Here is a 57671-nt window from a genome sequence, read left to right as displayed (position 1 = left end):
CGGCGGCCGGCGTCTGCTGCGTGACGCCGAACGGCTCGGTGGCCGGCTCGCTCGCGCTGGGCCGCCCGTACCTGGTCTGCGGCACCTCCGGCGAGGGCGCCACCGACTCGGACGCAGGACGCAGCGGCCCCCCACCCTCGTGCGGCGTGACAGGCACGCCCAACGGCCGGGTCGGCAACTCGTCGTCGCCCTCCGCCAGCCCGCCGGGCGCACCGGCCCAAGGCGTGCCCCCAGCCGCGGGCGGCGCGGATGCCGGCCCGGCCGCTGGTGGCGCCGAGGGGGGACCGGCGGTGTGCCCGAACTGCGTGGCCGGTGGTGCGGATGCGGGCCCTGCCGCGGGCGGCGCCGAGGCGGGACCTGCCGAGCCGGGACCTGCCGAGGCGGGACCTGCCGAGGCGGGACCGGCCGACGGCGGTGCTGACGCGGGTCCGGCTGCGGTGTGCCCGAACTGCGGCGCAGGCGGTGCGGCAGCAGGCCCGGCCGCAGGAGGCGCGGACGCCGGCCCGGAGAACTGCGGTGCGGCGGGGGACCCGGCCGCGGGCTGCGCGAACTGTGGCGCGGACGGTGCGGACGCGGGTGCGGAGAACTGCGGCGCCGCCGCGGGACCAGACCCTGCCTGCCCGAACGGCGAAGCCTGCGGCGCGGCCGGCGAACCTGACGCGGGCGGAGCCGAGGCGGGCCCCGAAGCCGGCGGCGCGAACGGTGCCTGCGGTGCGAACGGCGCGGGTGGCGCGGAGGCGGGCCCGGCGGAGGGCTGCCCGAACTGTGCGGGCGGTGCCGAGGCGGGACCAGCGGCCGGCGGTGCGAACGGCGCGGGTGGTGCGGGTGGTGCGGATGCCGGCCCGGCCGCAGGCGGTGCCGTCGCGGGCCCGGCGGTGTGCCCGAACTGCGCCGTGGGCGGCGCGGATGCGGGGCCGGCGGGGGGCTGCCCGAACTGTGCGGGCGGTGCCGAGGCGGGACCAGCGGCCGGTGGCGCGAACGGCGCGGGTGGTGCGGGTGGTGCGGACGCGGGGCCGGCGGAGGGCTGCCCGGAGTGGGTGGGCGGTGCGGACGCAGGCTGCCCGAACTGTGCGGGTTGGGTGGGCGCGGGGCCGGTCGGCTGGCCGAACTGGGCCGGTGGTGCGGAGGCATGGCCGGGTGCGGGCGGTGCGGACGCGGGGCCGGACGCAGGAGGCGCGAACGGCGCCGGCGGGGCGGGTGCGGGCGGTGCGGACGCGGGGCCGGACGTGGGAGGTGCGAACGGCGCCGGCGGGGCGGATGCGGGCTGGCCGAACTGGGGCGCGGGAGGCGCCGAGGCAGGACGGGGCGCGCCCGGCTGAGCGAACGGCGGCGTCTGCGCACCCTGGCCGGCGGCCGGGCGGAACTGGGTCGCGGACCCCGGGGCAGGTGCGCCCCCGGGCGGGAACGGTCCGGGCGGCGTCGACCCCTGCGGGGCGGCCGGAGCCGGCGGTCCACCCCGGCCACCGAGCGACGGCGGGAACGGGCCGGGCGGGGTGGCCGGCGCGGCCTGCCCACCCGGGGTCCCGGTGCCGGGAGCGGCGGCCGGCGGCTGCGCGACCGGCGCTGCGGTGGAGGGCTGCGTCAGCGGGGGCTGGCCGGCGAGCGGGGCCGCGTACGGCTGCCCAGGGGCCAGGGGTGCCGAGTAGGGCTGCCCGGAGGTCGGCGGGGCAGAGGAAGGCTGCGCGGGATACGACTGCCCAGCGGCCGGCGGCGCCGAGTGGGGCTGGCCGGAGGTCGGCGGGGCAGAGAAGGGCTGCGCGGGATACGGCTGCCCAGGGGCCAGGGGTGCCGAGTAGGGCTGCCCAGCGGCCGGCGGGGCGGAGGACGGCTGTCCAGGGGCCGGCGGCGCCGAGTAAGGCTGCGCGGGGGCCGGCGGGGTGGAGGACGGCTGGGGAGAAGAAGGCTGGGCGGCGATCGAGTCCGGGGTGAGCCACGACGGGCCGGTGCTGCTGCCGGGCGCCGAGACCGGGGCCGGGCCGCCCTGCTGGCCGGGGTGCCCACCGGCGGGGGGCTGCGCGGCGAACCCGGGAGCCGGCGCGGCGGCCTGCGCACCGAACCCAGGCGCGGCCGGCTTCGAAAGCGCCGGCGGAGCAGACGCGGGCGGACCAGACGCCGGCGGGGCGGAGGACGGCGGGGCGGAGGACGGCGGGGCGGAAGAAACCGGGGGCGCGGAGGTCACCGGAGGCGGGTACGACCCAGCGCCGGACACCGGAGCGGCGAAGTGCGACACGGGCGGGTGGCCGGCGGCGGGGCGGCCCACCGGCGGCACGGGCTGCGTCGCGTCGGAAGGCAGGCCCGGCGAGCCGGCCGGGGCGGCCCCAAAGGTGGGCAGGACGGAGGTGGCGCCGGAGTTCGGCGTACCAGAGCCGCTGCCGCCACCGGAGGAGGCAGCCGCGCCATACGGCGGCAGCACCGACGTGGCGCCGGCGGCGGCGGACGGGAACTCGGTGGTGCGGGAGCCGGGGTGCGCCGCGGTCGGGCCGTGGCCCAGGGGGAACTCGTGCGGGTCGAGGGGCTCGCCGCCGGTGACGACGACCGGGGCGGTCAAGGGCCACGCGCGCCAGCGCTTGACGCTCGCGGCGGCGACCAGCAGGGCCATGCCCAGGACGGCGGTCGTGCCGTTGAGGATGGGCAGCTGCAGGTTGATCGTCAGGCCGGCGAGCTTGTAGTCGGCGGGCAGGCCGTCCAGGGCGCCGAGCGGGTCGATGAAGAGGCTCACGTAGGTGCCGAGCAGCGCCAGGCCGGCGACGATCGGGCCGACGGGGGAGATGCGCAGAGTGGCGATGAGGCCCAGGATCAGGCCGGCGCCCAGGAGGTAGGCGGCGGGCACGATGAGGTCGACGCTGTCGAAGGCGCCGCGCTCCACCCACTTCGTCACCGTTTCAGTGGATTTCTGCTGGCCGAGGGCGATCAGCAGCCACGCGATCGGGGCGATCAACATCCCCGCGATCAGGCTTCCCACGTGTCGCATGGTTCGCACCGTACCGTCTGGGGAATGCAGGAGCACACTGGCCGACCGACCGCGTATTCACGGGTAACGCTGAGTCGGATCATGACCGCAGTCGACGTCAATCTCTACGGCACGGTCCACGGCGGTGTGATCATGAAGTTCGTCGACGACGTGGCGGGCGCGGCGGCGGCGCGGCACTCGGGCGGCACGGCGGTGACGGCGTCGATCGACGAGATCCTGTTCCTGGAGCCGCTGCGGGTCGGGGACCTCGTGCACGCGTACGCACAGGTCAACTGGACCGGGACGACGTCCATGGAGATCGGCGTGCGGCTGGTCGCGCAGCGGTGGGACGAGGTCGCCGAGCCGGTCGTGGTGGCGACCGCATACCTGGTGTTCGTCGCGGTCGACGCCGACGGCAAGCCCCGGGCGGTGCCGCCGGTCGTGCCCGATTCGCCCGAGAACGAGGGCCGGTGGCGCGAGGCCGAGATCCGCCGCGAGCACCGCCTGTCGCGCCGGGAGGCGATCCAGCGGCACCGCCAGGAAGAACAGAAGTAGCGGGAACATGACAGGCGCGTGCGGACAAGAAGGGGTGTGGACCCGGAAGGCAACCTCTTGATCGCGGACGGCTTCACGGCCATCTACGACCGGCACGCGCGGACGCTGTACCGCTACTGCGCCCGCCGGGTCGGTCCGGATCTGGCCGAGGACGTCGTCGCGCAGACGTTCCTCATCGCGTACGAACGCCGCCACACCTTCGCGCAGGACCAGCCACCGCTGCCGTGGCTGTTCGGCATCGCCACGAACGTGCTCAACCGGCACCGCCGCGACGAGGTGCGCGGCTACCGCGCCCTCGCGAGGACGGGGGTCGATCCCGTGCAGGAGAGCCACGCGACCCGGGCGGAGGAGCGCACCGACGCGCAGCGCCGGTCGCGGAAGGTCGCCCGGGTGCTGGCGAAGCTGCCCCGGCGGCAGCGCGACGTCCTGCTGCTGTTCGCCGTGGCCGAACTGTCCTACGCGGAGATCGCCGAGGCGCTGGACCTGCCGGTCGGCACGGTCCAGTCGGCGCTGCACCGGGCCCGCACCAAGATGCGCAAGGCGTTGGAGGACGAGGACCGATGAACACTGACGATCTGGCCGCCGTGCGCGAGTTCCGCGCCGACCTCGACGAGCCCCGCGAGGGCGCCCTGGCCGAGGGGCGCTGGAAGCTGGCCGGCGCCGCCGTCCCGGAGCGGGCGGCGCCTCGCCGGACCTGGATCCTGGCGACGGCCGGGGCGGCCGTGGCGGTGGCCGTCGTGGTCGGCGCCGCGGCCGCGGTACCGACGAAGCAGCCGCGACAGGAGCAGGCTCAGACACCCGGACAGAGCGCGCCGGCGCAGACCCAGCCGGCGGGGGCGGACCTGCCGGTCACGCACGGCACGAAGGCGCCGATGCGCCCGCCGGTCGCGGGGAAGGCCGGCGGTGACCACGCCGCCGCGGTCGCGGCGCTGACCAGGATCGCCGGGCAGCAGCGCGGCGGACCGCTGCCGATCGGCGCCGGTCAGGTGCTGTACGTGAAGACGTACAACCTGATCGACGGCACGGGCAGCTACATCCACGAGGTTTGGCAGGACCCCGGGACCGGCGTGGCGCTGCGCATCCGTCGCTCCGACGACGGGCCCAAGAACATCGACCACAGCCTGAGCGAGGCCGAGATCGCCGAGGCGGCGGCCGGCGCGAGCCAGCCACCGGGGCTGGACAACATGAACGGCGCCTATGTCGCCGCGTTCCCCGCGGGCGCGGGCAAGGCGCACGAGCTGTCGGCGGCGTGGCGGGCGTGGGCCGCGGAGGCGTATCCGGGCCGCAACGCCGACGGCATGATCTTCAAGTACCTGCACGAGGTGTTCCACTACGTCGAGCCGCTGCTCGACGCGCAGCAGCGGGCCGCGCTCTACCAGGCGCTCGCGGACCTGGCGGTCGTGGCCACCACGGCGAGCATCGGCGGCCGGCAGTACGACGTGATCTGCATGGCGGACGCGCAGAAGGCCGACTGCCTGCTGGTCGACGCGGCGACGGGCCGGTTCGCCGGCGGCGCCTGGACGGGCGCGGACCTGAAGGTGACCGCCGGGAACTTCGAGTTCGTGGACTTTGCCACACAGCCGCGGCCGGTGCCGGGCGCCACCCGGGACCTCACGCAGGAGAAGCCCGGGGCTAGCGGTTCATCCACCACACCGAAGCGTTGAGCGCGGTGGCGAACGTGACCCACGCCCAGTAGGGCACCAGCAGCCCGGCCGCGAGGCGCGACCGCCGCCAGAACATGGCGATGTTCACGCCGATCAGCACCCACAGCGCGACGATGTCGGCCAGCGCCAGTCCGCGCTGGCCGGCGCCGAAGAACAGCGGCGTCCAGATCGCGTTGAGGGCCAGCTGAGCTGCGAAGACGGTGAGGGCGGCGGTCCATCCGGAGCGCCGCCACACCAGCCAGCCGGACACCGCGATGCAGCAGTACAGGACGGTCCAGACCGGTCCGAACAGCCATGACGGGGGCGCCCACGACGGCTGGCTCAGCGAGTCGTACTCACTGGCGGTCCCGGCGACGCCCAGCCCGCCGATCAGGGCGGCGGCCGCCGCGGCGGCACCGAATCCGGCGAGGCCGACCCACTGCGGGCGGTGGTGGTGCGGCAACGAGAGCGTCATACCCGCATCGATTACCCGCGGCCGCCACACGGAAACCCGGGTGCGGATGTCGGCGGCCCACACTGAGCGATCGTTCGGGCGTACAGGAAGATGGTCGGATGGCGAAGGAACTGTGGCGACCCCCTGCAGACGTCCGCGAACGCACCCGTATCGGTGCCTTCCTGCGATGGCTGTCGAGCGAGCGGGGCCTGGAGTTCGACGACTACGGGCAACTGTGGCAGTGGTCGGTCGACCACCCGGCCGAGTTCTGGCAGGCGATCTGGGAGCACTTCGAGGTCATCACGCACGAGCCGGCCACCGCGGCGCTGCCCGACGCGCGGATGCCCGGCGCCGACTGGTTCCCCGGCGCCCGCCTCAACTACGCCGAGCACGTGCTGCGGATGCCCGGCGTCGCCGACGACGAGCCGGTCGTGCTCGCCTACTCGCAGACCCGCGAGCCGGTCACGCTGACCGCCGCGCAGCTGCGCGAGCAGGTCCGCCGGGCGCAGGCGACGCTGCGGCGGCTCGGCGTCACGCAGGGCGACCGGGTCGCGGTGTACGCGCCGAACATCCCCGAGACGTTCGTCCTCATGCTCGCCACCGCCGGCCTCGGCGCCATCTTCTCCAGCTGCGCGCCCGAGTTCGGCACCCGCTCGGTCGTCGACCGGTGGCAGCAGATCGAGCCGAAGGTCCTCGTCGCCGTGGACGGCTACCGCTACGGCGACAAGGCCGTCGACCGCAGCGCCGAGGTGGCGGCGATCCGCGAGGCGCTGCCGTCGGTCGAGGCGTTCATCGAGATCCCGTATCTCCGTGGCGGCGATCCGGTCTGGGACGAGACGTCCGACGCGTTGGAGTTCGCGCCGGTACCGTTCAGCCACCCGCTCTACGTGCTGTACTCCTCCGGCACCACGGGCCTGCCGAAGCCGATCGTGCACGGCCACGGCGGCATCCTCCTCGAGCACCTCAAGATGCTCGCGCTGCACCACGACCTCGGCCCCGGCGACCGGTTCTTCTGGTTCACCACGACCGGCTGGATGATGTGGAACTACCTGGTCTCCGGCCCGGCGGTCGGCGCCGCGATCGTCCTCGTCGACGGCAACCCCGCGCACCCCGACCTCGGCTGGCTGTGGCGGGTCGCGGCCGAGTCCGGCACCACGTACTTCGGCACGTCCGCGCCGTTCCTGCTGTCGTGCCGCAAGGCCGGCCTCGTCCCGAAGGAGCAGGCCGACCTGTCGGCGCTGCGCGGCGTGGGCTCGACCGGCGCGCCGCTGCCACCCGAGGGTTTCGAGTGGGTGTACGACGCGGTCTCCGCCGACGTCCTGCTGGCCTCGGCGTCCGGCGGCACCGACGTGTGCACGGCGTTCGTGGGCGGCGTGCCGCTGCTGCCCGTCCACGCGGGCGAGATCGCCTGCCGGGCCCTCGGCGCGCGGGTCGAGGCCTACGCCGCCGACGGCACCCCGGTCATCGGTGAGCTCGGCGAGCTCGTGATCACCGCGCCGATGCCGAGCATGCCGGTCGGCTTCTGGGGCGACACCGACGGGTCCCGCTATGCCGATGCCTACTTCGGCACGTACCCGGGCGTGTGGCGGCACGGCGACTGGATCACCATCGACGAGGGCGGCGCCTGCGTGATCACCGGCCGCTCCGACGCCACCCTCAACCGTGGCGGCGTCCGGCTCGGCACCAGTGAGTTCTACTCGGTCGTCGAGGGCCTCGACGACGTGACCGACTCGGTCGTCGTGCACCTGGAGGACCCCGAGGGCGGGGCGGGGGAGCTGCTGCTGTTCGTCGTGCTGCGGCCCGGCGTGACCCTCGACGACGCGCTGCGCGCCACGATCGCGCGGGAGCTGCGCACGGCCCTGTCCCCGCGGCACGTGCCCGACCAGGTGTTCGCGGTGGAGGCGGTGCCGCGGACGCTGTCGGGCAAGAAGCTGGAGGTGCCGGTGAAGCGGATCCTCACCGGCACGCCCGTCGATCAGGCCGCCGCGAAGGGCGCCCTGGCGAACCCGGAGTCGCTGCGGTACTTCGAGGCGGTCCGGGCGGCTAGACAGTAGGGCCGACGGTGTGGTCGACCTGCTCGGAGGTGCCCCGCGCGGGCAGCTTCGACAGGTCGGTGCGCACGCTGAGCACCACGCTCGCCCCGGCGGCGAGCGGCGCCAGCAGCCAGTCGAGGGGGTACGGGTACGCGTCGGCGTCGATGAGCACCCGGCCGCCCGAGATGCCCAGCTCGGCGGCGCGGGCCCGGGCGCGGTCCAGGAGCGGGCCGTGCCCGTCGAGCGAGCCGTCGGTCTCGACGAGCGCGCCGGTGTCCGCGGCGACGGGCGCGCCGGGGAAGTGGTCGCCGTGCTGGCGGGCCGAGGTCACGTAGTCGGCCCAGCCGGCCGGCGGGGTGCGCATCGGCATGCCCATCGGCGCCAGCCCGAGGACGAACCGGTCCGGCGGGCCCGCCGGCACGCCCGCCTCGACCGCCTGCGCCGACGCGAACTCGACGTCGATGCCGGCCGCGGTCGGCTCGCCGTACGCGACGGTGACCCCGGCGGACCAGGCGCCGAGCAGCACCGCGGCGGTCTGCCAGTGCGGCGGCAGCCAGACGCCGGCCGTGTCACCGGGGCCCAGCCCGCAGCCGTCGACCAGCAGGTTCGCGGTCTTCGAGACCCAGTTGCCGAGCGTCGCGCCGGACAGCTCGGCCCGTTCGCCGGTGGCGTCGTCGTAGAACGTCAGTAGCGGAAGTGACGGGTCTCTTCCGACAATTGCCGCAAAGAGTGAAGGAACTGTATTCACCATATGTCCGGAAAATCCTCCCATAGCATCTCCAATCGGGTCTAGCTAGGTGGTGTGCGATGGGGGTATGGGCAATGCGACGATACCGGCGGCTCAAGCTCGTCGCCGTGGGCGGCGTCGCCAGCGCACTGCTCAGCACCGGCGGTGCCACCGCCGACCCGCGCATCCCGTTCCTGCCGCCGGCCCCTGACCTCGCCGCGCCGATCCAGTGGGCCAACCCCGTCGCCAAGCAGCCCGGCCCCACCGGCGTCACGCCCAACGTCACGCGCATCCCGCTGGGCAGCTTCGAGAAGCCGGCCGACGGCGTCGCCGCGCAGGCCGGTGCGCCGGCGGGCCTCGGCGAGCGGTACCGGCGCGGCGTGAAGGCGCGGACACTCACCGTCACCCGCGAGGGCGTGGCCCCCTTCAGCGCCGTCGGCGTCACCTGGCGCGAGACCGGAAAGATCGGCGACGTCAGCGTCGCCGTCCGGCACCGCACCCCCGGCGGCGCCTGGAGCGCCTGGCGGACCGTCGGCACCGCCGAGGCCGACCGCGACGTCACGCCCGACGCCCCGCGCCCCGGCCAGCGCGGCGGCGCGGACCTCGTCTGGACCGGCAAGGCGGACGGCGTGCAGCTGGCGGTGACCACGACCGGCGGGGCGACGCCGCACGACATCGCCGCCGACCTCATCGACCCCACCGACGCGCCCGGCGACATCGCGCCGGCCCCCGCCGCCCCGGTCACGGAGAGTCAGCCGGTCGGGCTGCGCCCGTTCATGCCCGCCATCCTGCGCCGCGCCGCCTGGGGCGCCAACGAGCAGCTGATGGACTGGCGCCCGCAGTACGCCGCCTACGTGAAGGCCGTCGCTCTGCACCATACCGCCACCGGCAACGACTACAGCCCGGAGGAGGTGCCGAAGATCCTCCGGTCGATCTACCAGTACCAGACGGTCAGCCGCGGCTGGGGCGACATCGGTTACAACGTGCTGGTCGACCGCTTCGGCAGGCTCTGGGAGGGCCGCTCCGGCGGGCTGTCCCGCCCCGTCGTCGGCGCCCAGGCCGGCGGGTTCAACACGGGCACCGCGGGCATCGCGATGATCGGCGACTACCGGTACGTGAGCGTGCCGCAGCCGGTCCAGGAGGCCGCCGCGCAGTACACCGCGTGGAAACTTTCACTGCACCAGGCGATCGATCCGCGCGGCACCGTCAGCCTCACCGGCGGCGGGTCGACGTCGCGCTACCCGGCCGGCACGACCGTGACGGTGCCCCGCGTCTTCCCGCACCAGCAGACCAACCCGACCGAGTGCCCCGGCGCGAAGGGCCTCGCCGCGCTGCCCTGGATCCGCGACCGCGCCGGCGCGATCCTCGGCGACCTGGTCAAACCCGAGATCGTGCGGACGCTGCTGGCCGCGTACCGGCCCACCGACGGCACCGTCCGCCTCCAGGGCGTCCCCGAGCCGATCTTCACCAGCGGGCCCAACGAGATCCCGGTCGCCGCGGACTACAACGGCGACGGCAAGGACGACGTCGCGACCTGGTCGCCGACGACCGGCAACTGGAGCATGCTGCTCACCGGCGAGGGCCGCAGGACCGTCCAGTGGGGTCTTCCTGGCGACGTTCCGGCCCCCGCCGACTTCGACGGCGACGGCGCGGCTGAGCTGGCGGTTTTCCGTCCGGCGACCGGTGTCTGGTACATCAAGGGCATCGGCGAGCTGCAGCTCGGGGTGCCCGGCGACGTGCCCGTGCCGGCCGACTACACCGGCGACGGCCGCGCCGAGGCGGCCATCTGGCGCCCGTCGACCGGACTGTGGGCGATCTACGCGTTGCGCGAGTTCAAGGTCGGCGCGCCCGGCCAGCTCGCCGCGCCCGCCGACTACGACGGCAACGGCACCGTCGACGCCGCGACCTGGAACCCGGTCATCCAGCAGTTCACCATCGAAGGCCAGGCGGCCGTGAAGTTCGGCGCCTCCGGTACGCCGGTGTCCGCGCAGTACGACGGGGACGGCCGCGCGGATCCGGCGGTGTACCGCGACGGCCATTACGAGATCCGCGGTGCGGGCGGTTACGACGTAGGTGCGCCGGGCGACATTCCGATGCCGTTGAGCTGAATCCTGGGTTTCCTCGATCGCGAGTCGCGTCGTGGACATCGATCACCGGGGGATCGGGCGTAGGCTTTGCCTGACGTATCGCGTGACGTTCGTTACGCGTGGCATGCCGTGTTCGAAGGAGACGCCCAGTGACCCCCGGCCGTCCGCCCCGTGTGCTCGTCGACGCCACGAGTGTCCCAGCCGACCGAGGCGGTGTCGGGCGCTACGTTGACGGGCTGCTCGGCGCCCTGGCCGCGCTCGACGCCGACCTCGCCGTGGTCTGCCAGCGCACCGACGCCGAACGTTACGGACGGTTACTGTCCGGTGCCCGGATCATGGCCGCGCCGGCCGCCGCGGCCCACCGCCCCGCCCGCCTCGCCTGGGAGCAGACCGGTCTGCCGATGCTCGCCCAGCAGGTCGGCGCCCAGGTGCTGCACTCGCCCTTCTACACGTGCCCGCTGCGGGCCGGCTGCCCCGTCACCGTCACGGTCCACGACGCCACGTTCTTCACCGAACCGGAGCACTACGACAAGTCCCGCCGCACCTTCTTCCGCTCCGCGATCAAGACGTCACTGCGCCGTGCCAGCCGGGTCATCGTCCCCAGCAAGGCCACCCGCGACGAGCTGATCCGCCTGCTGGACGCCGACCCGACCCGCATCGACGTCGCCTACCACGGCGTCGACCCCGACGCGTTCCACGCGCCCACCGACGACGAGAAGGCCCGCGTCCGGGCCCGCCTCGGCCTCGGCACGACGGAGTACATCGCGTTCCTCGGCGCCAAGGAGCCCCGCAAGAACGTGCCGAGCCTCATCCGCGGCTGGATCTCCGCCGTCCGCGACCGGCCCAACCCGCCCGCGCTCGTCATCGCCGGCGGTCAGGGCCACGACGACGAGATCGACGGCGCGCTCGGCGAGGTGCCCAGCCACCTGCGTCTCCTGCGCCCCGGCTACCTGCGCTACGCGGACCTGCCGGGCTTCCTCGGCGGTGCCGTCGTCGCCGCCTACCCCTCCTTCGGCGAAGGCTTCGGCCTGCCGATCCTGGAGGCCATGGCCTGCGGCGCCCCCGTCCTGACCACGCCCCGGCTCTCGCTGCCCGAGGTCGGCGGGGACGCTGTCGCGTACACCGGACCCGGCACCGACGAGATCGCCCGCGACCTCGCCGCGCTGCTCGACGACCACGAGCGCCGCAACGCGCTGGCCAAGGCGGGTGCCGCGCGCGCCAAGGAGTTCACCTGGGAGTCGAGCGCCGAGGTGCACCTCGCCGCCTGGTCGAGAGCGGCCAATCCGCGCAGTTAGTCCTTCCGCGTCACCCTCTGAAACCAGATCAGGCGATATTCGTAGTGGACATGACACCTTCGAGTTGTTGGAACGCGCCCTCGGCTGGGCATGATGGGCCTGTGTTCTACGCGGTCATTCCAGCAGGGGGCAGTGGCACGCGGCTCTGGCCGTTGTCGCGAGCCGGTCATCCCAAGTTTCTGCACGCTCTGACAGGCACTCCGTTGTCGCTGCTCCAGGCGACGTACGGGCGCCTGGCCGACCTCGCGACCCCCGAGACCACGTTCGTGGTCACCGGCGTCGCCCACGCGGCGGCGGTGGCGCGGCAGCTCCCGGGGCTTCCCGAAGGCAACATCCTGGTCGAGCCCACGCCGCGCGACTCGTGCGCCGCCATCGGGCTGGCCGCGGCGGTCATCGCCCGGCGCGACCCGCACGCCGTCATGGGCGCCTTCGCCGCCGACCAGCTGGTCCGCGACGTCCCCGCCTTCACGTCCGTCCTGCGCAAGGCCATCGCCGGCGCCGAGGACGGCCTCCTGATGACCATCGGCATCACCCCCACCCACCCCGAGACCGGCTACGGCTACCTCCACGTCGGCGAGCCCACCGGCACCGGGGACGTCTGCAAGGTCGCCTCCTTCGAGGAGAAGCCGGCCCTGCCCCTCGCCCAGGCGTACGTCGACTCCGGCGAGTACCTGTGGAACGCCGGCATGTTCGTCTGGCGCGTCGACGTCTTCCTGGACGAGCTCGCCCGCCAGCAGCCCGTCCTCCACGACGGCCTGCGCCGCATCGCCGAGGCCTGGGACACCCACGACCGCGAAGATGTCCTCGCCGACCTCTGGCCCGACCTCACCAAGATCTCCGTCGACTTCGGCGTCATGGAAGGCGCCGGCGTGGCCGGCCTCGTCGGCACCGTCCCCGGCAACTTCGGCTGGAACGACGTCGGCGACTTCCACACCCTCGGCGAGCTCCTCGAGACCGACACCGCCGGCAACGTGGTCGTCAACCTCGACCCCGCCGCCCCGACCGGCGTCATCATGCAGGACGCCGAGCGCGTCGTCGTCGTCCCCCAGTCAGGCCGTCTGGTCGCCGTCGTGGGCGTCAACGACCTCATCGTCGTCGACACCCCCGACGCCCTCCTGGTCTGCCCCCGCTCCCGCGCCCAGGACGTGAAGAAACTCGTCGACAACCTGAAGGAACGCGGCTCCGTAGAACTCCTGTAGCCGCCGGCAGCAGACCCACCCGATCGAAGCCCACAGCTCGGTCCCGCCCCGTCTGCGAGCGCATTCGGGGTGCCGGCGGACCCACTTTGGTCGAGGCTGCGGCGGACTGATCGAGTCTGGAGTTCGATCTGCACGAGGTCGGACGCCCCTCACTTGCACCGCTTCGATTGAGGGGCATCAGCGGAAGCAGCACGACGTGCCAGCCCACTGAAGCGCGGACGGCGGCCAATCACTGGTCGCCGTCCTCGCCGCCATACGGCACTGCTGCGACGCGGCATGCACTGGACCGTGGACGCGAGCGGCGGGCAGGCCGCCGCCCTCGCCGCCGCGCCGGATCGTCTCGACGTGATGCGCGCCGGGGTCGTGGTGTGGGCGGCGGACTGATCGCAGGTAGCTGGCCTCGCCGTCATGTGGGGCTGCTTCGACGTGGTGCCAACGTGTCGCCGGTCGCCGGTCGCCGGTCGCCGGTCGCCGGTCGCCGGTCGCCGGTCGCCGGTCGCCGGTCGTCGGTCGTCGGTCTTGTCTCCGTATGGGGCTGTTGCGATGTGGTGCGGCGGAGCGTCGGTGGCGGTTGCTTGCTGGCCTCACCGTCGCGCGACTGCCTCGACGTGGCGCGCTGGGTCGTCGTGCAAGTGATGGGCTGGTCCCAGGTGGCTGGTCTCGCCGTCATGCGGGGCTGCTGCGATGTGGTGTGCCGGGTCGTGGTGCGGGCGGCGGGCTGATCGCAGGTGGCTGGTCCTGCCATCGCGCGGGGAAACCTTGACGCGGGGCGCACCCCGGGTCGTGGTGCGGGCGGTCGGCTCGCAGGTGGCTGGTCTCGCCGTCATGTGGGCTGCTTCGACGTGGTGCCAACGTGTAGGTGCAAGGCAGCGGGCGGTCGCCGGTCCTCGGTTTTTTCTCCGCGCGGGGCTGCTGCGATGTGGTGCGGCGGAGCGTCGGTGGCGGTTGCTTGCTGGCCTCACCGTCGCGCGGGACTGCCTCGACGTGGCGCGCCGGTCGTGGTGCAGGTGGCGGGCTGGTCGCAGGTGGCTGGTCTCGCCGTCATGCGGGGCTGCTGCGATGCGGTGTGCGCTGGGTCGTGGTGTGTGTGGTGGCCTGGTCACAGGTGGCTGGTCTCGCCCGTCGCGCAGGGTTGCTGCGATGTGGTGTAGGCGCAGGTGGGGTTGATCGCCGGTCTTGCCATCGCGCGGGGCTGCTTCGACGTGGAGTGCTGGAGCGTGGACGCGAGCGCCGGGCGGGTTGTCGGCCCCTGTCGTGCGGGGCAACCTCGACGCGGGGCGCACCCTGGTCGCGGTGCGGGTGGTGGGCGATCGCTGGTCGTCGGCCGGGCTGTCGCGCGGGGCTGGTCGAGTGTGTGCCGGGGCGTGGATGCGGGCGGTGGGTTGGTTGTCGGCCTCGCTGTCGTGCGGGGCAACCTCGACGCGGGGCGCACTCGGGTCGTGGTGCGGGCGGCGGGCGATCGCTGGTCGTCAGCCTTGCCATCGCGCGGGACAGCCTTGACGCGGTGCCCGCCGGGTTGTGGCGCGGGCGGTGGGGTGGTTGTCGGCCTTGCCGTTGCGCCTGAGAAGCCTCGACCCGGTGAGCCGGAGTGTGGGCGCGGGTGGGTCGGGCTGGTGGGTGTGGGTCAGGCTCGGCGGGCCCAGGCGAGGGCGGGGGCGACCAGGACCTCGGTGGCGTCGGCGAGCGGGGTGGGCAGGTCGTCAGGGGCGAACCAGCCCAGCGCGGACGACTCGGCGCTGACGGTCTCGACGGCGCCGGCGGGGGCGATGGCGGCATACCTGACGTCATAGTGCAGGGCGGGGCCGCCGGCGCACTGGACGTGGTGGACGTCGAGGCCGATGGGGGCCTCGCTGATCCGCAGGCCGGCGATGCCCGACTCCTCGGTCGCCTCGCGCAGCGCCGCGGCCGCCACGGTCGCGTCGCCGGGCTCGCAGTGGCCGCCGAGCTGGACCCAGCGCTTGATCCGGCCGTGCAGGCACAGCAGGACGCGCTCGGCGGTGGAGTCGACGACGAGGGCGCTCGCCGTGACGTGAGCTCCCGGGTGCTCGCGCCACACCGTCGACGGGTCGCGGAGGACGAACTCGATGAACCGCCGCCGCGTCTGCTCCGCCTCGTCGCTCGGGGGCGTCCACTGGGTCAGCACCGCGAGGGCATCATCGTGCAACGTCGTCATAGTGACGGCAGGCTACCGCGACCGACGGCGAGCACGCCGAGTGGCATGCCGCCTTCCGGGATGTCGATCCCGGAGAGGTCGACCTGGTCCGCCTCCAGCCACTCGGACGCGACGCCGTCGGCGGCGAGCCCGGCCCTGATCCGCTGCACCTCCATGCCCGCCTCCATGGCCCGGCGCAGGTCGCCGGCGGGGGCCCAGACCAGCAGCAACCGCTCGGCCCCGCCGGTAGCGGCGGCCGGCGCGGGAAGCTCGGGAAACGTGAGCGGTGGGGTGTCGCGGATGGCGGCAGCGGTGCGGAGGCCCTTGGCGACGGCCTCGGCGGTGCCGAGCGAGAACAGGTCGGCGTCGGCGCCGCGGATCAGCGGGGCGGCGCCCTGGCCGTGACCGTCGGGGCGGATCGGCAGGCCGCGGACGACGGCGACCGGGACCTGCCCGGTCTTGCCCTTGACCAGGTCGGCGGCGGCGGCGAGCTCGTCGACCACGGCCATCTGGGTCAGCTGGAGCTCGTTGCCGTGCACGTCGCGCACCCCACGGTAGTCCGTCAGCGCGTCGATGCCGGCGGCGCCGATGGCGACGTCGGTGAGGCCCATCCGCCAGGGCCGGCCCATGGTGTCGGTGACGATGACCGCCACGTGCAGGCCGAAGCGCTCCCGGAGCTCGTCGCGCAGCCAGCGGGCCGAGGCGTCGGGGTCCTTGGGCAGCAGGACGAGCCGGGTCGGCTCCACATTGGACGCGTCGATGCCGGCCGACGCGAGCACGAACCCGTGGTGCGTCTGCACGATCTGCGTCGCGCCCCGGCGGGCGACGACCCGGGACGTCTCGGCCCGCAGCACCGCCTCGCGGGTGGCCTCGCGGGCAGGCTCCTCCAGCGGCACGTCGACCAGCTGCCCCTCGGCCTTGCTGACGATCTTGCTGGTGACGACGAGGATGTCGCCGTCGGCCAGCCACGGCGCGGCCGTCGTGATCAGCGCGGCCAGGTCGTCACCGGGGCGCACCTCGCCGATGCCGGCGACCGGCAGCACCTCGAACCCCACGGGCGGCACGCTCATGCCGTCACCTCCGCTGCGCTCCGGCGCCGGCCTGAGCTAAACCTGTCCCATGCCGATGAGTGGGCCGAGCCGCTCCGCTGCCCGCTCATGCCACACCCGCCACGGACAGCGCCTCCCGGACGATCGCCGAGGTCGCCGGCACGTCGGTCATCCACAGCGGGCGGGCGCGGACGGTCAGGCCCGGCACCTCGACGCCCGCGTCGGTGTCGTCGACGAGCCAGCCGTCCAGGACGCCGCCGGCCGAGCGGGCGCCGAACAGGCCGCCCACGCCGGCGGGGGTGCACTCGACGTCCATCACGGCGAGGCACTTGTCGGCCATGCCACGGACCGGGGCGGTGCCGATGATGGGGGACACGCCCACGACCGGGGCCCGGCCGGTGGCGACCGCCTCGCGGACCGCGGGGACCGCCAGGATCGGCGCGATGGAGACGATCGGGTTGCTCGGCGCCACCAGCACGACATCCGCCGCGGCGAGCGCGTCCAGCACGCCCGCGGCCGGTTTGGCCGACTCGGCGCCGACGAAGACGAACCGCGACGTCGGGATCTCCGCCCGGTGCCGGATCCACCACTCCTGGAAGTGGATCGCGCGGGAGGCGCCGTCGACCTCGACCACCGCGTGCGTCTCGACCCGGTCGTCACTGGCGGGGAGCATGCGGATGCCGGGCTGCCAGCGGTTACACAGCGCCTCGGTCACGGCGGACAGCGGATAGCCCGCGTCGAGCATCCTGGTGCGCACCAGATGGGTGGCGATGTCCTTGTCGCCGAGGCCGAACCAGGTCGGCTCCGCCCCATAGGCGGCGAGCTCCTCCTTGACGGTCCACGTCTCGCCGACGCGTCCCCAGCCGCGCTCGGGATCGGCGCCGCCACCGAGCGTGTACATCACGCTGTCCAGGTCGGGGCAGATCCGCAGGCCGTGCAGGGTCACGTCGTCGCCGACGTTGACCACCGCGGTGACCTCCGCCCCCAACTCCTGCCCCACCGCGCGCACTCCGAGGAGGAAGCGAGCGCCGCCGATGCCACCTGCCAGAACCACGATCCGCATGCCTCTCATCCTGCCCCACGGGTACGACAGTTCCCGGGCGAGGCGGCCGGTCCTGCCCCGCACGCGGATTTTCCGTTCGACGGCTAGGCTGCGAGCGACCTGTCGCGTGTCCGCTTGATCTTGGGGAGAGCCAGTGAGCACCCAGCCACCCGACCCGACCTCCTCGGCGGCGCCGTATGCGGCTTACGCCGCCGGTCCGGCCACCTCGTCCTTCGCGCCCCAGGTGCCGCCGGCGCAGCAGCCCGGCCAGAGCGCGCCGGTGCCGGTCGACGCCAAGAAGGCCCGTTCGCTCACGCTGCCATATCGCGAGCTGGCGGCGTTCGTGCTGCTCGGCGCGACCGCGGCGTTCCTGCTCGCCGGGTTCATCTCACTGCTGACGTCGCTGGACGGCAACTTCCTGCTGAGCGCGGGTGGCACGTTCGGCACGTTCGTCAACCTGCAGACGATCCTGCTGCCGATCCTGGCGGTGCTGGTCGCGACCCACATCGACCCCGTGGTGCCGAAGGCGAAGGTCATCGTCCTCGTCGGCCTCGTCGAATACGGGATCGTGGCGCTCTTCGGCCTGATCCTGCTGCTCGCCAGCCTCATCGGCGACATGGACAGCGAGTCGGGCCTGCGGGCGACCTCGGCGCTCACGATCTTCCTGACCCGCCTCGGCGGTCTCGCGCTGCTGGGTCTCGTCCTGTTCCTGGTGATCAGGGTGTACCTCGGAGCCTACGCACCCCCGAAGCCGGCCCCCGGCGTGTACGGCCAGCCCGCGTACCCGTACGGGCAGCAGCCGGGCTACCAGTACCCGCAGCAGCAGCAGCAGTACGGCTACCAGCAGCAGACCGGTTCGGTCCCGCAGCAGCCGTACCAGCAGCAGCCCGCCCAGCACCAGCAGCCGACCGGCAGCTGGACCAACCCCGCGACGACCGGCACGGGCCAGGTGGTCCCCGCCGCGCAGCCGTACGCGGCGCAGCCCGGTGCCTACCCGGCCGCGCCGGCCTCGGGCGCTCCGGCCGCGGGCCCCGCGTCGGGTGCCCCGGCCTACCCCCAGCCGGCGGCCCAGGGGTACAACCCGCAGTCGACGGGCGCGCCCGCGTTCACCGCCCAGCCCGCCCCCGCGCAGAACCCGCAGGCGACCGGCGCCCCGGCGTTCGCCCAGCAGCCCGCGGCGGCCGAGCCGGTGTCCGCGGCGCCCGCCTCGACGCCGCCGCTGAGCTCGCCGTTCGCGGCGTACACGGCGCCCGCGGTCCAGCCGGTGTCGGCCCCGCCGGTCACCCCGCCGGTGTCCTCCCCGCCCGCCGACGGCGGCGCGACGCCTTCGGGCGGGTTCGCGGCGGCCGGCTGGCCCGGCGGGTCCTCGACCCACCCGACCTCGGGCGCGGCCACCGGCGCGCCCGAGGCGCAGCAGCCGGCGCAGCAGCCGGCGCAGCAGCCGGCGGAGGACACCGGCGACGGCGCCGCCTCACCGTTCGGCAAGACCGGCGCGTTCCCGACGGCCGAGACCGCGGCGGCCCCGGCCGGACAGGAGCCCACCGCCCAGATCTGGACCGCGGGGGAGACCACGGCGGCCCACGGCATCGTCGGCGAGCCGGAGACCCAGTCGGCCGCCCCGGTCAGCATCGCCAAGACCGACGCCGACCCGGACGCGACCGCCGCGTACGCGCCGGTCAGCGCCGCCCCGGCCGAGACCACCGGCGACGTGACCCAGACGAACACCCAGGCGAACCCCCAGGCGAACCCCCAGGCGAACCCCCAGGCGAACCCCCAGGCGAACCCCGAGGCGGACAACCCGGCGCACGACCCGGACGCCACCGAGGTGTTCCGGCCCGCGGGCCAGGACAAGCCGGCGACCGACCAGGGCGACGACGACGAGACCCAGCGCACCCAGGTGATCCCCCCGAAGGACTGAACACCCAAGCACACCGGATGCGGGCGCCCGTCACACGACGGGCGCCCGCGTCGTAACAGGGGAAGAAGCGAAGGAGAACAGTCACATCGGATGTGAGGGCCGATCCGCCCGGCGGCGGCCTAGGCTGCAAGCTGTGACGTCTGTAGTCAGAGGTACCGAAGGCAACGCCATGCGCCGGGCGCTGCGCCGTGCGGCCGACGGCCGTGCCCTCGACGTGACCGAGGCCGCCGTCCTGCTCACCGCCCGCGACCAGGCCCTCGACGACCTGCTCGCGGTCGCCGGCGCGGTGCGCGACGCGGGGCTCGCCGACGCCGGCAGGCCCGGCGTCGTCACGTACTCGCGCAAGGTCTTCATCCCGCTGACCAGGCTGTGCCGGGACCGGTGCCACTACTGCACGTTCGCGACGGTGCCGCACCGGCTGCCGAGCGAATACCTGGAGATCGACGAGGTCCTCGCGATCGCCCGGGAAGGCGCGCAGCAGGGCTGCAAGGAGGCCCTGTTCACGCTCGGCGACCGCCCCGAGGACCGCTGGGACCAGGCGAAGCGCTGGCTCGACGAGCGCGGCTACGACTCCACGCTGGACTACCTGCGGGCCTGCGCGATCGCGGTGCTGGAGGAGACGGGCCTGCTGCCGCACCTCAACCCCGGCGTGCTGTCGTGGGCGGAGCTCCAGCGGCTCAAGCCGGTCGCCCCCAGCATGGGCATGATGCTCGAGACGACGGCGACCAGGCTGTGGTCGGAGCCGGGCGGCGCGCACTACGGCTCACCGGACAAGGAGCCCGCGGTGCGGCTGCGGGTGCTGGACGACGCGGGCCGGGTCGGGGTGCCGTTCACGACCGGCATCCTCATCGGCATCGGCGAGACGATCGAGGAGCGCGCCGAGGCGCTGTTCGCGATCCGCAGGACGATGCGCGAGTTCGGCCACATCCAGGAGGTCATCGTCCAGAACTTCCGCGCGAAGCCCGACACGGCGATGCGCGGCATGCCCGACGCGGAGCTGCACGAGCTGGCGGCCACGGTCGCGGTCGCGCGGCTCGTCCTCGGCCCGAAGGCCAGGATCCAGGCTCCGCCGAACCTCATCGACGACGAGCACGGCCTGCTGCTGCGGGCCGGCATCGACGACTGGGGCGGCGTCTCCCCGGTCACCCCGGACCACGTCAATCCCGAGCGCCCCTGGCCGGCGATCCAGGATCTGTCCGAGAAGTCCGCGCAGCACGGCTTCCAGCTCAAGGAACGCCTCACCATCTACCCGGAGTACGCGAAGAAGCAGCACCCGTGGCTCGACCCCAGGCTCGCCGCCCACGTCGAGGCCCTCATGGACCCCGAGACGGGCCTCGCCAAGGAAGGCGTCATGCCCAAGGGGCAGCCCTGGCAGGAGCCCGACGGCGGCATGCAGAGCACCGGCCGCACCGACCTGCATGAGGCCATCGACACGGAGGGTCGCACCGACGACCGCCGCGGCGACTTCGACTCGGTCTACGGCGACTGGCAGGAGGTGGCGGCGCGCGTCAGCACGAAGCCACAGCACACATTGGACGGTGACGTCCGAAGTGGACTCGCGAGGGCCGGGACCGACCCCGGAAGCCTGCTGCTGCCACAGTACGAGCACGAAGCCCTCGCACTGTTCAATGTGGACGGCGACGGCCTGGAGGCGCTCACCCGGATCGCCGACGATCTCCGGAAGGCGGCCGTCGGCGACGACATCACCTACGTCGTCAACCGGAACATCAACTTCTCCAACGTCTGCTACGTCGGCTGCCGGTTCTGCGCGTTCGCCCAGCGTGAGCGCGACGCCGACGCCTACCGCCTCTCCTACGAGGAGGTCGCCGACCGCGCCGAGGAGGCCTGGCTGGCCGGCGCCGGCGAGGTCTGCATGCAGGGCGGCATCGATCCGAAGCTCCCGGTCGGCGCGTACGCCGAGCTCGTCCGCGCGATCAAGACCCGCGTCCCGGGCATGCACGTCCACGCGTTCAGCCCGATGGAGGTCGTGACCGCCGCCTCGAAGGCGGGCGTGTCGATCCGCGACTGGCTGGCCCAGCTGAAGGAGGCGGGCCTCGACACGATCCCCGGCACCGCCGCGGAGATCCTCGACGACGAGGTCCGGTGGGTGCTCACGAAGGGCAAGCTGCCGACGTCCGCGTGGGTGGAGGTGGTGACCACGGCGCACGAGCTCGGCATCCGGTCGAGCTCGACGATGATGTACGGCCACGTCGACCACCCCGGTCACTGGCTCAGCCACTTCCGGGTGCTCGCCGGCATCCAGGACCGCACGGGCGGGTTCACCGAGTTCGTGGCGCTGCCGTTCGTGCACCACAGCGCGCCGATCTACCTCGCCGGCATCGCCCGGCCGGGCCCGACATGGCGCGACAACCGGGCCGTGCACGCGATGGCCAGGATCCTGCTGCACGGCAGGATCGACAACATCCAGTGCTCATGGGTGAAGCTCGGCGACGAGGGCACGGTGGCGATGCTCAACGGCGGCGCCAACGACATCGGCGGCACGCTGATGGAGGAGACCATCTCCAGGATGGCGGGCTCCGAGCACGGCTCCGCCCGCACCCGGGAGGAGCTGGAGGCGATCGGCAAGGCCGCCGGCCGTCCCGTGCGCCAGCGCACCACCACCTACGGCCGGGTGGAGGCAAGGAGCTAGAGCGGCAGGGCACCACCACCTACGGGGCCGGGTGGAGGCAAAGAAGCTAGAACGGCAGCGCTCCGGTGGTGGGCACCATGGCCAGGACGGCGACAAGGCCGCCGAGCAGCGCGACCCGGAGCAGCCGGCGGCGTGGCCAGACGACCGCCAGGATCAGCGCCACCCCGGCGACCTTGAACGGGTGGGTGCGGACCTGGACGACGGGCCAGCCCACGTTGGGCAGGATCAGGCGGACCGGCCCGATCACCTGTCTTCGCTCGACCGGACGGGTGTCCGGCCGGGCGTTCGCGTCGCCTTTCACCGTGAACGTGCCGTCCTCCGCCTGCGCCACGACCCGGTGCGTGACGAGCCCACGCGGATCGCTGTAGGTGACGATCTCGTAGACGGCGAGGGACGTCGCCTGAGGATCGACGAGAATGACATCACCGGCGTGCATTGCAGGCGCCATCGAATCGGACATGACCACGTAAGGCTTCCAGCCCAGCCCGATGATTCCGACCGTGAAGAGCACGGCGGTCACCGCGGCACCGAGCAGCAGCCGCCTGATCACGACGGTATCCCAGGACAAGCGCAGAACTCGTGGTTTCCCCGCACATCGGCGCAATTCGGCCGCCGATCGGCGCACCTGAGCAAACTCGCCGAGAGTCTTCCGGCGCGTCCGGCGTGTCGCCCGTTACCTCCGGAGGGGGTTGCTCGGTATGGGTACGGCACGGGGTGCAAGCGATCGCCCGAGCGGGCCTATTTATCAGGTTCGGCTTGACGACGCACGCATTACACGCGTGTAATTTCACGGGGGATGTTCGGGGGGATGACCGAAAGCGGGTCATCTTTCGGACATAAAGAACACCGCGCCGAGGAACAGCAACCTTGTAGGACATGCGCCTTCCGCGTGGGGGGTTGCGCCGGCATCGTCGCCGGCGCGCAAGAAGGAGGCACGCTGATGGACGGCCGACCAGTCGTGGCCGACCTGCTGGGTAACGCTCCGGAGTGGCAAGAACGCGCTTTGTGCTCGCAGACCGACCCGGAGGCATTCTTTCCGGAGAAGGGTGGGTCCACCCGCGAGGCCAAGCGCATCTGCTCGCGCTGCGAGGTCCGGGCGGACTGCCTTGAGTACGCGCTGGGGCACGACGAGCGCTTCGGAATTTGGGGTGGGCTCTCGGAACGGGAGCGTCGCAAGCTCAAGCGACGCGCTGCCTAGCAGGTCGTAGGTTTTGAGTGAGGGGTTCCGGCGCGACGGCCGGGACCCCTCACGCGTCTGGTGGGATGACCCGCAGGTGACCGCGGCGGCCCTGCTGGTGCGGATGGTTGCCGGGGTCCTCCTTGTGCGGCGCCGGGCGCGCCGCCTCGCGGACCGCCTCGGCGAGGGCGACCAGGTCGTCGTTGGACGGCGGCGGCGGACCGTACTCACCCTCGTGCCGGACCAGGTCCCAGCCCCGGGGCGCGGTCAGCCCGCGGGCGTGCGACTCGCACAGGTCATAGGAGTGCGGCTCGGCGAACGCCGCGAGCGGACCGACAACTGCGGTCGATTCGGCATAAATGTACGTCAACGTCGCAACGGGCTGTCGGGGGCATCCGTTGCGCGAGCATCGACGTGGGGTCCTCACGGCCGAACCGTATCGCTCCGTGGGCCCGCGCCCAACCCCGAAGCCTCACGACACGCCGTGGTGACCACGCCGACACGCCCGTCCGGTTGACCGGGCCCCCTCCGAAGTGGCATGGACGATCTCGACGTGGCGCCGTGCCACTGCCGGGTCGACGGTGGCGCTACGCTGGCAGCGTGGCGAGCCCCGATCGACGACGCAGCGGACCGGGACGGCGCGGCCGCGACCGGCACGGCCGGGGGCTGCGCGGCCGGCTGGTGCCCGCTTCCCTGCCGATGTCCCGCACCCGTGCGGAGATGTTCGACGACCTGGTGCTGGACTCCGTCGAGCAGCTGGAGCAGCGCTTCGCCAACGAGCTGGCCGGCGTCGAGTTCGCCGTCGAGGACGTCCCGCCGGACCTCAACGTCTACGACTCCGACGTGCTCGAGGACGGCGAGGTGCCCCTCGCGCGGCTGCTGCCGGGCCGCCCCGGCCGTCACGGCGTCCCGCCGCGGATCGTGCTGTACCGCCGCCCCCTGGAGTTCCGGGCCGCGGACCACGACGACCTCGCCGACCTGGTCCACGACGTGATCCTGGAGCAGGTCGCCAACCTGCTGGGCGTCGCGCCCGAGGACCTGGAGCCGTAACACCTCAGCCACCGAGCACCCGCGCCAGCAGTGCGGCCCGGCGCGACGGCCGGCCCGTCCGCGACTCCGCCGCGTCGGCGCCGGTCATCACCCGCAGGCTGGTGTTCACCCCGAGCCACCGCAGCGGCTCCGGCTCCCAGCGCGGCGAGCGGTGCCCCACCCAGGGCAGTCCGATCAGCGGGGAGTCCTGCTTGCGGATGAGGTCCGCGAGGGTACGGCCGGCGAGGTTCGACGTGCCGACCCCGTCCCCCACGTAGCCGCCCGCCCAGGCCAGCCCGGTGGTCGGGTCGAGCCCGACCGACGCCATCCAGTCCCGCGCGATCCCGAGCGGCCCGCCCCACGAGTGGGCGACGGCGGCGTCCTCGAGCGCCGGGAAGAGGTCGACCAGGACCCGGCGCAGCTCCGCGAACACCCGCGGCGACGCGTCGAACGCCGGCGCGACCGCCGAGCCGAAGTGGTACGGCGCGCCCCGCCCCCCGAAGGCGAGCCGGTCGTCGGCGGTGCGCTGCCCGTAGATGATGAGGTGCCGGTGATCGGAGAACGTCTCCCGCCGCGCCAGGCCGGCGGACGCCCAGAACGACGCGGGCAGCGGCTCGGTCGCGATCATCAGCGAGTAGACCGGCGCGATCGCCCGGCGCAGCCCCGGCAGCCGCGGCGTGAAGCCCTCGGTGGCCCGCACCACGATCGGCGCCCGCACCGTCCCGTGTGGAGTGTCGGCCCGGCCCGCGGTGATGGCCGTGACCGGGGTCTGCTCGAACAGCCGCACCCCGAGCCGCTCCACCGTGGACGCCAGCCCCCGCACGAGCTTCGCCGGCTGGATCGCCGCGCAGTGCGGCGTGTACGTGCCGCCGAGCACGTTCGTCGCGCCGACCCGCTCGAACGCCTCCTCCGAGGACAGCAGCCGCAGGTCGACGCCGAGCCCCTGCGCCTCGGCTACCTCGTGTCGCGCCCGGTCCAGCTGTACCGCCGAACGCGCCAGGACGACGGTCCCGCCCTTGGCGTAGTCGCAGTCGATGCCCTCGAGCGCCGCGACCCGCCCGACCTCGTCCACAGTGGACTCCATCGCGGCGTTGAGCGCGAGCGCCGCCGGCAGCCCGTGCGCGCGGGCCAGGGCCGGCACCGACTTGGGGAACAGCGCCGAGCACCAGCCGCCGTTGCGCCCGCTCGCCCCGAACCCCGCGGTCTCGGCCTCCAGCACCACGATCCGCAGCGCCGGGTCGGCCTTGGCGAGGTAGTACGCGGTCCACAGCCCGGTGTACCCGGCGCCGACGATCGCCACGTCGGCGTCGGTGTCGCCGGCCAGCGCCGAACGCGGCGGAACCGAAGGGAGCACGGACATCCAGAAACTCAAGGCAGCTCCTCCTCGCACTCGATCGGTTCGCCGCGTTCGACGCGAAGGGGCACTACCCCCACCCACGGGTCGAACCCCGCGTCCTCGGGGGAAGTGCTCGGCGGCCCGGCGCTCACCTTCACTGACACTTCGTCCAGGGCCAAGGCGAGGACCAGGGTGGCGGCCAGCTCCTTGCGTGAGGGCGGGCGGACGACCGCCCATCGCCCGGGCGTGACGTGTTCGCTGATGGTCTCCAGGGCCGGCAGCTTGTCCTCGACGACCGTGCACGCGCCGAGCACCATCACCGACCGGTAGTGCATCGAGGTCTCGAAGGCGCTGCGGGCCAGGACCAGGCCGTCGAGCAGCGTCACCGTGAAGCAGCACGGCGCGCCCTCCGCGAGGACGCGGAACAGGCGGCTGCCGGTGGAGCCGTGGAAGAGCACCGAGGAGCCGGACCGGCCGTACGCGACGGGGATCGCGTACGGCTGTCCATCGTGGACGATCGAGAGATGGCCGATCGTCCCCGCGTCGAGAATGCCGTGCAGCACGGCGGGATCGTCGACCTGGAGCTCGGGAAGCCGACGGACCCGCGTCCGGCTCAGAGGCGCGCCCATGCCTCGGTCAGCACCGAACGCAGGATCTGCTCGATCTCGATGAAGTGGCTCTCGTCGCAGATCAGCGGCGGCGCCAGCTGGATCACCGGGTCGCCGCGGTCGTCGGCGCGGCAGTAGAGGCCGGCGTCGAAGAGGGCCTTGGACAGGAAGCCGCGCAGCAGCGCCTCGGACTCCTCGTCGTTGAAAGTCTCCTTCGTCGCCTTGTCCTTCACCAGCTCGATGCCGAAGAAGTAGCCGTCGCCGCGGACGTCGCCGACGATCGGCAGGTCGTACAGGCGCTCCAGGTAGGACCGGAAGAGCGGCGAGTTGGTCCGGACGTGCCCGTTGAGGTCCTCGCGCTCGAAGATGTCGAGGTTCGCCAGCGCGACCGCGGAGCCGACGGGGTGCCCGCCGTAGGTGATGCCGTGGGCGAACCAGTTGGCCCCTTCGAGGAACGGCTCCGCGAGCCGCTCGGAGGCGAGCATCGCGCCGAGCGGGACGTAACCGGAGGTGAGGCCCTTCGCGACGGTGATGATGTCGGGCTGGTAGCCGAAGCGCTTGGCGCCGAAGTACTCGCCGAGCCGCCCGAACGCGCAGATGACCTCGTCGGAGACGAGCAGCACGTCATACCGGTCGCAGATCTCGCGGACCCGCTGGAAGTAGCCGGCCGGCGGCGGGAAGCAGCCGCCCGCGTTCTGCACCGGCTCCAGGTAGACGGCCGCGACGGTCTCCGGGCCCTCGAACTCGATCGCCTCGGCGATGCGGTCCGCGGCCCAGACGCCGAACTGCTCCTCGGTCATCGACTGGTCGGGCCGGCGGTAGAAGTTGGTGTTCGGCACCCGGAACGCGCCCGGCACGAGCGGCTCGAACTCCTGCTTGAGCACGGGGATGCCGGTGATCGACAGGGCGCCCATCGACGTGCCGTGGTAGGCGATCGAGCGGGACAGCACCTTCGTCTTCATCGGCTTGCCGGTGCGCTTGAAGTACGAGCGGGCCAGCTTCCACGCGCTCTCGACGGCCTCGGAGCCGCCGGTGGTGAAGAAGACCCGGTTCAGGTCGCCGGGGGTGAGGTCTGCGAGCCGGTCGGCGAGCTCGATCGCCTTCGGGTGCCCGTAGGACCACAGCGGGAAGTACGCCAGCTCGGAGGCCTGCTTGGCGGCGGCGTCGGCGAGCTCGTGCCGGCCGTGCCCGGTCTGCACCACGAACAGGCCGGCGAGGCCGTCGAGGTAGCGCTTGCCGTTGCTGTCGTAGATGTAGGGGCCGTCGCCACGGACGATCACCGGCACCGGCGCGTCGGCGTACGCCGACAGGCGGGTGAAGTGCATCCAGAGGTGGTCTCGGGCGGCCTGGTCGAGTCGCTCGGCGTCGGGCTGCTGGTCGGTCATCGTGTCCCCCACGCATAGGTCTGCTTGGCGAGCTTGAGGTAGACGAAGGTCTCCGTGGCGGTGACGCCAGGGATGCTCCGGATCGTGTCGTTGAGAAGGTTCAGCAGGTGCTCGTCGTCGGTGCAGACGAGCTCGACGAGCAGGTCGTAGCCGCCGGCGCAGATCACCACGTAGTCGATCTCCGGCACCGCGGCGAGGGCCTTGGCCACCGGCCGCAGGTCACCCTCGACCTTCAGGCCGATCATCACCTGGCGGGCGAAGCCGAGGGTCAGGGGATCGGTCACCGCCACGATCTGCATGACGCCGGTGTCCAGCAGGCGTTGCACGCGCTGGCGGACCGCCGCCTCCGACAGGCCGACGACCTTGGCGAGGGCGGCGTAGGACATGCGACCATCGCGCTGCAGCTGCTCGATGATCCGCTTGTTGACGTCGTCAAGGACGGGCTCGGTCACGTGTGGATTCTTGCCCAAGACCCCGCTGTTGGCAACTAATTCCATAGCTGGATAACTAGGGATCTGCGGATTCGTGATCCGCCAGGAATCGATCGTCGTTCGGGACCATATTTCCGCCGGGTCACGACGGTAACCTCAATCTGACCAAGTGGCGCTTTTCGTTGTGCGGCCCGATCGTGACGACGGAATCCCTTGTCAGTGATGGCACCTCGTGTCAGGATCGGTCGTCGGATACCACCCCCGAGGTTCCGGCCCGAGATCCGTAGGAGCCCTCGTGCGAAACCCCTCTCGCCCGCCGCTCTCGCCCGAAGCGGCCGCCGTCCTCAACGCCACCGGCCTGTCGCGCCGGACCCTGATGCGAGGCCTGTTCGCCGGTGGAGCGTTCATCGCGACGGGCGGCGCCCTCGCCGCGTGCGGCACGAAGCCCGCGAAGAAGACCGAGGCGGAGAAGGCGGCGTGCATCGCCACCGACGTCTCCGCGACCGAGAAGAAGATCACCTTCTCCAACTGGCCCCTGTACGTCGACGTCGACGAGAAGGACGAGAAGAAGCGGCCCACCCTCGACGCGTTCGCCGCGAAGACCGGCATCACGGTCACGTACAACGAAGACGTCAACGACAACAACGAGTTCTTCGGCAAGGTCCGCAACCAGCTGCAGGCGTGCCAGTCGATCGACCGCGACATCATGGTCCTCACCGACTGGATGGCCTCCCGCGTCGTCGGCCTCGGCTGGGTGCAGGCGTTCGACAACGCCAAGACCCCGAACTTCACCAAGAACGTCCTCGGCACGCTGAAGAACCGGGCGTGGGACAAGGACATGAAGTTCGCCGCGCCGTGGCAGTCCGGGCTCACCGGCATCGCCTACAACGCCAAGGCGACCAAAGAGGTCCGCACCATCGACGAGCTGCTCACCCGCGCCGACCTCAAGGGCAAGGTCGCGGTGCTGTCGGAGATGCGCGACACCGTCGGCCTGATCCTCATGTCGCAGGGCAAGGACCCCGGCACCGTCACCGACGCCGAGTTCGACGCCGCGCTGGAGAAGCTGAAGAAGGCCGTCGACTCCGGGCAGATCCGCAAGTTCACCGGCAACGACTACAAGGAAGACCTGAACAAGGGCGACCTCGCCGCGTGCATCGCCTGGTCCGGCGACGTGATCCAGCTCAGCGCCGAGAACGAGGACGTCAAGTTCGTCACGCCCGAGTCGGGCCTGATGCTGTGGTCGGACAACATCCTCATCCCGTCGACGGCGACCCACAAGGGCAACGTCGAGCAGCTCATCGACTACTACTACGACCCGAAGGTCGCGGCGGAGCTGGCGGCGTACGTCAACTACATCTGCCCCGTCCAGGGCGCGCAGGAAGCGATGCAGCAGATCGACCCGGACCTGGCCAGCAACCCGCTGATCTTCCCGGACGCCGCCACCCTCGCCAAGACCAAGAGCTTCAAGGCCCTCACCGAGGACGAGGACAAGAAGTACTCGGCGAAGTTCGAAGCGATCTCGGGGGCGTGATAGATGGCCGAGCAGCGAAGCGGTGAGAGCGGTGCCGACCTCAACCTGGTCGGCGTGACGAAGTCGTTCGGCGCCTTCACGGCCGTCGACGACCTCAGCCTGACGGTGCCCCAGGGGTCGTTCTTCGCCCTGCTCGGCGCCTCCGGCTGCGGCAAGACCACGACCCTGCGGATGATCGCCGGGCTGGAGGAGCCGACAGCCGGCCGTATCCTGCTCGGCGACCAGGACGTCACCCGGCTGCGGCCGTACAAGCGTCCCGTCAACACGGTGTTCCAGAGCTACGCGCTCTTCCCGCACCTCAACATCGCCGACAACGTCGCGTTCGGCCTGCGCCGCCGCGGCGTCAAGGGCATCGCCGACCAGGTGGAGCGGATGCTCCACCTGGTCGACCTGGAAGGCTTCGGCAAGCGCAAGCCCGCGCAGCTCTCCGGCGGCCAGCAGCAGCGCGTCGCCCTCGCCCGGGCCCTGATCAACCACCCGCGGGTGCTGCTGCTCGACGAGCCGCTCGGCGCCCTGGACCTCAAGCTGCGCCGGCAGATGCAGGTCGAGCTCAAGCGGATCCAGACCGAGGTCGGCATCACCTTCGTGCACGTGACCCACGACCAGGAGGAGGCCATGACCATGGCCGACACCGTCGCGGTCATGAACGCCGGCAGGATCGAGCAGCTCGGCAGCCCCGTGGAGATGTACGACTTCCCCGGCACCGCCTTCGTCGCCAACTTCCTCGGCCAGTCGAACCTCCTCGCCGGCGCCGTCACCGGCCGCAACGGCGACGACGTCCTCGTCGAGGCGCACGGCGCCCGCTACTCGGTGCCGGCGGTCCGCGCCAGGGCCGGCGAGGGCTCCGTGTGGCTCGGGGTGCGGCCCGAGAAGATGCACCTGTCGGGCGGCGGCCTGGACAAGGTGCCGGCCGGGCACCAGTCCGTCACGGGCATCATCACCGACTCGTCCTACGTTGGCGTCAGCACCCAGTACCTGGTGCGCGCCCCGTGGGGCGACGAGCTGACGGTGTTCGTGCCGAACTCCGGTGTGGCCGCGCCGCTCGCCGTGGCGAGCGAGGTGACCGTGCACTGGCGGCCCGACCACGCGTTCCTGCTCTCCCGTCCCGAAGGACAGACGGTGGCACCGGTGGTGGACGCCGAGGCGCTCGCATGAGCGGCCAGCGCAGCGGCTCGGGCCGCTCATCGGGATTGCAGGTTGAGCTCAGGTCGACGCCGGAGGCGGCGGCATGAGCGCATTGGGGCATGTGGGGGCGGGCTCCGCCGGTACACCGGCGAACCTCGAAAAACCGAGGAAGCGCTGGCTGCCGTATCTGCTGCTGCTCCCCGGCGGCCTGTGGCTGATCCTGTTCTTCGCCGTGCCCGCGCTCCAGCTCTTCGCGACCAGCCTCTACGACCCGAGCGGATCCCTCGAAGAGGGCTACGCGATGACGTGGCAGTTCAGCAACTACGTCGACGCCGCGAGCGAATACCTCCCGCACTTCATGCGCTCGCTCGGCTACGCGGCGCTGACCACCGCCATCTGCCTGCTGCTCGGCTACCCCCTCGCGTACGCGATCGCGCTCAAGGGCGGCCGGTGGAAGAACCTGCTGCTGATCTGCGTGATCGCGCCGTTCTTCACCAGCTTCCTGATCCGCACCCTCGCGTGGAAGGTCATCCTGTCGGACAACGGCTGGCTGGTGACGACCCTCAACGCGCTGCACGTGCCGCTGCCCGACGACCGGCTCCTCGCCACCACCCCCGCCGTCATCGCCGGGCTCGTCTACAACTTCCTGCCGTTCATGGTGCTGCCGCTGTACGCCAGCCTGGAGAAGCTCGACCCGCGGCTGCTCGAGGCCGCCGGCGACCTCTACGCCCGGCCCGTCGCCCGCTTCACCAGGGTCGCGCTGCCGCTGTCGATGCCGGGCGTCGTCGCCGGCACGCTGCTCACGTTCATCCCCGCCGCCGGCGACTACATCAACGCGCAGCTGCTGGGCACCAACCGGCAGTACATGATCGGCAACGTCATCCAGTCGAAGTTCCTGAAGGTCGGCGACTACCCGAGCGCCGCCGCGCTGTCCTTCACGCTGATGGCGGCGATCCTGGTCCTGGTCTTCGTCTACGTCCGGCGTGCCGGGACGGATGAGGTGCTCTGATGCTGCATCGCCTACGCCGCTCCGTCGCCGACCACTGGGTCATGGCGATCGGCCTGCTCGTCCTGCTGTACCTGTTCGTGCCGATCGGCGTCGTCGCGGCGATGTCGTTCCGCGACGCCGGCCGCAACGCGCCCTACTCGCTGGAGAACTACAAGTTCACCTGGGCGCACTGGGCCGACCCCTTCGGCACCGCCGGCATCGGCGACGCCTTCCTGCTCAGCATCGTCATCGCGGCGATCGCCACGCTCGGCGCGGTCATCCTCGGCACGCTGATGTCCTTCGCCCTGGCCCGCCACACGTTCCGCGGCCGCGCCGCCACCAACACCCTGATCTTCCTGCCGATGGCGACGCCCGAGATCGTCATGGGCTCGTCGCTGCTGGCGCTGTTCGTCGCGTCCGGCGTGCAGCTCGGCTTCTGGACGATCGTCATCGCCCACATCATGTTCTGCCTGTCGTTCGTGGTCGTCACCGTCAAGGCCCGCCTCGCCGGCCTCGACCCGCGGCTGCAGGAGGCCGCGATGGACCTCTACGCCAACGAGACGCAGACCTTCCTGCGGGTCACGCTGCCGCTGGTCATGCCCGGCATCGTCGCGGCGGCGCTGCTGTCCTTCTCGCTGTCCTTCGACGACTTCATCGTCACCAACTTCAACTCCGGCAGCACCGTCACGTTCCCGATGTTCGTCTGGGGCGCCTCGCAGCGGGGCATCCCGCCGCAGATCAACGTGATCGGCACCGCCATGTTCGTCATCTCCTTCCTGGTCGTGCTCATCGGCCAGGTCCCCAACATGCGCCGCTCCCGTCAGAAGGGCTGACCAATGCGCCTGCTCATCGTCGGCGCCGGTGGCGTCGGCTCCGCCGCCGTGCGCATTCTCGGCCGCCGCTCGTTCTTCGAGACCTGTGTCGTCGCCGACTATTCGCTGCCCCGCGCGCAGGCGGCGGCGATCGACGACCGCTTCACGGCGGCCCAGATCGACGCCTCATCGGCGGCAGCTGTCGAGGAGCTGTGCCGGGCTCACCGGATCACGCACGTGCTCAACGCGGTCGACCCGCGGTTCGTCATGCCGATCTTCGAGGGCGCCTTCGCCGCCGGCGCGCACTACCTCGACATGGCGATGTCGCTGTCCTCACCGCACCCCACCGCGCCGTACGCGGAGACCGGGGTGAAGCTCGGCGACGAGCAGTTCGCCGCCGCCGCGACGTGGGAGGCCGCCGACCGGCTCGCGCTGGTCGGCATCGGCGTCGAGCCCGGCCTGTCCGACATCTTCGCCCGGTACGCCGCCGACGAGCTCTTCTCCGAGGTCCACGAGGTCGGTGTCCGGGACGGCGCGAACCTCGTCGTCGACGGCTACGACTTCGCGCCCTCGTTCTCCATCTGGACCACGATCGAGGAGTGCCTGAACCCGCCGGTCGTCTGGGAACGCGACCGCGGCTGGTTCACCACGGCGCCCTTCTCCGAGCCGGAGGTCTTCGACTTCCCGGAGGGCATCGGCCCGGTCGAGTGCGTCAACGTCGAGCACGAAGAGGTCCTGCTCATCCCGCGCTGGGTCGACTGCCGCCGGGTCACGTTCAAGTACGGCCTCGGCGACGAGTTCATCGACGTGCTCAAGACCCTGCACAAGCTCGGCCTCGACTCGACCCGCAAGGTCCGGGTCGGCGGCGTCGAGGTGGCGCCGCGGGACGTGGTCGCCGCCTGCCTGCCCGACCCGGCCGGCCTCGGCGACCGCATGCGCGGCAAGACCTGCGCGGGGACGCTCGTCACCGGCCTGGACAAGTCGGGCGCGCCGCGCAGCACCTACCTGTACCACGTGGTCGACAACGCCTGGTCGATGGCCGAGTACGGCTCGCAGGCCGTCGTCTGGCAGACGGCGATCAACCCGGTGGTGGCCCTGGAGCTCCTGGCGTCCGGGGCCTGGGAAGGCCGTGGCGTGCTCGGGCCGGAGGCGCTGCCGCCGAAGCCGTTCCTGGAGTTGCTCACCGAGTACGGCTCGCCGTGGGGTATGCAGGAAAAATGACGCGATACGGTCCTATGTACGGACCTGACATCACGTTCCTCGGGGTGCCACCGTGCGACCTCGACGCGCTGCCGCCGGACGCGGACGTGGTCATCGTCGGCGCGCCCTTCGACGGCGGCACCTCGCACCGGCCCGGGACCCGCTTCGGCCCGGGCGCGATCCGCCAGGCCTGCTACCTGGCCCACGACGGCTCCCGCCCGTCCCTCGCGCTGCGCGTCGACCCGTTGCGGGATCTGCGGGTGTACGACGCGGGCGACGTCGAGATGTTCTCCGGCGACGCGGCCGGCGCGATCGCGCGGCTGGAGGACGCGGTCCACGTGGTGGCGGCCACGGGCGCGATCCCGGTGGTCCTGGGCGGCGACCACACGATCGCCTGGCCGGACGCCACCGGCGTGGCCCGGCAGCTCGGCTACGGCCGGGTCTCCCTCGTGCACTTCGACGCGCACGCCGACACCGGCGACACCGAGTTCGGCTCCCTCGTCGGCCACGGCCAGCCGATGCGCCGCCTCATCGAGTCCGGCGCGGTCCGCGGCGACCGCTTCCTGCAGCTGGGCCTGCGCGGCTACTGGCCGGGCCCGGCCACGCTGGACTGGATGGCGGCCCAGCGCATGCGCTCCTACGAGATGACGGAGATCGTGGCCCGCGGCCTCGACGACTGCCTCACCGAGGCGTTCACGATCGCCACCGACGACTGCGACGGCGTCTTCCTGTCCGTCGACGTCGACGTGGTCGACCCCGGCATGGCCCCCGGCACCGGCACCCCCGAACCCGGCGGCCTCACCTCCCGCCAGCTCCTCGACGCCGTCCGCCGCTGCTGCTACGAGCTCCCGATCGCCGGCATCGACGTCGTCGAGGTCTCCCCGCCGTACGACCACGCCGAGATCACCGCATACCTCGCCAACCGCGTCGTCCTCGAAGCGCTGTCCGCCATCGCCAGACGCCGCCGCGGCGACCCCTGGGACCCCCGCCAGCCCCTTCTCGAAGGCCGCTGACGGGGGCGCCGATCACAGCGTGGACTCGACGATGTCCAGGGCCCGGCCCAGTGTGGCATCGTCGATCACGAGGGGTGGCAGGAAGCGGATCACGTTGCCGTAGGTGCCGCAGGTGAGCAGGAGCAGGCCCGCCTCGTGGGCCGCCTTCTGGATGGCCGCCGTCTTCACCGGGTCCGGGGTCGGGCCCGCGGGGCCGGAGGAGTCCGGCACGACGATCTCCAGAGCGAGCATGGCGCCCCGGCCGCGGACCTCGCCGATGCACGGGTGGGCGGCGGCGAAGGATTCCAGGCGCGGCCGCATCACCGACTCGATCCGTCGCGCGGCGGCGGCCAGATCCAGCTCGTGCATCGTTTCGATCGAGGCGAGCGCGGCCGCGCACGCGATGGGGTTGCCGCCGTAGGTGCCGCCCAGACCGCCGACGTGCACGGCGTCCATCACCTCGGCCCGGCCGGTCACGGCGGCGAGCGGCAGCCCGCCGGCGATGCCCTTCGCGGTGGTGACCAGGTCGGGCTCCAGGCCCTCGTGGGTCGAGGCGAACCACTCGCCGGTGCGGCAGAAGCCGGTCTGGATCTCGTCGGCGACGAAGAGCGCCCCGGCGGACCGGGTCCACGCGGCGATCGCCGGCAGGAAGCCGGGCGCGGGCACGATGAAGCCGCCCTCGCCCTGGACCGGCTCGATGAGCACGGCGGCGACCTGGTCGGCGCCGACCTGCTTCTCGATCATGCCGATGGCGAGCGCGGCCGCGTCGGGGCCGGAGAGGCCGTCGCGGAAGGGGTAGGACATCGGCACGCGGTAGATCTCGCCGGCGAACGGGCCGAAGCCGTGCTTGTAGGGCATCGCCTTGGCGGTCAGGGCCATCGTGAGGTTGGTGCGGCCGTGGTACGCGTGGTCGAACACCACGACCGCCTGCCGCCCGGTCGCGTGCCGGGCGATCTTCACCGCGTTCTCCACCGCCTCGGCGCCGGAGTTGAACAGCGCCGAGCGCTTCTCGAACGTGCCCGGGGTCAGCGCGTTGAGCTGCTCGCAGACCGCGACGTAGCCCTCGTACGGCGCGATCATGAAACAGGTGTGGGTGAAGCGCTCGACCTGGCGCCGCACCGCCTCGACCACCTTCGGCGAGCTGTTGCCCACGTTGGTGACGGCGATGCCGGCGGCCATGTCGATCCACTCGCGACCGTCCACGTCGGACAGCGTGCCGCCCGCCGCGTGGTCCACATAGGACGAGATCATGCTGCTGACGCCGCGGGCGACCGCGGCGCCGCGGCGCTTGTGCAGCTCCCCGGACGCCGTCATCACAGCTCGATGTTGTGCATGACGTGCTTGATGCGGGTGTAGTCCTCCAGCCCGTACATGGACAGGTCCTTACCGTAACCGGAGGACTTGAAACCGCCGTGCGGCATCTCCGCGACGATCGGGATGTGGGCGTTCACCCACACGCAGCCGAAGTCGAGCCGGCGGGTCATCCGCATCGCCCGGCCGTGGTCCCTCGTCCACACCGACGACGACAGCCCGTACTCGACGCCGTTGGCCCAGCGGACCGCCTCGTCCTCGTCGGTGAAGCGCTGCACGGTGATGACGGGGCCGAAGACCTCGTCCTGGATGATCTCGTCGTCCTGGCGCAGGCCGGAGACGACGGTGGGGGAGTAGAAGTAGCCCCGGTCGCCCACCCGGGCGCCGCCCGCGTCGAGCTTCGCGTGGTCGGGCAGCCGGTCGACGAAGCCGGCGACCCGGGCCAGCTGGTTGGCGTTGTTGAGCGGGCCGTAGAGCACGTCCTCGTCGTCGGGCGCGCCGGTCTTCGTCGCGGCGGCCTGCTCGGCGATCGCGGCCACGAAGTCGTCGTAGATGCCGGGGCCGGCGAGCACGCGGGTCGCGGCGGTGCAGTCCTGGCCGGCGTTGAAGTAGCCGGCGACCGCGATCGCCTCGGCCGCCGCCTCCAGGTCGGCGTCGTCGAACACCACGACCGGCGCCTTGCCGCCGAGCTCCAGGTGGGTGCGCTTGAGCATGGGCGCGGCGGCGCCCGCCACCTCGCGGCCCGCGCGGACCGAGCCGGTGATCGACACGAACTGCGGCACCGGGTGCGACACCAGGGCCCGGCCGGTGTCCCGGTCGCCGGTGACCACGTTGAGCACGCCCGGCGGCAGGAACTCCGCGGCCAGCTCGGCCAGCAGCAGCGTCGACACCGGGGTGGTGTCCGACGGCTTGAGCACGACGGTGTTGCCGGCGGCGAGCGCCGGCGCGATCTTCCAGATCGCCATCATCAGCGGGTAGTTCCACGGGGTGACCTGGGCGCAGACGCCGATCGGCTCGCGGCGCACGTAGCTGGTGTGGCCCTTCATGTACTCCCCGGCGGACTTGCCCTCCAGGACGCGGGCGGCGCCGGCGAAGAACCGGACCTGGTCCACGGCCGGGGGCAGCTCGTCGCTGGTGGTCAGCGCCCGCGGCTTGCCCGTGTTCTGGCACTCGGCGTCGATGAGCTCGGCCGCGCGGTCCTCCATCGCGTCGGCGAGCTTCAGCAGCGCCCGCTGCCGCTCCGCGGGCGTGGCGTCCCGCCACGTCTCGAACGCCTTGCTGGCCGCCTTCACCGCGCGGTCGACGTCGGCCTCGCCCGAGACCGGCGCGGAGGCGAACACCTCACCGGTCGAGGGGTCGATCAGGTCCGAATAACGGCCGTCGGCGGGCTCCACGTGGGCGCCGTCGATGAAGTTCTGCAGTTGCTTGGTCATGTCCACTCCTTTGAGTGCCGGCAGCCACATCCTTCCACCGATTCCGCAGTGCACAACCCCTTGAGCAACTGTTTCCATGCTGTGAAGCGGCGTAGGCTTTCAGTGTGACCCCGTTCTTCATCGCCGGCCGACCGGCGACCAGCGACGACGCCGTCGAGATCCGTCACCCGTTCGACGGCCGGGTGGTCGGCAGCACCGCCAACGCCACCCCGGCGCAGGTCGAGGAGGCCATCGCCGCGGCCGACGCGGTCCGTGCGAAGGCCGCCGCCCTCCCGGCGAGCGTCCGGGCCGCGGCGCTGGACCACGTGAGCGCCCGGCTGAAGGAGCGCGCCGAGGAGGTCGCCCGGCTGATCACGGGGGAGAACGGCAAGCCCCTGAAGTGGTCCCGGGGCGAGGTGGGCCGGGCGGTGTCCACGTTCCGCTGGGCCGCCGAGGAGGCCCGCCGCTTCTCCGGCGCCGTGCAGCGCCTCGACACCGACCCCGCCGCGACCGGCCGGATCGCCCTGGTCAAGCGCGTGCCGAAGGGGCCGGTGCTCGGCATCGCCCCGTTCAACTTCCCGCTCAACCTGGTCGCGCACAAGGTCGCCCCGGCGATCGCGGTCGGCGCGCCGATCGTGCTGAAGCCGGCGCCGGCGACCCCGCTCAGCGCGCTGCTGCTCGGCGAGATCCTCGCCGAGACCGACCTGCCCGAGGGCATGTGGTCGATCCTGCCGATTCCCAACGACCGGGCGCCGGCCCTGGTCGCCGACCCGCGCCTGCCGGTGGTGTCCTTCACCGGCTCCGGCCCGGTCGGCTGGCAGATCCGCGAGGCCGTGCCCCGCAAGCACGTCACGCTCGAGCTCGGCGGCAACGCCGCGGTCCTGGTCTGCGAGGACTGGGACGACCTCGACTGGGCCGCGACCCGCGTCGCGACGTTCTCCAACTACCAGGCCGGGCAGAGCTGCATCGCGGTCCAGCGGGTGTATGTCCACGAGCGGCACTTCGACGCGCTCACCGAGCGCCTGGTCGCGGCGGTCGAGGCGCAGGTGACCGGCTCGCCGTGGGAGGACGCCACCGACGTCGGACCGCTGATCAGCGAGGCCGCCGCCGAGCGGGTGGAGTCCTGGGTCGGCGAGGCCGTCGCGGCGGGCGCGAAGCTGCTCACCGGCGGCACCCGCGACGGCGCCAACCACGCCCCGACGGTCCTGACCGGCGTGCCCCGCGACGCGAAGGTCGCCTGCGAGGAGGTCTTCGGACCCGTCCTCGTGCTGGAGCGGGTCGAGTCCGACGAGGCCGGGCTCGCCGCCGTCAACGACTCGCAGTACGGGCTGCAGGCCGGCGTCTTCACCCGCCGTCTCGACCGGGCCTTCGAGGCCCACCGGGTCCTCGACGTCGGCGGCATCGTCGTCGGCGACGTCCCCAGCTACCGCGCCGACCAGATGCCCTACGGCGGCGCCAAGGCCAGCGGCGTCGGGCGCGAGGGCCTCGCCAGCGCCATGACCGACTACACCGAGGACCGCGTCATGGTGCTGACGGGTCTGCAGCTGTAGGAGCCGCGGAGCCCGGCGGCTTGGCCTCCGTCTCGTGCAGGCGCTGGTCCCAGACGTCGGGCTCCAGGAAGATGAAGCACTCGTCGTCGAGGTCCTCGCGGATGCGCGCCTCGGCCCGGTTGATCGCCGCCGCGGCGTGCGCCACCGTCTCGTCGGGTCTGAACGCGACCTTGGCGGCGATCAGCAGCTGGTCGGGGCCGAGGTGCATGGTGCGCAGGTGGATCAGCCGATCGACGAAGGGCTCGACGGCCGCCTCGATGCGCCGCAGCGTCTCCTGGTCGGCGGACTCGCCGATCAGCAGGCTCCGCATCCGCATCGACAGGGTGATCGAGATGATGACCAGCAGGATGCCGATCGCGATCGTCCCGACCGCGTCCCACCGGCCGTCGCCGGTGACGACGGCGAGGGTGATGCCGGCCGCGGCGAAGAACAGGCCGGTCAGCGCGCCGAAGTCCTCGGCGAGCACCACCGGCAGCTCCGGCGAGCGGGTGGTTCTGATGAACCGCAGCCACGGCAGCCCGCGCCGCTCGGGCTGCGCCTCGTGCACCGCCGTCCGCAGCGAGAAGGACTCCAGCGCGACCGACACGCCGAGCACGGCGAACGCCCACACCGGCGACTCGACCGGCTCGGGGGAGTGCAGCTTCTCGTACCCCTCGAACAGCGCGAAGACGCCGCCGACCAGGAAGATGACGAGCGTCACCAGGAACCCGTAGAAGTAGCGGAAGCGCTGGTAGCCGAACGGGTGCAGCGGCGACGCCTCCCGCTTGGCGCGCCGGCCGCCGATGAGCAGCAGCAGCTGGTTGGTGGTGTCCGCCACGGAGTGCACGGCCTCGGCCAGCATCGCCGAGGACCCCGTGAAGAGGAACGCGGCGAACTTGCTGACGGCGATGCCGAGGTTGGCGGCGAACGCGGCGATGATCGCCCTGATGGAGTTACCTTCCTCGGCCACATATCCCCCTGTACCACACCGGCGACATGAACTAACACCGGCAACTCCGGACTGACACGTGTGCGGAACCTCGCGGCACTAGGCTTCGCGGTAGGACCAGCGCCCACGACAGGAGCACGGACTGTGATCGACCTGAGCCGGATCGTCAAGGCCTACGACGTGCGGGGGACGGTGCCCGACCAGCTCAACGAGCCGGTCGCGGAGGCCCTCGGCCGCGCGTTCGTCCAGACGCTGCGCAGCCGGGGAGAGTTCGCGGAGCGCGTCGTGACGGCGCACGACATGCGCGAGTCGGGTCCGGCGCTCGCGGCGGCGTTCGCGGCGGGTGTACGGGCGGAGGGCGCCGACGTCGTCGAGGCGGGGCTGGGCTCCACGGACCTGCTGTACTTCGCCTCCGGCACGCTCGACCTCCCCGGTGCCATGTTCACGGCGAGTCACAATCCCGCCCAGTACAACGGCATCAAGCTGTGCAAGCAGGGCGCGAAGCCCGTCGGGCAGGACTCGGGCCTCGCCGAGATCCGCGAGCGGGCCCAGGCGATCCTGGAAGGCCGCGGGGAGCCGCCGGCCGGCGGGCGCGAGGGCGGGATCGAGCAGCGCGGCATGCTGGCCGCCTACGCGGCGTACCTGCGCGGCCTGGTCGACCTGAGCGGCATCCGCCCGCTCACCGTCGTCGTCGACGCGGGCAACGGCATGGGCGGCTACACGGTGCCGGCGGTGCTCGGCGAGGGCCTGCCGCTGACGATCATCCCGCTGTACTTCGAGCTGGACGGCTCGTTCCCCAACCACGAGGCCAACCCGCTGGAGCCGGCCAACCTGGTGGACCTGCAGGCGAAGGTCCGCGAGACCGGCGCCGACCTGGGCCTGGCCTTCGACGGCGACGCCGACCGCTGCTTCGTCGTCGACGAGCGCGGCGAGGCCGTCTCGCCCTCGACGATCACGTCGATGGTGGCGGTGCGCGAGCTGGCGAAGACCCCCGGCGCCACGATCATCCACAATCTCATCACCTCCCGGGCCGTGCCGGAGATCGTGCGCGAGCACGGCGGCACCCCGGTGCGCACCCGCGTCGGGCACTCGTTCATCAAGGCCGAGATGGCCACGACCGGCGCCGTGTTCGGCGGCGAGCACTCCGCGCACTACTATTTCCGCGACTTCTGGGGCGCCGACACCGGCATGCTCGCCGCGATGCACACGCTCGCGATGCTCGGCGCGCAGGCCGCCCCGCTGTCGGCGCTGACCAAGGACTACGTGCGCTACGCGGACTCCGGGGAGATCAACTCCACGGTCGCCGACCCGGCCGCGAAGCTCGCCGAGATCCAGGCCGCGTACCCGGTCCCGGTCGACCACCTCGACGGGATCACGCTGGACTTTCCCGACGGCAGCTGGGTCAGCGTGCGCCCGTCCAACACGGAGCCTCTCCTGCGGCTTAACGTTGAGGCGCCGACCGCCGAGCGGATGACAGCCCTGCGCGATGAAATGCTGGCCGTCATCCGCCGCTGACGAACGCTGCTAGAAGGAGTTGGATCAGACGTGTCCGTCGACCCCGCCCTGCTGTCCATCCTGCGCTGCCCCGACGAGCACCACGCCGAGCTCACGCTCGACGCGGAGGCGCAGACGCTGACCTGCACGTCCTGCGGGCGGATCTTCGAGATCCGGGACGGCATCCCCGTCCTCCTGCTCGACGAGGCGCGGCTCCCCGAGGGCGGCGCTCCCGTCACCGGCGACAGCGCTCCCGTCGCCGGCGGCGAGTCCCCGCTCACCGAAGGTGGCGCCGCGTGAACCCGCTGGAGGGCACCGCGGGCGTCCGCGGCCATCGCGAGATCGACCTGTCGCTGCTCGACGACGCCACCGCGCTGGAGCGCAACGACCCGGGCGGCATGCTGCGCGCCACCGCGTCGGCCGGCGCCCAGGTCCGCGAGTCGGCGGCGCTCGCCGCGGAGACCGACCTGAGCGCCCTGGCCGACGAGGGTCGCCCCCGGGCGGTCGTCGTCGCCGGGGTCGGCACCGCCGCCCGCACCGGCGACATCCTGGAGACGGTCGCGGGCCCCCGCTGCCCGGTGCCGGTCCTCGCGCACCGCAGCGCCGGCATCCCCGGCTGGGTCGGCGCCGCCGACGTCGTCATCGCCGTGTCCGCGTCAGGCCGCTCCCCGGAGGCCCTCGCGGCCGCCGAGGCCGCCGGCCGCCGCGGCGCCCGGCTCGTCGCGATCGGCGCCCCCGACACGCAGCTGCACGCGCTCGCCGACCGGTTCCGGGCGCCGTTCATCCCGGTGCCGCGCCGCGCCCCGGCCCGCGCCAGCCTGTGGGGCCTGGCCGTGCCGGTGCTGCTCGCCGGCCGGCAGCTCGGCCTGGTCAAGGTCAACGAGGCGGACTTCGCGGAGACCGCCGCGCGGCTGGACGCCGACGCCGACCGGTGCCGGATGACCCTCGAGTCGTTCGTCAACCCGGGCAAGAGCCTCGCGCTCGACCTGGCCCGGTCCGTGCCGATCGTGTGGGGCTCCTCGCCGCTGGCGAACGTCGCGGCCCGGCGCTTCGGCGACACCCTCGCCGCCAACGCCCGCTACCCGGCAGTCGCCGGCGCCCTCGGCGAGGCGGGCCGCGGCAGGGTCGGCCTGCTCGACGGCGTCTACGGCGGGCTGGCCGAGGCGGGCCGCGACATCTTCGCCGACCCGTCCGACGAGGACGAGTCGGTGACCCGGCTTCGGCTGGTGCTGCTGCGCGACGGCGGCCTCGCGGCGGACGAGGAGGAGGCCGACGGCGAGCCATCGGCCGTGGAGGAGAAGCGCGCCGACGCGGTCCAGCAGCTCGCCGAGCGCCGCGGCGTGCGGGTGAGCCTGATCACCGCCGAGGGCGGCTCGGCCCTGGAGCGACTTGCGTCTCTCGTCGCGGTGCCCGACTTCGCTTCGATCTATCTTGGACTCGCGCACGGCTTCGACCCGATGGCCGTGCCCGCGGTCTCGGAGATGAAGGAGCTGGTCAGTCCATGAGCACAGAGGGTGGTACGAAGGCCGTCGTCGCGGCCCTGTTCGCGAATCTCGGCATCGCTGTCACCAAGTTCGTGGCGTTCCTGCTCACCGGCTCGTCGTCGATGCTCGCCGAGTCGATCCACTCCGTCGCCGACTCCGGCAACCAGGGGCTGCTGCTCTTCGGCGGCCGGCAGTCCAAGCGGCGGGCCGACGCCGAGCACCCCTTCGGCTACGGCCGCGAGCGCTACGTCTACGCGTTCGTCGTCGCCGTCGTGCTGTTCTTCGTCGGCGGCATCTTCGCGCTGTACGAGGCCTGGCACAAGATCGGCCACCCGGAGCCGATCGACAAGTGGCAGTGGGTCCCGGTCGCCGTGCTGGTCGCTGCGATCATCATGGAGAGCCTGTCCTTCCGCACCGCCATCCAGGAGACCCAGAAGATCAAGGGCGACGCCACCTGGTGGCAGTTCATCCGCCGGGCGAAGCAGCCGGAGCTGCCGGTCATCCTGCTCGAGGACCTCGCCGCGCTCGTCGGCCTGGTCCTCGCGCTGTTCGGCGTCGGGCTGACGCTGATCACCGGTGACGGCATCTGGGACGGCATCGGCACGGCCGCCATCGGCATCCTGCTCATCGTGGTCGCCGCCATCCTCGCGGTCGAGATGAAGGGGCTGCTCGTCGGCGAGGCCGCGACCCCGGAGCAGATCGCGCAGATCAAGGCGGCGATCGTCGCCGGTCCCGAGGTCGAGTCGCTGATCCACATGCGCACCGTCCACCTGGGCCCCGACGAGCTGCTGGTCGCGGCGAAGATCGCGGTGCGGCACGATGAGACCGCGGGTGAGGTCGCCCGCGGCATCGACGCGGCCGAGGCCAGGATCCGGGCGGCGGTCCCGATCGCCCGGATGATCTACCTGGAGCCCGACATCTACCAGGCAGGCAAGCCGGCCACCGGGCCGAGCGCGACGGACCTGCCGGACACGGCGGAGGCGCATTAGCGTGGAGCTGCTCGACAGTCCGATCCGCAAGTACGCGTGGGGGTCGCAGACCGCGATCGCCACGCTGCAGGGGCGCCCCGCGCCGACGGCAGAGCCGGAGGCGGAGCTGTGGATGGGCGCGCACCCCGCGAGCCCGTCCCGCCTCGCGGTGAGCGGCACGACCCTCACCGACGCGATCGCCGCGGACCCGGCCGGCCTGCTCGGGGCGGCCGGGGTCGAGCGCTTCGGGGCCCGGCTGCCCTTCCTGCTGAAGATCCTCGCGGCGGCCCAGCCGCTGTCGCTGCAGGCGCACCCGACGCTCGCCCAGGCCCGGGAGGCGCACGCGGCGGGCCACCCGTCCTACGTGGACGCGTGGCACAAGCCGGAGATGCTGGTCGCGCTCACCGAGTTCGACGCGCTGTGCGGCTTCCGGGACCCGGCGGTCACGGCCGCCGACCTGGCCGCGCTCGGCGTCGCGGGGCTGGAGGAGACCGTCGGCGCGCTGCGCCAGGACGACAAGGCCGCCGCCCTGCACGACGCGGTGCGCGGCCTGCTGGCCAAGCCCGACGCCACGCTGGTGGACGAGGTCGTGGCGGCGTGCGCCGGCCGCGGCGGGGCCTACTCCCTGGCCGTGGAGCTCGCCGAGCAGTACCCGGGAGACGCCGGCGTCATCGTCGCGATGCTGCTCAACCGGGTCCGGCTGCACCCCGGCGAGGCGGTCTGGATGCCCGCGGGCAACCTGCACGCCTACCTGCGGGGCGTCGGCGTGGAGATCATGGCCGCCTCCGACAACGTGCTGCGGGGCGGCCTGACCCCGAAGCACGTCGACGTCGAGGAGCTGCTGCGGGTGCTGCGCTTCGAGGTGCTCGACGACCCCGTCACGCGTCCCACGCAGGTCGGGCCGGGTCTGGTGACCTGGCCGGTGCCGGTCGACGACTTCACCCTGCACCGGGCGGTCCTGGACGCCGGGACCCCGGCGGTCCGGCTGCCCGGCGGCGGCCCGCGGATCGTGCTGTGCGTGCGCGGCGGCGTCCGGGTGGACGACGGCGTGGTGCCGGTCACCCTCGAGGCCGGGCAGGCGGCCTTCGCCCCCGCGTCCCGGGGGGAGCTGGCGATCAGCGGCGAGGGCGACGTCTTCCAGGCGGCCACTCCGTAAGCCGGCAACTCAAAACGTGGCGTCTTGTCCGTATTTGCCTTGACATTGCGACTGCACAGGGTAATGTTCTGACTACGCAGGGTTCGACGTTGAGTCTGAGCCTCACGCGGGGGAGCCAAACCGGGGGGAAGCACGGGGCGGTGAGAGTGATCTCACCGCCCCGTGCGCTGTCCAAAGGCCGGTGGGCATCACTAGTGCCGTGCCGCGTACCGTAAGAGTCGCGCCGCTTTGGGCCTGGCCGCGACTGGTCGATCAGCGCGGCTCGCATTCGGGCCCAGATCCAGATCCGGCCCACAGACCAGGAGACTGCATGACCAGCACGCTGCCGCCGCGGATCGCCCAGGGCGACCGCCCGAAGACCGTGGCCGAGGGTGACTTCAAGGTTGCCGACCTCTCCCTCGCGGCCTTCGGGCGCAAGGAGATCCAGCTCGCCGAGCACGAGATGCCCGGCCTGATGGCGATCCGCCGTGAGTTCGCCGCGTCGCAGCCGCTTCGGGGCGCGCGGATCACCGGTTCGCTGCACATGACGATCCAGACCGCGGTGCTGATCGAGACCCTCGCCGCGCTCGGCGCGCAGGTGCGCTGGGCCAGCTGCAACATCTTCTCGACGCAGGACCACGCCGCCGCCGCGATCGCGGTCGGCCCCGAGGGCACGCCGGAGAACCCGTCCGGCATCCCGGTCTACGCCTGGAAGGGCGAGACCCTGGAGGAGTACTGGTGGTGCACCGAGCAGGTCCTGCTGTGGCCGGACGGCGAGGCGCCCAACATGATCCTCGACGACGGCGGTGACGCCACGCTGCTCGTGCACAAGGGTGCCGAGTTCGAGGGCATCGGCGCGGTCCCGGCGGTCGACACCGCCGACTCGGAGGAGTACGCGGTCATCCTCCAGCTGCTGCACACCTCGCTGAGCGAGGACAAGGGCCGTTGGTCCAAGGTCGCCGCCGGCATCAAGGGCGTGACCGAGGAGACCACCACCGGCGTGCACCGGCTCTACGAGATGCACCAGCAGGGCAAGCTGCTCTTCCCGGCGATCAACGTCAACGACTCGGTCACCAAGTCGAAGTTCGACAACAAGTACGGCTGCCGCCACTCGCTCATCGACGGCATCAACCGGGCCACCGACGTGCTGATCGGCGGCAAGGTCGCGGTCGTGTTCGGCTACGGCGACGTCGGCAAGGGCTGCGCGGAGTCACTGCGCGGCCAGGGCGCCCGCGTCATCGTCACCGAGGTCGACCCGATCTGCGCGCTGCAGGCCGCGATGGACGGCTACCAGGTCGCCACCATCGAGGACGTCGTCTCCACCGCCGACATCTTCATCACCGCGACCGGCTGCCTCGACGTGCTGACCGCCGACCACATGGCGCAGATGAAGCACCAGGCGATCGTCGGCAACATCGGCCACTTCGACAACGAGATCGACATGGCCGGCCTGACCAAGCGCTCCGACGTCAAGCGGATCAACATCAAGCCGCAGGTCGACGAGTGGAAGTTCGACGACGGCCACTCGATCATCGTGCTGTCGGAGGGCCGCCTGCTCAACCTGGGCAACGCGACCGGCCACCCGAGCTTCGTGATGTCCAACAGCTTCACCAACCAGGTCATCGCGCAGATCGAGCTGTTCACCAAGCTCGAGGACTACCCGGTCGGCGTCTACACGCTGCCCAAGCACCTCGACGAGAAGGTCGCCCGGCTGCACCTGGACGCCCTCGGCGTCAAGCTCACCGAGCTGTCCAAGAAGCAGGCCGAGTACCTCGGTATCCCGGTCGAGGGCCCCTACAAGCCCGAGCACTACCGCTACTGAGCCACGCAGCAGGCATTTGAGGGCCCGGCCGTTCACACGGCCGGGCCCTCGCGCTTCTACAACTTGTAGAACCCGGGGCTCGCCGGTAAGGTAACGCTGACCTAAGTAAGGTTCGGCTAACCTGCGGAGCCCTGAATGACCGCCATCTACCTGATCGGCCTGCGTGAAGGGCTCGAGATCACCCTGGTGGTCTCCATTCTCGTCGCTTTCCTGGTCAAGAGCGAGCGCAAGCATCTGCTGAAGTTCGTGTGGGCCGGGGTGGCCGCGGCCGCGCTGCTCTCCATCGGCTTCGCCGCCCTTCTCGAGGCGGGCGCGGCGACCCTGAGCTTCGAGCAGCAGGAGCTGTTCGAGGCGTGCGCGTCGTTCGCCGCCGTGGTCTTCGTGACCTGGATGATCTTCTGGATGCGCCGGATGGCCCGCAGGATGGCCGCCGAGCTGCGCGGGCGGCTCGAGGAGGCGATCCAGGTCGGCGCGTGGGCGATCGCCGGCATGGCCTTCCTCGCCGTGGTCCGGGAGGGCCTGGAGACCTCGATCCTGTTCTACGCCGCCGCCCAGGGCACCCAGGACTCCGCCGAGCCGCTGATCGGCATCAGTCTCGGCCTGCTCACCTCGGTCGTGCTCGGCTGGCTGCTGTACGTCAGCGCCGTCCGCATCAACCTGACCCGCTTCTTCACCTGGACCGGCGCGCTGCTCGTGCTCGTCGCCGCCGGGATCTTCAAGTACGGGGTGCACGACCTGCAGGAGAGCGGTGTCCTGCCGGGGATCAACTCGCACGCGTACGACGTGACCGGCGCGCTGCCGCCCGACGCCTGGTACGCCGAACTGCTCCGCGGCATGTTCAACATCACGCCGCAGCCGACGGTCCTGGAGACGGTCGCCTGGCTCGCCTATGGCATCCCGGTCCTCGTCCTGTTCCTGCTGCCGCTGCTGAAGAAGACCCCGAAGCCGGCGTCGGCGCCGGTCTCCACCTCCGTTTAACCGCCCGCACCTCACGTTCCGTAGGAGAACCATGCGTAAAACAGCCCTGATCGCGGTGAGCGCGGGCACTGCCGCGGCGCTGAGCCTCGCCGGTTGCGGCGACAGCAAGGACGGCGCCAAGGCCGGTGGTGAGGCCGGCAACGGCAAGATCGCCGTCACCGCGACCGACACCGAGTGCAAGGTCTCCAAGACCGAGGTCACGTCCGGGCCGGTGACGTTCACGGTCAGCAACAAGGGCGCCAAGGTCACCGAGTTCTACGTCTTCGCCGCCGGTGACCGGATCATGGGCGAGGTCGAGAACGTGGCGCCCGGCCTGAGCCGCGAGCTCATCGTCGAGCTGCCCGCAGGCACGTACGAGACGGCCTGCAAGCCCGGCATGGTCGGCAAGGGCATCCGTGGCGGCTTCAAGGCCACCGGTGAGGCGAAGCCGCTCACCGACGACGCGAAGCTCGCCCAGGCGACGCAGGACTACCAGCGCTACGTGAAGAGCCAGACCGGCGCGCTGATCGACAAGACCACCGAGTTCGTCGACGCGGTCAAGGCCGGCGACATGGAGAAGGCCAAGACGCTCTTCCCGATCGCCCGCACGTACTGGGAGCGCATCGAGCCCGTCGCGGAGAGCTTCGGCGACCTCGACCCGGCCATCGACGCCCGCGAGGCGGACCTGGAGGCCGGCCAGGAGTGGACCGGCTTCCACAAGATCGAGAAGGACCTCTGGATCACCAAGGACGTCAGCAAGTCCGGCCCGACCGCCGACAAGCTGCTCGCCGACGTCAAGACGATCGTGGAGAAGGCCAACAGCGTGCAGCTGTCGCCGCTGAACCTGGCCAACGGTGCCAAGGAGCTGCTCGACGAGGTCGCCACCGGCAAGATCACCGGCGAGGAGGACATCTTCTCGCACACGGACCTGTGGGACTTCGCCGCCAACCTCGAAGGCTCCCGCGCCGCGATCGCCGCGCTCCGCCCGGTGATCGAGGAGAAGGACGCCGCCCTCGCCAAGACGCTCGACGACAAGTTCGCCGCGGCGCAGGCCGAGCTCGACAAGCACCGCAAGGGCGACGGCTGGAAGCTGCACAACGAGCTGTCCGAGACCGAGCTCAAGCAGCTCGGCGACGCGATCAACGCCCTCGCCGAGCCGATCAGCAAGGTCGCCCCGCTCGTAGCCGCCAAGTAGTGCCCGCCGGCCCCGGCCGCCCCTCGTGGGGTGGCCGGGGCCGCGGCGACGGAAAGGACACCAGATGGATCGCCGCAAGATGCTCGGCCTCGCCGGCGCGGGTGCCATCGGCGCCGCGGCCGCGGGCGTGGCCGGAGCGACCCTGCTCGACGGCGCCACCCACCCGGCCCAGGCCGCCGACGCGGGTGCGGCGATCCCGTTCTACGGCGAGCACCAGGCCGGCATCGTCACGCCGGCCCAGGACCGCCTGCACTTCGTCGCCTTCGACGTCATCACCGACAAGAAGGCGGATCTCGTCGAGCTGCTGGAGAAGTGGACGATGGCGGCGGCGCGGATGACCGCGGGCCGCGACGCCGGCAGCATCGGCGCGGTCGCCGGCGCCCCGGAGGCCGCCCCGGACGACACGGGTGAGGCGATCGGCCTGCCGCCGTCGGGCCTGACGATCACGATCGGCTTCGGGCCGACGCTGTTCCGCACCGCCGAGGGCAAGGACCGCTTCGGCATCGCCGACAAGCGGCCGGCGGCCCTCGCCGACCTGCCGCGCTTCGCCAAGGACACGCTCAAGCCGGAGCTCTCCGGCGGCGACATCTGCATCCAGGCGTGCGCGCACGACCCGCAGGTGGCGGTGCACGCCGTGCGCAACCTCGCCCGCATCGGCTTCGGGGTGGTCAGCGTCCGCTGGACGCAGCTGGGCTTCGGCCGCACCTCGTCGACCTCCCGCGGCCAGGTCACCGCGCGCAACCTGTTCGGGTTCAAGGACGGCACCGCCAACCTGAAGGCCGAGGACACCCAGCTGCTCAAGGAGCAGCTGTGGGTGCAGCCGGGCGACGGCGCGGAGTGGATGACCGGCGGGTCCTACGTCGTCACCCGGAAGATCCGGATGCTCATCGAGACGTGGGACCGCACGTCGCTCGGCGAGCAGGAGGCGATCATCGGCCGGGACAAGGGCGAGGGCGCGCCGCTGGGCGGCAAGGCCGAGTTCGACCTGCCGAAGTTCGACGCGAAGGGCGCGGACGGCGGGCCGGCCATCGCCGCCGACGCGCACGTGCGGCTCGCGCACCCCGACGCCAACGAGGGCGCGCGGCTGCTGCGCCGCGGGTACAACTTCGTCGATGGCTCCGACGGGCTCGGCCGCCTCGACGCCGGCCTGTTCTTCATCGCCTACCAGCGGGATCCGCGCCGGCAGTTCGTGCCGATGCAGACCCGGCTGGCCCGGCAGGACGCGCTCAACGAGTACATCCGCCATGTGTCAAGTGGTTTGTTCGCCTGCCCTCCTGGCGTCCGTGCCGCCGACGACTTCTGGGGTCGGGCGCTCTTCGCGTAGATTCGACGCATTCGAAGGCATGTTTCTCGGATATTTCGGGCGCAAGTCAGCAAGATCTACTTTCACCATCTGTAACAACTGCACTTCAGAACGTCCGTTTCGTTGGGCAAATGGTCGGCCAACAGTCCGCATAACGGGACAGTTACGAATCTCTACATCCTCTATGCAGGTTGCCCATCGCGTCGTTTCCTTTAGGCACCACAACGCAGCCTGGTTGGCCCACGGTCGTGCCCGCGACCGCGGACTCATCGTGGCCAGGGCTGTCGTTCCTGACTGGAGGAGACCATGCGCACGAGATCGAAGGGGCTCACCAGCCTCGTCGCGGTCGCGGCGGCTTCGCTGCTCACGTTGACCGCCTGCGGTGGCGGGAGTGACACCAAGAAGGAGACGCCGACGTCCAACGCCGGCTTCGCCGACTGCGAGAAGAGCCCGAACACCTGCAACAGCGGCAACACCAAGCCGGGCGGTGAATACATCTTCGGCCTCGAGCAGAGCTTCACCAGCTGGAACATCACCACTGAAGAGGGCAACACGCTCGTCGCCTCGCAGGCGCTGTCGGGTGTCATCCCGCAGGTCTACAAGTCCGACCCGAGCGGCGCGCTCACCCTCAACGCCGACCTCATGACCTCGGCCGAGCTCACCAACCAGAACCCGCAGACCGTGGTCTACAAGATCAAGGCCGACGCGGTCTGGAACGACGGCACCGCGATCAGCGCCGACGACTTCATCTTCGGCTGGAAGCAGAACTCCGGGAAGAAGGAGCACTGCTCGGAGTGCACGCCCGCCAGCACCTCCGGCTATGACCTGATCAAGAGCATCGTCGGCTCCGACAACGGCAAGACCGTGACGGTGACCTTCGACGACGGCAAGACCTACGCCGACTGGAAGGGCCTCTACTCCACCGACGGCCTCTACCCGGCGCACCTCGCGACCAAGCAGGGCTTCGACCTGAACAAGCCCGAGGGCGTCAACAGCGCCGCCAACTGGTTCAGCGAGACCGTGCCGACCTGGTCCGGCGGCCCGCTGGTCATCGACACGTTCAACAAGGACCAGTCGCTGGTGCTCAAGAAGAACGACAAGTGGTACGGCAAGGTCAAGCCGTCCCTCGACAAGGTCGTCTTCAAGTTCGTGATCGACCAGGGCAGCGTCATCCCGGCCCTGAAGAACAAGGAGATCACCGGCATGTCGCCGCAGCCGAACGCGGCTCTGGTGAACGGCGCGGCCGAGACGCCCGGTGTCATCTACCGCATCGGCCACGGGTACCAGTGGGAGCACCTGGACCTGAACCTGAAGAACAAGTACCTGGCCGACCTCTCGCTGCGCCAGGCGATCTTCACCGCGATCAACGTCAAGTCGATCATCGACAAGACCTACGGTGTGTTCGACAAGGCCGCGAAGCCGCTCGGCAGCCACAACTTCTTCCCCGGCGACCCGAACTACAAGGACGTCGTGTCCCCCACGGGTCAGGGCTCCGGTGACGTCGAGAAGGCCAAGAAGATCCTGACCGACGCCGGCTACAAGATCGAGGGCGGCAAGCTCATCACGAAGACCGGCGAGGCCGTGCCGCCGCTGCGCTTCCGTCACACCAAGGGCAACCAGCTGCGCGCCACGACCGGTGAGCTGGTCCAGGCGGCCCTGAAGAACATCGGTCTGGACATCAAGATCGAGGTCACCGAGACGCTCGGCAAGACCCTCTCCAGCGCCGACTACGACATGATCATCTTCGCCTGGGTCGGCAGCCCGCTGTACCAGGGCGCGGCCGAGCAGAACTGGGTCACCGGCAACGGCGGTAACTACGGCAGCTACTCCAACGCCGAGGTCGACAAGCTGACCAACGAGGGTGCCCGCTCGCTCGACCCGAAGAAGGCCGCCGACCTGATCAACCAGGGCGACGAGATCCTGTCGAAGGAGGCCTATGTCCTCCCGATCGCGCAGAAGCCCACGCTGACGTTCACCTACTCGGACTACGTCAACATCCGGGACAACGCGACGCAGTGGAGCCCGACGTACAACATCCAGGAGTGGGGCCAGAAAGCGGCCTGACGCACCGGATCGACGGGGACCCCGGACGCCGCGTGCGTCCGGGGTCCTCCCGCACCTGCCAATAAGCGGAGGAAACTCATGATCGCCTATGCGGTGCGCCGGCTCCTGATCGGAATTCCGGTGCTCATCGCCGCCTCGATATTCGTGTTCGTCATCGCCTCACTGTCGGGCAACCCCATCGACGACATGGAAGCGCGGAACCCACCGGTCCCGCTCGAGACCAGACAGCTGGAGGCCCACCGGCTCGGTCTGGACAAGCCGCTCCACGAGCGGTACTTCAGCTGGCTGGGCAACCTCATCCTGCACGGCGACTTCGGCCAGTCCACCGAGAAGACCCTGAACATCGGCGACCAGCTCGGCGACCGGCTGTGGGTCACGCTCCGGCTGGTGTTCGTCGCCATGCTGCTGGCCGTCCTGCTCGCCGTCGTCTCCGGCGTGCTGAGCGCGGTCAAGCAGTACAGCAAGGTCGACTACGGCTTCACCTTCGTCGGCTTCCTCGCGCTGTCGATCCCGTCGTTCTGGCTCGCGCTGCTGCTCAAGGAGGCCGGCGTCGCGTACAACCAGAGCACCGGCTCACAGGTCTTCTACACGCTGGGCGATCAGGACTACAACCATGACTCGTTCGATACGTGGGGCAAGATCACCGATATCGCGGGGCACATGGTCCTGCCCACCATCTCGCTGACGCTCATCACGTACGCGGCCTGGAGCCGATATCAGCGCAGCGCGATGCTGGAGGTCCTCAACAGCGACTACGTCCGGCTGGCCCGGTCCAAGGGACTGCTCCGCCGGCAGGTCATGGTCCGCCACGCCCTGCGCACCGCCCTGATCCCGCTCGCCACCATCACCGCCGTCGACATCGGCGGCATCTTCGGCGGCGCGGTGATCACCGAGACCGTCTTCAACTGGTCCGGCATGGGTACCTACCTGCTGGAATCCGTCACCCGGCGGGACGTCAACTCACTGCTCGGCTGGCTGCTCGTCTCCGGCGTCGTCGTGATCCTCTTCAACATCGTCGCCGACCTCCTCTACGCCGTGCTGGACCCGAGGATCCGTTATGAGTAGCTCACTGGCCACCCAGGCCCCCGAGGCGACCCCCGTACTGACCACGCGTCAGCGCTCCCAGGCCGAGCTGGTGCTCCGCCGGTTCCTGCGCCACAAGCTCGCCGTCGGCAGCCTCGTGCTCTTCCTGCTCATCGTCCTGTTCGCGTTCGTCGGGCCGCTGGTGTGGAAGTACGACTACGCGTACATCGACGGCCCGAGCTTCTCGCCGCCGTCCGCGGAGTACCCCCTCGGCACCGACCAGGCCGGCCACGACCTGCTCGGCCAGAGCATGCGCGGCACCCAGCAGTCGCTGAAGATCTCGCTGCTGGTCGCGCTGATCGCCACCACCTTCGGCGCGCTGTGGGGCGCCGTCGCGGCCTTCTACCGCAGCTGGGCCGACGGTGTGCTGATGCGCATCGCCGACGTGGTGCTCACGCTGCCCAGCATCGCGATCGCGGTGACCCTGTCGGTCAACCTCCAGGGCGGCGCCAGCTGGTGGGGCCTCGCCCTCGTGCTGTCGTTCCTGGCCTGGGCCGGCATCTCCCGCGTCGTCCGCGGCGTCGTGCTGTCACTGCGCGAGCAGGAGTTCGTCGAGGCGGCGAAGGCGATGGGCGCCAGCGACCTGCGCATCATCGTGCGGCACCTGCTGCCCAACGCGCTCGGCTCGATCATCGTCGCCGCGACCGTCACGATCGCGACCACGATCCTCGCCGAGACCGCGCTGTCCTTCATCGGCTTCGGCGTGCAGCGGCCCGACACCTCGCTGGGCCTGCTCATCAACGACGCCAAGCTCTCCGTGCAGGACCAGCCGTGGCTGTTCTACTTCCCCGGCCTGTTCATCATCCTCATCGCGCTGACGGTCAACTTCATCGGTGACGGCCTGCGCGACGCGTTCGACCCCCGACAGACACTGGTGCGCCGATGACCTCCATCGAACTGAACACCCGCCCAACCGCGACGGACACCGTCCTGGAGGTCGACAACCTCAGCGTCTCGTTCCCCACCGAGGACGGTCTCGTCAAGGCGGTCCGTGGGGTGTCGTACACCTTGCGGCGCGGCGAGACGCTCGGCATCGTCGGCGAGTCGGGCTCCGGCAAGTCGGTCACGTCGCTCGCGCTCATGGGCCTGCTGCCCGGCTCCGCGAAGATCACCGGCTCGGCCCGCTTCCGCGGCGAGGAACTGCTGGGCAAGAACGACCGCGAGATGAGCAAGATCCGCGGCAAGAACCTGGCGATGATCTTCCAGGACCCGCTGACCTCGCTCAACCCGGTCTACACCATCGGCAAGCAGATCGCCGAGGCCGTGCTCGTGCACCACGACGTCAGCAAGCGGTCGGCCTGGGACCGAGCGGTCGAGCTGCTGAAGGTCGTCGGCATCCCGTACCCGGAGCAGCGGGTCAACAACTACCCGCACGAGATGTCGGGCGGCATGCGCCAGCGGGTCGTCATCGCCATCGCGATGGCGAACAACCCCGAGGTCATGATCGCCGACGAGCCGACCACCGCGCTCGACGTCACCGTCCAGGCGCAGGTCCTGGAGGCCCTCGAGGCGGCCCGCACGGAGATCGGCGCCGCGCTCGTGCTGATCACCCACGACCTCGGCGTCATCGCCGGTCACGCCGACCGGGTGTGCGTCATGTACGCCGGCAAGCTGGTCGAGTCGGGCACCGTCGACGACATCTTCTACCGTCCGCGGATGCCCTACGCCCTCGGCCTGCTGGGCAGCCTGCCCCGCGTCGACGAGGGCCGCGACGCCCGGCTCACGCCGATCGTCGGGACGCCGCCGTCGCTGCTCAACCTGCCGCCCGGCTGCCCCTTCCGGCCCCGCTGCCCGATGGCCCAGGACATCTGCGACGAGGTCGAGCCCGACCTCCTCCCGGTCGACCTCGACGGCCAGCACGCCGCGGCCTGCCACTTCAGCACCCAGCTCGTCGACACCCAGGCCACCGACGTCTTCGCGGTGACCTCTGTCGACGTCGACACCGAAGAGGTCGCGGTGGCCGACACGGACCTGGCCGCCGACACGCCCGAGGACGCCTCATGACCATCGACACCACGAAGCCCGCCGTCACCGGCACGGTCATCTCCGCCAAGAACCTGGTCAAGCACTTCCCGGTCCGCTCCCGCGGCATCCTGCGCCGGCGGGTCGGCGAGGTGCACGCCGTCTGCGACGTCTCCTTCGAGATCGGCGGCACCGAGACCCTGGGCCTGGTCGGCGAGTCCGGCTGCGGCAAGTCGACCACGGCCCGCCTGCTGCTCAACCTGATCCGCCCCACCAGCGGCGAGATCCACTACGCGGGCAAGGAGCTCACCCGGCTGTCCCGCGCGCAGATGCGACCCCTGCGCCGCGACCTGCAGATCGTGTTCCAGGACCCGTTCGCGTCGCTCGACCCGCGCATGACCGTCTTCGAGATCATCGCCGAGCCGCTGCGCATCCACGGTCTCTTCTCCGACGGCGGCCCGGCGAAGGTCCGCGAACTGATGTCGACGGTCGGCCTCAACGCCGAGCACGGCAACCGCTACCCGCACGAGTTCTCCGGCGGCCAGCGCCAGCGCATCGGGATCGCCCGGGCCCTGGCGCTGCGCCCGAAGGTCCTGGTCCTGGACGAACCCGTGTCCGCCCTGGACGTCTCCATCCAGGCGGGCGTCATCAACCTGCTCGAGGACCTGCAGAACGAGCTGGGCCTGTCCTACCTCTTCGTCTCCCACGACCTGTCCGTGGTCCGGCACATCGCCCACCGCGTCGCGGTGATGTACCTCGGCCGGATCGTGGAGACGGCTACGGTCGAGGAGCTGTTCACGAGGGCGTCGCACCCCTACACCCAGGCGCTGATCTCGGCGATCCCGCTGCCCGACCCGCGCAAGGAACGCGTCCGCAAGCGCATCCTCCTCACCGGCGACGTGCCGAGCCCGGTCAACCCGCCGAGCGGCTGCCGCTTCCGCACCCGGTGCCCGAAGTTCGCCACCGAGCTCACCGACACCGAACGCAAGCTCTGCACCGACGAGATCCCGGCCCTCACCGACCGCGGCCAGGGCCACCGCAGCGCCTGCCACTACGCCGAGGCCGTCAAACTGGTCTAGGCACTCGCTTTTACCCCACGGCCCCGGTCCGGACCCTGCCCACCCGCGAGGCTCCAGCCCGGGGCCGTTCGTTTCGCTTCCTGGCCCCGCAACGCGCGGCGCCCTCCATCCGCACAGACGTTGATCAATGCCCAGAATTGCCCTTTTTCGGAATAGACATTGCGCGATCTACCCTCATTTTAAAGATCATTTTGTGGGTAGATAGCGCAACATCTATCGAGCAATTGCCGCATTCTGGGGCATTGATCAATGTCTGTGTGAAGAGGGGTGGGCCGTGAGAAGCCTGCGAGCAAGAGTTCGGCGGGCAAAGGGACGGGCAAGGAGAACGGGCGTGCGAGGAGTGAGAGGAGGGCGGTGGGCGAGCGAGTAGGGCAGCGGGCGAGCGAAGACGGCAGCGGGCGAGCGAAGACGACGAGCGAGTGGGCGCGGGAGTGCGGAGGCCGGCAGCGAACACAGCGGAAGTCCGGGGAGTCCCAGGCAGTGGGGCGGCGGGAGGTCGAAGCGGACCGGAGCGCGGGGAGTGGAGCGCGGAATGTGAGAGCCCCGTGACGATGGAATGCGGAGGCGGCATCCACAGAGTGGGGAGTCCTGCGGCGGTGTGGTGCGGTGTGCGGCGTCCGCTAGGTGGGAGTCGCGGCGGTGTGGTGCGTGGGCGCTGTCCGCAGGGTTGGGAGTGACGGCTGCGCGGCCGGCGGGTGCGGTGGCGCGGCATCGTCGGTCGAAGGGGGCCGCGGAAGAGGCGGTGTGTAGTCGGGGGTGGCGGGTGCGGTGGCGCGGCGTCGGTGGTTGAAGGGGGCCGCGGAAGAGGCGGTGTGTAGTCGGGGGTGGCGGGTGCGGTGGCGCGGCGTCGGTGGTTGAAGGGGGCCGTGGAAGGGGCGGTGGGTGGGCGGGGGTCAGCGGGGGACGGCGGGGCGGAGGGCGGTCGGGGGTGGGGCTGGCTCGAAGGGGCCGACGAGGTGTGGGCCGGCGGCGGCGTGGAGGTCCGGCCAGACGCTGGACGAGGCGGCGCGGGCCTTGACGAGCTGGGCGGTGGCGCGGCGGTTGCGTTCGGCGATGACGGCGGCCAGGTACGCCCAGCCGGGGGCGTCGCGGGGCGGGGGCGGGGTCGTGCAGAGCGCGACCTCGCGGGCCAGGGCGCGGCCGAGGGCGGTGCGGGACGGTTCGGTGATCTCACGGTTGCGGGCCAGGAAGTGGCGGACGGCCAGGGCCAGGCTGTCGTCGAGGCCGGTGAGGTCCAGACGGGTCGCCCATGAGCGCAGCGGCGGTGGCATGGCCGGGACCCAGCCCCAGCTCGCCGGGGTGCGCTCGTGGATGACGATCGTGCCGGCGGCCCAGTCGCCGAGGCGCTTGCCGCTGCGGCCGATGAGCATGGTGCCGAGGCTGGCGACCCAGGTGACCACCGGCAGGAGGAGGCCGGGCCACTCCAGGGCCAGGCCGAGCAGCGCCCGGGTGAAGGCGTGGCGGAAGCGGACCGGGCCGCCGTCGTCGCGGACCACGCGCAGGCCCATGGCGGCCTTGCCGGGGGTGCGGCCGCGCAGGACGGTCTCGAAGAAGGC

Annotated in this window: 48 protein-coding genes (2 of these 48 cut by a window edge); 32 read left to right on the top strand and 16 right to left on the bottom strand. The window is 71.7% G+C overall.

The annotated features are described in order from the left end of the window. Positions 1-2971, bottom strand: partial view of a hypothetical protein gene (locus tag AB0J72_RS30585; protein WP_363404537.1) — the 5' portion only. 539 nt of this gene lie to the left of the window's left edge; the window shows 2971 of its 3510 coding nt (coding positions 1-2971); the start codon lies at positions 2969-2971; its stop codon lies beyond the left edge, outside the window. 24 nt (positions 2972-2995) lie between these two features. Here AB0J72_RS30585 and AB0J72_RS30580 point away from each other — a divergent pair, with 24 nt between their 5' ends. From AB0J72_RS30580 to AB0J72_RS30570, 3 genes are read left to right on the top strand one after another with little or no spacing between them, the layout of a single operon-like run. Beyond that, positions 2996-3505 carry an acyl-CoA thioesterase gene (locus tag AB0J72_RS30580; protein WP_344501657.1) on the top strand — a complete coding sequence of 170 codons (510 nt, stop codon included), beginning with the start codon at positions 2996-2998 and terminating at the stop codon, positions 3503-3505. 36 nt (positions 3506-3541) lie between these two features. Continuing rightward, positions 3542-4069 carry an RNA polymerase sigma factor gene (locus AB0J72_RS30575; RefSeq protein ID WP_363404533.1) on the top strand — a complete coding sequence of 176 codons (528 nt, stop codon included), beginning with the start codon at positions 3542-3544 and terminating at the stop codon, positions 4067-4069. Beyond that, complete coding sequence (locus AB0J72_RS30570) at positions 4066-5169, top strand: hypothetical protein (RefSeq protein ID WP_363404531.1); 1104 nt, start codon at positions 4066-4068, stop codon at positions 5167-5169. The genes AB0J72_RS30575 and AB0J72_RS30570 overlap by 4 nt, the downstream gene beginning before the upstream one ends. On the opposite strand, the gene AB0J72_RS30565 is transcribed toward AB0J72_RS30570, so the two are convergent. After that, positions 5138-5623, bottom strand: coding sequence for a TspO/MBR family protein (locus tag AB0J72_RS30565; RefSeq protein ID WP_363404529.1), 486 nt, complete (start codon positions 5621-5623; stop codon positions 5138-5140). The two genes, AB0J72_RS30570 and AB0J72_RS30565, sit on opposite strands and share 32 nt — an antisense overlap. Before the next feature lie 98 nt (positions 5624-5721). Here AB0J72_RS30565 and AB0J72_RS30560 point away from each other — a divergent pair, with 98 nt between their 5' ends. After that, the gene (locus tag AB0J72_RS30560) at positions 5722-7656 is read left to right on the top strand and encodes an acetoacetate--CoA ligase (RefSeq protein ID WP_363404527.1); all 1935 of its coding nucleotides are present in this window, start codon (positions 5722-5724) and stop codon (positions 7654-7656) included. Here the strand turns inward: AB0J72_RS30560 and AB0J72_RS30555 are convergent. After that, a complete protein-coding gene (locus AB0J72_RS30555) occupies positions 7646-8386 on the bottom strand; it encodes a TIGR03089 family protein (RefSeq protein ID WP_363404524.1) in 741 nt (246 codons plus the stop codon). The genes AB0J72_RS30560 and AB0J72_RS30555 overlap by 11 nt on opposite strands. Positions 8387-8457: 71 nt before the next feature. On the opposite strand from AB0J72_RS30555, the gene AB0J72_RS30550 reads away from it, so the two are divergent. The 3 genes from AB0J72_RS30550 (at position 8458) to AB0J72_RS30540 (ending at position 12943) form a co-directional block, all read left to right on the top strand. Continuing rightward, positions 8458-10470 carry an N-acetylmuramoyl-L-alanine amidase gene (locus AB0J72_RS30550; RefSeq protein WP_363404522.1) on the top strand — a complete coding sequence of 671 codons (2013 nt, stop codon included), beginning with the start codon at positions 8458-8460 and terminating at the stop codon, positions 10468-10470. 128 nt (positions 10471-10598) lie between these two features. Next, positions 10599-11744, top strand: coding sequence for a glycosyltransferase family 1 protein (locus AB0J72_RS30545; RefSeq protein WP_363404519.1), 1146 nt, complete (start codon positions 10599-10601; stop codon positions 11742-11744). A 101-nt stretch (positions 11745-11845) separates the two neighbouring features. Continuing rightward, positions 11846-12943, top strand: a complete 1098-nt coding sequence (locus AB0J72_RS30540) for a sugar phosphate nucleotidyltransferase (protein ID WP_363404517.1) — start codon at positions 11846-11848, stop codon at positions 12941-12943. A gap of 1624 nt (positions 12944-14567) precedes the next feature. Here AB0J72_RS30540 and AB0J72_RS30535 read toward each other — a convergent pair. The 3 genes from AB0J72_RS30535 to cofD all read right to left on the bottom strand — a co-directional run bounded on the left by AB0J72_RS30535 (position 14568) and on the right by cofD (position 17207). Beyond that, on the bottom strand, positions 14568-15116 hold the full coding sequence (locus AB0J72_RS30535; RefSeq protein ID WP_344501648.1) for an NUDIX domain-containing protein: 549 nt from the start codon (positions 15114-15116) through the stop codon (positions 14568-14570). After that, complete coding sequence (locus AB0J72_RS30530) at positions 15113-16150, bottom strand: coenzyme F420-0:L-glutamate ligase (RefSeq protein ID WP_363404599.1); 1038 nt, start codon at positions 16148-16150, stop codon at positions 15113-15115. The genes AB0J72_RS30535 and AB0J72_RS30530 overlap by 4 nt, the downstream gene beginning before the upstream one ends. Positions 16151-16250: 100 nt before the next feature. Then, positions 16251-17207 carry a 2-phospho-L-lactate transferase gene (gene cofD, locus AB0J72_RS30525; RefSeq protein WP_363404514.1) on the bottom strand — a complete coding sequence of 319 codons (957 nt, stop codon included), beginning with the start codon at positions 17205-17207 and terminating at the stop codon, positions 16251-16253. A 133-nt stretch (positions 17208-17340) separates the two neighbouring features. Between cofD and AB0J72_RS30520 the strand changes: the two genes are divergently transcribed. Both AB0J72_RS30520 and AB0J72_RS30515 read left to right on the top strand, forming a co-directional pair. Next, entirely contained in the window at positions 17341-19104 is a 1764-nt protein-coding gene (locus AB0J72_RS30520) for a hypothetical protein (protein WP_363404512.1), read from the top strand. A 133-nt stretch (positions 19105-19237) separates the two neighbouring features. Continuing rightward, complete coding sequence (locus tag AB0J72_RS30515) at positions 19238-21754, top strand: bifunctional FO biosynthesis protein CofGH (protein WP_363404510.1); 2517 nt, start codon at positions 19238-19240, stop codon at positions 21752-21754. Positions 21755-21800: 46 nt separating this feature from the next. Here AB0J72_RS30515 and AB0J72_RS30510 read toward each other — a convergent pair whose 3' ends face one another. Continuing rightward, positions 21801-22304 carry a signal peptidase I gene (locus tag AB0J72_RS30510; RefSeq protein ID WP_363404508.1) on the bottom strand — a complete coding sequence of 168 codons (504 nt, stop codon included), beginning with the start codon at positions 22302-22304 and terminating at the stop codon, positions 21801-21803. Between the two features lie 390 nt (positions 22305-22694). On the opposite strand from AB0J72_RS30510, the gene AB0J72_RS30505 reads away from it, so the two are divergent. Next, on the top strand, positions 22695-22952 hold the full coding sequence (locus AB0J72_RS30505) for a WhiB family transcriptional regulator (protein WP_033364663.1): 258 nt from the start codon (positions 22695-22697) through the stop codon (positions 22950-22952). 49 nt (positions 22953-23001) lie between these two features. Here the strand turns inward: AB0J72_RS30505 and AB0J72_RS30500 are convergent, their stop codons facing one another. Then, complete coding sequence (locus tag AB0J72_RS30500) at positions 23002-23358, bottom strand: DUF3499 domain-containing protein (protein ID WP_033364642.1); 357 nt, start codon at positions 23356-23358, stop codon at positions 23002-23004. A gap of 173 nt (positions 23359-23531) precedes the next feature. Between AB0J72_RS30500 and AB0J72_RS30495 the strand changes: the two genes are divergently transcribed. Then, positions 23532-23981, top strand: coding sequence for a metallopeptidase family protein (locus tag AB0J72_RS30495; RefSeq protein ID WP_033364641.1), 450 nt, complete (start codon positions 23532-23534; stop codon positions 23979-23981). 4 nt (positions 23982-23985) lie between these two features. Here AB0J72_RS30495 and AB0J72_RS30490 read toward each other — a convergent pair whose 3' ends face one another. The 4 genes from AB0J72_RS30490 to AB0J72_RS30475 are packed head-to-tail and all read right to left on the bottom strand — an operon-like array spanning position 23986 to position 27786. After that, positions 23986-25320, bottom strand: a complete 1335-nt coding sequence (locus AB0J72_RS30490; RefSeq protein ID WP_363404597.1) for an FAD-dependent oxidoreductase — start codon at positions 25318-25320, stop codon at positions 23986-23988. Between the two features lie 8 nt (positions 25321-25328). Continuing rightward, positions 25329-25859 carry a pyridoxamine 5'-phosphate oxidase family protein gene (locus tag AB0J72_RS30485; protein WP_344501641.1) on the bottom strand — a complete coding sequence of 177 codons (531 nt, stop codon included), beginning with the start codon at positions 25857-25859 and terminating at the stop codon, positions 25329-25331. 50 nt (positions 25860-25909) lie between these two features. Then, on the bottom strand, positions 25910-27289 hold the full coding sequence (locus tag AB0J72_RS30480; protein ID WP_363404595.1) for an aspartate aminotransferase family protein: 1380 nt from the start codon (positions 27287-27289) through the stop codon (positions 25910-25912). Beyond that, a complete protein-coding gene (locus AB0J72_RS30475; protein ID WP_203845385.1) occupies positions 27286-27786 on the bottom strand; it encodes an Lrp/AsnC family transcriptional regulator in 501 nt (166 codons plus the stop codon). Before AB0J72_RS30475 ends, AB0J72_RS30480 begins: the two co-directional genes overlap by 4 nt. 229 nt (positions 27787-28015) lie before the next feature. Here AB0J72_RS30475 and AB0J72_RS30470 point away from each other — a divergent pair, with 229 nt between their 5' ends. From AB0J72_RS30470 to speB, 6 genes are all read left to right on the top strand, one after another. Beyond that, complete coding sequence (locus tag AB0J72_RS30470) at positions 28016-29251, top strand: spermidine/putrescine ABC transporter substrate-binding protein (protein ID WP_363404505.1); 1236 nt, start codon at positions 28016-28018, stop codon at positions 29249-29251. A gap of 3 nt (positions 29252-29254) precedes the next feature. Further along, entirely contained in the window at positions 29255-30406 is a 1152-nt protein-coding gene (locus AB0J72_RS30465) for an ABC transporter ATP-binding protein (RefSeq protein ID WP_363404503.1), read from the top strand. A gap of 73 nt (positions 30407-30479) precedes the next feature. Then, entirely contained in the window at positions 30480-31385 is a 906-nt protein-coding gene (locus AB0J72_RS30460) for an ABC transporter permease (RefSeq protein ID WP_363404501.1), read from the top strand. Next, positions 31385-32197, top strand: a complete 813-nt coding sequence (locus tag AB0J72_RS30455; protein ID WP_363404499.1) for an ABC transporter permease — start codon at positions 31385-31387, stop codon at positions 32195-32197. The genes AB0J72_RS30460 and AB0J72_RS30455 overlap by 1 nt, the downstream gene beginning before the upstream one ends. Before the next feature lie 3 nt (positions 32198-32200). Continuing rightward, the gene (locus AB0J72_RS30450; protein WP_363404497.1) at positions 32201-33397 is read left to right on the top strand and encodes a saccharopine dehydrogenase C-terminal domain-containing protein; all 1197 of its coding nucleotides are present in this window, start codon (positions 32201-32203) and stop codon (positions 33395-33397) included. Next, positions 33394-34389: an agmatinase gene (gene speB / locus AB0J72_RS30445; RefSeq protein WP_363404494.1), complete on the top strand. Its 996-nt coding sequence runs from the start codon at positions 33394-33396 to the stop codon at positions 34387-34389. The genes AB0J72_RS30450 and speB overlap by 4 nt, the downstream gene beginning before the upstream one ends. 12 nt (positions 34390-34401) lie before the next feature. Here the strand turns inward: speB and gabT are convergent, their stop codons facing one another. Beyond that, positions 34402-35682 carry a 4-aminobutyrate--2-oxoglutarate transaminase gene (gene gabT / locus AB0J72_RS30440; RefSeq protein ID WP_363404492.1) on the bottom strand — a complete coding sequence of 427 codons (1281 nt, stop codon included), beginning with the start codon at positions 35680-35682 and terminating at the stop codon, positions 34402-34404. Continuing rightward, positions 35682-37118 (bottom strand): gamma-aminobutyraldehyde dehydrogenase, encoded by a 1437-nt coding sequence (locus AB0J72_RS30435; protein WP_363404593.1) that lies wholly within the window; start codon positions 37116-37118, stop codon positions 35682-35684. The genes gabT and AB0J72_RS30435 overlap by 1 nt, the downstream gene beginning before the upstream one ends. Before the next feature lie 98 nt (positions 37119-37216). Here AB0J72_RS30435 and AB0J72_RS30430 point away from each other — a divergent pair, with 98 nt between their 5' ends. Then, positions 37217-38641 (top strand): aldehyde dehydrogenase family protein, encoded by a 1425-nt coding sequence (locus AB0J72_RS30430; RefSeq protein ID WP_363404490.1) that lies wholly within the window; start codon positions 37217-37219, stop codon positions 38639-38641. Here the strand turns inward: AB0J72_RS30430 and AB0J72_RS30425 are convergent. Continuing rightward, the gene (locus AB0J72_RS30425) at positions 38613-39590 is read right to left on the bottom strand and encodes a cation diffusion facilitator family transporter (protein ID WP_363404488.1); all 978 of its coding nucleotides are present in this window, start codon (positions 39588-39590) and stop codon (positions 38613-38615) included. The two genes, AB0J72_RS30430 and AB0J72_RS30425, sit on opposite strands and share 29 nt — an antisense overlap. Positions 39591-39713: 123 nt before the next feature. Between AB0J72_RS30425 and AB0J72_RS30420 the strand changes: the two genes are divergently transcribed. The 14 genes from AB0J72_RS30420 (at position 39714) to AB0J72_RS30355 (ending at position 56115) form a co-directional block, all read left to right on the top strand. Then, positions 39714-41084: a phosphomannomutase/phosphoglucomutase gene (locus AB0J72_RS30420; RefSeq protein ID WP_363404486.1), complete on the top strand. Its 1371-nt coding sequence runs from the start codon at positions 39714-39716 to the stop codon at positions 41082-41084. Between the two features lie 30 nt (positions 41085-41114). Further along, positions 41115-41363 carry a Trm112 family protein gene (locus AB0J72_RS30415; protein ID WP_363404483.1) on the top strand — a complete coding sequence of 83 codons (249 nt, stop codon included), beginning with the start codon at positions 41115-41117 and terminating at the stop codon, positions 41361-41363. 5 nt (positions 41364-41368) lie between these two features. Continuing rightward, positions 41369-42568, top strand: a complete 1200-nt coding sequence (locus AB0J72_RS30410; RefSeq protein WP_363404591.1) for an SIS domain-containing protein — start codon at positions 41369-41371, stop codon at positions 42566-42568. Further along, positions 42565-43536: a cation diffusion facilitator family transporter gene (locus AB0J72_RS30405; RefSeq protein WP_363404480.1), complete on the top strand. Its 972-nt coding sequence runs from the start codon at positions 42565-42567 to the stop codon at positions 43534-43536. Before AB0J72_RS30410 ends, AB0J72_RS30405 begins: the two co-directional genes overlap by 4 nt. 1 nt (position 43537) lies before the next feature. Next, a complete protein-coding gene (manA, locus tag AB0J72_RS30400) occupies positions 43538-44671 on the top strand; it encodes a mannose-6-phosphate isomerase, class I (protein ID WP_363404478.1) in 1134 nt (377 codons plus the stop codon). 310 nt (positions 44672-44981) lie between these two features. Further along, entirely contained in the window at positions 44982-46472 is a 1491-nt protein-coding gene (gene ahcY, locus AB0J72_RS30395; protein ID WP_360559557.1) for an adenosylhomocysteinase, read from the top strand. A 135-nt stretch (positions 46473-46607) separates the two neighbouring features. Continuing rightward, complete coding sequence (efeU, locus tag AB0J72_RS30390) at positions 46608-47450, top strand: iron uptake transporter permease EfeU (RefSeq protein WP_363404476.1); 843 nt, start codon at positions 46608-46610, stop codon at positions 47448-47450. A 31-nt stretch (positions 47451-47481) separates the two neighbouring features. Further along, the gene (gene efeO / locus AB0J72_RS30385; protein WP_363404474.1) at positions 47482-48624 is read left to right on the top strand and encodes an iron uptake system protein EfeO; all 1143 of its coding nucleotides are present in this window, start codon (positions 47482-47484) and stop codon (positions 48622-48624) included. Between the two features lie 64 nt (positions 48625-48688). Beyond that, positions 48689-49948 (top strand): iron uptake transporter deferrochelatase/peroxidase subunit, encoded by a 1260-nt coding sequence (gene efeB, locus AB0J72_RS30380; protein WP_363404472.1) that lies wholly within the window; start codon positions 48689-48691, stop codon positions 49946-49948. Between the two features lie 285 nt (positions 49949-50233). Then, positions 50234-51991 (top strand): ABC transporter family substrate-binding protein, encoded by a 1758-nt coding sequence (locus AB0J72_RS30375; RefSeq protein ID WP_363404470.1) that lies wholly within the window; start codon positions 50234-50236, stop codon positions 51989-51991. A gap of 78 nt (positions 51992-52069) precedes the next feature. Then, positions 52070-53056: an ABC transporter permease gene (locus tag AB0J72_RS30370; protein ID WP_363404468.1), complete on the top strand. Its 987-nt coding sequence runs from the start codon at positions 52070-52072 to the stop codon at positions 53054-53056. After that, positions 53049-53960 carry an ABC transporter permease gene (locus tag AB0J72_RS30365; RefSeq protein WP_344501621.1) on the top strand — a complete coding sequence of 304 codons (912 nt, stop codon included), beginning with the start codon at positions 53049-53051 and terminating at the stop codon, positions 53958-53960. Before AB0J72_RS30370 ends, AB0J72_RS30365 begins: the two co-directional genes overlap by 8 nt. Continuing rightward, positions 53957-55078 (top strand): ABC transporter ATP-binding protein, encoded by a 1122-nt coding sequence (locus AB0J72_RS30360; RefSeq protein WP_363404466.1) that lies wholly within the window; start codon positions 53957-53959, stop codon positions 55076-55078. Before AB0J72_RS30365 ends, AB0J72_RS30360 begins: the two co-directional genes overlap by 4 nt. Next, a complete protein-coding gene (locus AB0J72_RS30355) occupies positions 55075-56115 on the top strand; it encodes an oligopeptide/dipeptide ABC transporter ATP-binding protein (protein ID WP_363404464.1) in 1041 nt (346 codons plus the stop codon). Before AB0J72_RS30360 ends, AB0J72_RS30355 begins: the two co-directional genes overlap by 4 nt. 893 nt (positions 56116-57008) lie before the next feature. Here the strand turns inward: AB0J72_RS30355 and AB0J72_RS30350 are convergent. Beyond that, positions 57009-57671: the 3' portion of an RDD family protein gene (locus tag AB0J72_RS30350; protein ID WP_363404462.1), read on the bottom strand. The gene runs 264 nt beyond the window's last position; 663 of the gene's 927 nt are visible here — the last part of the coding sequence; its start codon lies off the right edge, out of view; its stop codon occupies positions 57009-57011.

This window comes from Dactylosporangium sp. NPDC049742 (genome assembly GCF_040674675.1).
Taxonomy (GTDB): Bacteria; Actinomycetota; Actinomycetes; order Mycobacteriales; family Micromonosporaceae; genus Dactylosporangium; species Dactylosporangium maewongense.
Note: the sequence above shows the minus strand (reverse complement) of the source record. Positions and strands in the feature narration are given on the sequence as shown.

Excerpts from the sequence above, each read along its gene's own strand:
- AB0J72_RS30580 (WP_344501657.1), top strand. The coding sequence starts at position 2,996 with ATGCAGGAGCACACTGGCCGACCGACCGCGTATTCACGGGTAACGCTG.
- AB0J72_RS30570 (WP_363404531.1), top strand. The coding sequence starts at position 4,066 with ATGAACACTGACGATCTGGCCGCCGTGCGCGAGTTCCGCGCCGACCTC.
- AB0J72_RS30565 (WP_363404529.1), bottom strand. The coding sequence starts at position 5,623 with ATGACGCTCTCGTTGCCGCACCACCACCGCCCGCAGTGGGTCGGCCTC.
- AB0J72_RS30560 (WP_363404527.1), top strand. The coding sequence starts at position 5,722 with ATGGCGAAGGAACTGTGGCGACCCCCTGCAGACGTCCGCGAACGCACC.
- AB0J72_RS30555 (WP_363404524.1), bottom strand. The coding sequence starts at position 8,386 with ATGGTGAATACAGTTCCTTCACTCTTTGCGGCAATTGTCGGAAGAGAC.
- AB0J72_RS30550 (WP_363404522.1), top strand. The coding sequence starts at position 8,458 with ATGCGACGATACCGGCGGCTCAAGCTCGTCGCCGTGGGCGGCGTCGCC.
- AB0J72_RS30535 (WP_344501648.1), bottom strand. The coding sequence starts at position 15,116 with ATGACGACGTTGCACGATGATGCCCTCGCGGTGCTGACCCAGTGGACG.
- cofD (WP_363404514.1), bottom strand. The coding sequence starts at position 17,207 with ATGCGGATCGTGGTTCTGGCAGGTGGCATCGGCGGCGCTCGCTTCCTC.
- AB0J72_RS30505 (WP_033364663.1), top strand. The coding sequence starts at position 22,695 with ATGGACGGCCGACCAGTCGTGGCCGACCTGCTGGGTAACGCTCCGGAG.
- AB0J72_RS30490 (WP_363404597.1), bottom strand. The coding sequence starts at position 25,320 with ATGTCCGTGCTCCCTTCGGTTCCGCCGCGTTCGGCGCTGGCCGGCGAC.
- AB0J72_RS30480 (WP_363404595.1), bottom strand. The coding sequence starts at position 27,289 with ATGACCGACCAGCAGCCCGACGCCGAGCGACTCGACCAGGCCGCCCGA.
- AB0J72_RS30475 (WP_203845385.1), bottom strand. The coding sequence starts at position 27,786 with ATGGAATTAGTTGCCAACAGCGGGGTCTTGGGCAAGAATCCACACGTG.
- AB0J72_RS30465 (WP_363404503.1), top strand. The coding sequence starts at position 29,255 with ATGGCCGAGCAGCGAAGCGGTGAGAGCGGTGCCGACCTCAACCTGGTC.
- AB0J72_RS30460 (WP_363404501.1), top strand. The coding sequence starts at position 30,480 with ATGAGCGCATTGGGGCATGTGGGGGCGGGCTCCGCCGGTACACCGGCG.
- AB0J72_RS30455 (WP_363404499.1), top strand. The coding sequence starts at position 31,385 with ATGCTGCATCGCCTACGCCGCTCCGTCGCCGACCACTGGGTCATGGCG.
- AB0J72_RS30450 (WP_363404497.1), top strand. The coding sequence starts at position 32,201 with ATGCGCCTGCTCATCGTCGGCGCCGGTGGCGTCGGCTCCGCCGCCGTG.
- speB (WP_363404494.1), top strand. The coding sequence starts at position 33,394 with ATGACGCGATACGGTCCTATGTACGGACCTGACATCACGTTCCTCGGG.
- gabT (WP_363404492.1), bottom strand. The coding sequence starts at position 35,682 with ATGACGGCGTCCGGGGAGCTGCACAAGCGCCGCGGCGCCGCGGTCGCC.
- AB0J72_RS30405 (WP_363404480.1), top strand. The coding sequence starts at position 42,565 with ATGAGCACAGAGGGTGGTACGAAGGCCGTCGTCGCGGCCCTGTTCGCG.
- ahcY (WP_360559557.1), top strand. The coding sequence starts at position 44,982 with ATGACCAGCACGCTGCCGCCGCGGATCGCCCAGGGCGACCGCCCGAAG.
- efeU (WP_363404476.1), top strand. The coding sequence starts at position 46,608 with ATGACCGCCATCTACCTGATCGGCCTGCGTGAAGGGCTCGAGATCACC.
- efeO (WP_363404474.1), top strand. The coding sequence starts at position 47,482 with ATGCGTAAAACAGCCCTGATCGCGGTGAGCGCGGGCACTGCCGCGGCG.
- efeB (WP_363404472.1), top strand. The coding sequence starts at position 48,689 with ATGGATCGCCGCAAGATGCTCGGCCTCGCCGGCGCGGGTGCCATCGGC.
- AB0J72_RS30375 (WP_363404470.1), top strand. The coding sequence starts at position 50,234 with ATGCGCACGAGATCGAAGGGGCTCACCAGCCTCGTCGCGGTCGCGGCG.
- AB0J72_RS30370 (WP_363404468.1), top strand. The coding sequence starts at position 52,070 with ATGATCGCCTATGCGGTGCGCCGGCTCCTGATCGGAATTCCGGTGCTC.
- AB0J72_RS30365 (WP_344501621.1), top strand. The coding sequence starts at position 53,049 with ATGAGTAGCTCACTGGCCACCCAGGCCCCCGAGGCGACCCCCGTACTG.
- AB0J72_RS30360 (WP_363404466.1), top strand. The coding sequence starts at position 53,957 with ATGACCTCCATCGAACTGAACACCCGCCCAACCGCGACGGACACCGTC.
- AB0J72_RS30355 (WP_363404464.1), top strand. The coding sequence starts at position 55,075 with ATGACCATCGACACCACGAAGCCCGCCGTCACCGGCACGGTCATCTCC.